46 protein-coding genes and 2 pseudogenes (1 of these 48 cut by a window edge) are annotated in these 57,671 nt (G+C 45.3%); 16 read left to right on the top strand and 32 right to left on the bottom strand.

Going from position 1 to position 57,671, the window contains the following annotated elements; translation table 11 throughout:
• Window positions 1-19: the beginning of a VOC family protein gene (locus BP95_RS34605; protein ID WP_414813110.1), read on the bottom strand. The gene continues 74 nt to the left of window position 1, outside the view; the window shows 19 of its 93 coding nt (coding positions 1-19); its start codon is at window positions 17-19; the stop codon falls past the left edge of the window.
• Between the two features lie 1,047 nt (window positions 20-1,066).
• Between BP95_RS34605 and BP95_RS34600 the strand changes: the two are divergent.
• From BP95_RS34600 to BP95_RS34285, 3 genes and pseudogenes are all read left to right on the top strand, one after another.
• Window positions 1,067-1,201 (top strand): annotated as a pseudogene (locus BP95_RS34600) (TetR/AcrR family transcriptional regulator); the annotation flags it as partial.
• Between the two features lie 11 nt (window positions 1,202-1,212).
• Window positions 1,213-1,842, top strand: a complete 630-nt coding sequence (locus BP95_RS34290; RefSeq protein WP_051614122.1) for an MMPL family transporter — start codon at window positions 1,213-1,215, stop codon at window positions 1,840-1,842.
• Window positions 1,842-2,852, top strand: a complete 1,011-nt coding sequence (locus BP95_RS34285) for an MMPL family transporter (protein WP_028532840.1) — start codon at window positions 1,842-1,844, stop codon at window positions 2,850-2,852. Before BP95_RS34290 ends, BP95_RS34285 begins: the two co-directional genes overlap by 1 nt.
• Here the strand turns inward: BP95_RS34285 and BP95_RS32615 are convergent.
• The 7 genes and pseudogenes from BP95_RS32615 to BP95_RS0117330 all read right to left on the bottom strand — a co-directional run bounded on the left by BP95_RS32615 (window position 2,742) and on the right by BP95_RS0117330 (window position 7,926).
• Window positions 2,742-3,340, bottom strand: a pseudogene (locus BP95_RS32615) (DJ-1/PfpI family protein). The gene BP95_RS34285 and the pseudogene BP95_RS32615 sit on opposite strands and share 111 nt — an antisense overlap.
• Before the next feature lie 186 nt (window positions 3,341-3,526).
• Window positions 3,527-4,273: an aminoglycoside 3'-phosphotransferase gene (locus tag BP95_RS0117355; protein ID WP_268632249.1), complete on the bottom strand. Its 747-nt coding sequence runs from the start codon at window positions 4,271-4,273 to the stop codon at window positions 3,527-3,529.
• Between the two features lie 56 nt (window positions 4,274-4,329).
• Window positions 4,330-5,169 carry a GNAT family N-acetyltransferase gene (locus tag BP95_RS0117350; RefSeq protein ID WP_327194867.1) on the bottom strand — a complete coding sequence of 280 codons (840 nt, stop codon included), beginning with the start codon at window positions 5,167-5,169 and terminating at the stop codon, window positions 4,330-4,332.
• 263 nt (window positions 5,170-5,432) lie between these two features.
• Window positions 5,433-6,323, bottom strand: coding sequence for an alpha/beta hydrolase family protein (locus BP95_RS0117345; RefSeq protein WP_028532837.1), 891 nt, complete (start codon window positions 6,321-6,323; stop codon window positions 5,433-5,435).
• A 132-nt stretch (window positions 6,324-6,455) separates the two neighbouring features.
• Complete coding sequence (locus tag BP95_RS0117340) at window positions 6,456-6,761, bottom strand: hypothetical protein (RefSeq protein WP_021255694.1); 306 nt, start codon at window positions 6,759-6,761, stop codon at window positions 6,456-6,458.
• 10 nt (window positions 6,762-6,771) lie between these two features.
• Window positions 6,772-6,906: a hypothetical protein gene (locus BP95_RS34280; protein ID WP_268632172.1), complete on the bottom strand. Its 135-nt coding sequence runs from the start codon at window positions 6,904-6,906 to the stop codon at window positions 6,772-6,774.
• A 69-nt stretch (window positions 6,907-6,975) separates the two neighbouring features.
• Complete coding sequence (locus BP95_RS0117330; RefSeq protein ID WP_036667250.1) at window positions 6,976-7,926, bottom strand: BadF/BadG/BcrA/BcrD ATPase family protein; 951 nt, start codon at window positions 7,924-7,926, stop codon at window positions 6,976-6,978.
• A 465-nt stretch (window positions 7,927-8,391) separates the two neighbouring features.
• Between BP95_RS0117330 and BP95_RS0117325 the strand changes: the two genes are divergently transcribed.
• A complete protein-coding gene (locus BP95_RS0117325; RefSeq protein ID WP_021255691.1) occupies window positions 8,392-8,640 on the top strand; it encodes a hypothetical protein in 249 nt (82 codons plus the stop codon).
• Between the two features lie 257 nt (window positions 8,641-8,897).
• Here the strand turns inward: BP95_RS0117325 and BP95_RS0117315 are convergent, their stop codons facing one another.
• The 5 genes from BP95_RS0117315 to BP95_RS0117285 form a co-directional block, all read right to left on the bottom strand.
• Window positions 8,898-10,271: an MFS transporter gene (locus BP95_RS0117315; protein WP_036667360.1), complete on the bottom strand. Its 1,374-nt coding sequence runs from the start codon at window positions 10,269-10,271 to the stop codon at window positions 8,898-8,900.
• Window positions 10,272-10,665: 394 nt separating this feature from the next.
• Window positions 10,666-11,955 carry a DUF4179 domain-containing protein gene (locus BP95_RS0117305; RefSeq protein ID WP_028532834.1) on the bottom strand — a complete coding sequence of 430 codons (1,290 nt, stop codon included), beginning with the start codon at window positions 11,953-11,955 and terminating at the stop codon, window positions 10,666-10,668.
• On the bottom strand, window positions 11,921-12,484 hold the full coding sequence (locus tag BP95_RS0117300) for a sigma-70 family RNA polymerase sigma factor (RefSeq protein ID WP_028532833.1): 564 nt from the start codon (window positions 12,482-12,484) through the stop codon (window positions 11,921-11,923). The genes BP95_RS0117305 and BP95_RS0117300 overlap by 35 nt, the downstream gene beginning before the upstream one ends.
• Before the next feature lie 505 nt (window positions 12,485-12,989).
• Entirely contained in the window at window positions 12,990-13,757 is a 768-nt protein-coding gene (locus BP95_RS0117290) for a GNAT family N-acetyltransferase (RefSeq protein ID WP_197035302.1), read from the bottom strand.
• A gap of 158 nt (window positions 13,758-13,915) precedes the next feature.
• Window positions 13,916-14,497, bottom strand: a complete 582-nt coding sequence (locus BP95_RS0117285; RefSeq protein WP_021255685.1) for a DJ-1/PfpI family protein — start codon at window positions 14,495-14,497, stop codon at window positions 13,916-13,918.
• A gap of 140 nt (window positions 14,498-14,637) precedes the next feature.
• Between BP95_RS0117285 and BP95_RS0117280 the strand changes: the two genes are divergently transcribed.
• Together BP95_RS0117280 and BP95_RS0117275 are read left to right on the top strand one after the other, a co-directional pair.
• The gene (locus BP95_RS0117280) at window positions 14,638-15,081 is read left to right on the top strand and encodes an Lrp/AsnC family transcriptional regulator (protein WP_028532830.1); all 444 of its coding nucleotides are present in this window, start codon (window positions 14,638-14,640) and stop codon (window positions 15,079-15,081) included.
• 28 nt (window positions 15,082-15,109) lie between these two features.
• Window positions 15,110-15,673 (top strand): SMI1/KNR4 family protein, encoded by a 564-nt coding sequence (locus BP95_RS0117275; protein WP_021255683.1) that lies wholly within the window; start codon window positions 15,110-15,112, stop codon window positions 15,671-15,673.
• 184 nt (window positions 15,674-15,857) lie between these two features.
• Here the strand turns inward: BP95_RS0117275 and BP95_RS0117265 are convergent, their stop codons facing one another.
• Window positions 15,858-16,154 (bottom strand): putative quinol monooxygenase, encoded by a 297-nt coding sequence (locus tag BP95_RS0117265; protein ID WP_021255682.1) that lies wholly within the window; start codon window positions 16,152-16,154, stop codon window positions 15,858-15,860.
• A 49-nt stretch (window positions 16,155-16,203) separates the two neighbouring features.
• The gene (locus BP95_RS0117260; RefSeq protein WP_028532828.1) at window positions 16,204-16,842 is read right to left on the bottom strand and encodes a nitroreductase family protein; all 639 of its coding nucleotides are present in this window, start codon (window positions 16,840-16,842) and stop codon (window positions 16,204-16,206) included.
• Between the two features lie 230 nt (window positions 16,843-17,072).
• Between BP95_RS0117260 and BP95_RS0117255 the strand changes: the two genes are divergently transcribed.
• Window positions 17,073-17,504 (top strand): MarR family winged helix-turn-helix transcriptional regulator, encoded by a 432-nt coding sequence (locus BP95_RS0117255; RefSeq protein WP_036667249.1) that lies wholly within the window; start codon window positions 17,073-17,075, stop codon window positions 17,502-17,504.
• 179 nt (window positions 17,505-17,683) lie between these two features.
• A complete protein-coding gene (locus BP95_RS0117250) occupies window positions 17,684-19,066 on the top strand; it encodes an SMI1/KNR4 family protein (RefSeq protein ID WP_028532826.1) in 1,383 nt (460 codons plus the stop codon).
• 136 nt (window positions 19,067-19,202) lie between these two features.
• On the opposite strand, the gene BP95_RS0117245 is transcribed toward BP95_RS0117250, so the two are convergent.
• From BP95_RS0117245 to BP95_RS0117220, 6 genes are all read right to left on the bottom strand, one after another.
• A complete protein-coding gene (locus BP95_RS0117245) occupies window positions 19,203-19,763 on the bottom strand; it encodes an SMI1/KNR4 family protein (RefSeq protein WP_028532825.1) in 561 nt (186 codons plus the stop codon).
• Between the two features lie 17 nt (window positions 19,764-19,780).
• Complete coding sequence (locus BP95_RS0117240) at window positions 19,781-20,221, bottom strand: DMP19 family protein (protein WP_021262872.1); 441 nt, start codon at window positions 20,219-20,221, stop codon at window positions 19,781-19,783.
• 116 nt (window positions 20,222-20,337) lie between these two features.
• The gene (locus BP95_RS0117235; protein WP_028532824.1) at window positions 20,338-22,005 is read right to left on the bottom strand and encodes a DUF6138 family protein; all 1,668 of its coding nucleotides are present in this window, start codon (window positions 22,003-22,005) and stop codon (window positions 20,338-20,340) included.
• A gap of 49 nt (window positions 22,006-22,054) precedes the next feature.
• On the bottom strand, window positions 22,055-23,350 hold the full coding sequence (locus BP95_RS0117230; RefSeq protein WP_028532823.1) for a hypothetical protein: 1,296 nt from the start codon (window positions 23,348-23,350) through the stop codon (window positions 22,055-22,057).
• Between the two features lie 51 nt (window positions 23,351-23,401).
• Window positions 23,402-23,761: a hypothetical protein gene (locus tag BP95_RS0117225; protein ID WP_021255673.1), complete on the bottom strand. Its 360-nt coding sequence runs from the start codon at window positions 23,759-23,761 to the stop codon at window positions 23,402-23,404.
• Window positions 23,762-23,821: 60 nt separating this feature from the next.
• Window positions 23,822-24,496, bottom strand: a complete 675-nt coding sequence (locus tag BP95_RS0117220; protein WP_028532822.1) for a hypothetical protein — start codon at window positions 24,494-24,496, stop codon at window positions 23,822-23,824.
• Window positions 24,497-24,870: 374 nt separating this feature from the next.
• Between BP95_RS0117220 and BP95_RS0117215 the strand changes: the two genes are divergently transcribed.
• The 4 genes from BP95_RS0117215 to BP95_RS0117200 all read left to right on the top strand — a co-directional run bounded on the left by BP95_RS0117215 (window position 24,871) and on the right by BP95_RS0117200 (window position 28,119).
• Window positions 24,871-25,683, top strand: a complete 813-nt coding sequence (locus BP95_RS0117215; protein ID WP_036667248.1) for a helix-turn-helix domain-containing protein — start codon at window positions 24,871-24,873, stop codon at window positions 25,681-25,683.
• Window positions 25,658-26,290, top strand: coding sequence for a GNAT family N-acetyltransferase (locus BP95_RS0117210; RefSeq protein WP_021255670.1), 633 nt, complete (start codon window positions 25,658-25,660; stop codon window positions 26,288-26,290). Before BP95_RS0117215 ends, BP95_RS0117210 begins: the two co-directional genes overlap by 26 nt.
• A 26-nt stretch (window positions 26,291-26,316) precedes the next feature.
• Window positions 26,317-27,324: an alpha/beta hydrolase family protein gene (locus BP95_RS0117205; protein ID WP_028532820.1), complete on the top strand. Its 1,008-nt coding sequence runs from the start codon at window positions 26,317-26,319 to the stop codon at window positions 27,322-27,324.
• 177 nt (window positions 27,325-27,501) lie between these two features.
• Window positions 27,502-28,119, top strand: a complete 618-nt coding sequence (locus BP95_RS0117200) for a hypothetical protein (RefSeq protein WP_021255668.1) — start codon at window positions 27,502-27,504, stop codon at window positions 28,117-28,119.
• Window positions 28,120-28,236: 117 nt separating this feature from the next.
• Here BP95_RS0117200 and BP95_RS0117190 read toward each other — a convergent pair whose 3' ends face one another.
• The gene (locus BP95_RS0117190) at window positions 28,237-29,088 is read right to left on the bottom strand and encodes a lipase family protein (protein WP_028532819.1); all 852 of its coding nucleotides are present in this window, start codon (window positions 29,086-29,088) and stop codon (window positions 28,237-28,239) included.
• Between the two features lie 35 nt (window positions 29,089-29,123).
• Window positions 29,124-29,939 (bottom strand): lipase family protein, encoded by an 816-nt coding sequence (locus BP95_RS0117185; protein ID WP_036667247.1) that lies wholly within the window; start codon window positions 29,937-29,939, stop codon window positions 29,124-29,126.
• A gap of 858 nt (window positions 29,940-30,797) precedes the next feature.
• Between BP95_RS0117185 and BP95_RS0117180 the strand changes: the two genes are divergently transcribed.
• Complete coding sequence (locus tag BP95_RS0117180; RefSeq protein WP_442952334.1) at window positions 30,798-32,141, top strand: lytic polysaccharide monooxygenase; 1,344 nt, start codon at window positions 30,798-30,800, stop codon at window positions 32,139-32,141.
• An 80-nt stretch (window positions 32,142-32,221) separates the two neighbouring features.
• On the opposite strand, the gene BP95_RS0117175 is transcribed toward BP95_RS0117180, so the two are convergent.
• The 4 genes from BP95_RS0117175 to BP95_RS0117160 form a co-directional block, all read right to left on the bottom strand.
• Entirely contained in the window at window positions 32,222-34,798 is a 2,577-nt protein-coding gene (locus BP95_RS0117175) for an ABC transporter permease (RefSeq protein ID WP_028532816.1), read from the bottom strand.
• Window positions 34,795-35,478, bottom strand: a complete 684-nt coding sequence (locus tag BP95_RS0117170) for an ABC transporter ATP-binding protein (protein ID WP_028532815.1) — start codon at window positions 35,476-35,478, stop codon at window positions 34,795-34,797. Before BP95_RS0117170 ends, BP95_RS0117175 begins: the two co-directional genes overlap by 4 nt.
• Window positions 35,479-35,573: 95 nt before the next feature.
• A complete protein-coding gene (locus tag BP95_RS0117165; protein WP_028532814.1) occupies window positions 35,574-36,575 on the bottom strand; it encodes a sensor histidine kinase in 1,002 nt (333 codons plus the stop codon).
• Window positions 36,576-37,259, bottom strand: coding sequence for a response regulator transcription factor (locus tag BP95_RS0117160; protein ID WP_028532813.1), 684 nt, complete (start codon window positions 37,257-37,259; stop codon window positions 36,576-36,578).
• A 315-nt stretch (window positions 37,260-37,574) separates the two neighbouring features.
• Between BP95_RS0117160 and BP95_RS30720 the strand changes: the two genes are divergently transcribed.
• The 3 genes from BP95_RS30720 to BP95_RS0117145 all read left to right on the top strand — a co-directional run bounded on the left by BP95_RS30720 (window position 37,575) and on the right by BP95_RS0117145 (window position 54,397).
• Entirely contained in the window at window positions 37,575-47,528 is a 9,954-nt protein-coding gene (locus BP95_RS30720; RefSeq protein ID WP_051614121.1) for a hybrid non-ribosomal peptide synthetase/type I polyketide synthase, read from the top strand.
• Window positions 47,525-52,966, top strand: coding sequence for a non-ribosomal peptide synthetase (locus BP95_RS30715; protein ID WP_051614120.1), 5,442 nt, complete (start codon window positions 47,525-47,527; stop codon window positions 52,964-52,966). Before BP95_RS30720 ends, BP95_RS30715 begins: the two co-directional genes overlap by 4 nt.
• Window positions 52,967-53,257: 291 nt before the next feature.
• Entirely contained in the window at window positions 53,258-54,397 is a 1,140-nt protein-coding gene (locus BP95_RS0117145; protein WP_021255658.1) for a hypothetical protein, read from the top strand.
• Window positions 54,398-54,508: 111 nt separating this feature from the next.
• On the opposite strand, the gene BP95_RS0117140 is transcribed toward BP95_RS0117145, so the two are convergent.
• From BP95_RS0117140 to BP95_RS0117120, 5 genes are read right to left on the bottom strand one after another with little or no spacing between them, the layout of a single operon-like run.
• Window positions 54,509-55,414: a CPBP family intramembrane glutamic endopeptidase gene (locus BP95_RS0117140; protein WP_021255657.1), complete on the bottom strand. Its 906-nt coding sequence runs from the start codon at window positions 55,412-55,414 to the stop codon at window positions 54,509-54,511.
• Between the two features lie 36 nt (window positions 55,415-55,450).
• The gene (locus BP95_RS0117135) at window positions 55,451-55,741 is read right to left on the bottom strand and encodes a YfzA family protein (protein ID WP_021255656.1); all 291 of its coding nucleotides are present in this window, start codon (window positions 55,739-55,741) and stop codon (window positions 55,451-55,453) included.
• Window positions 55,742-55,796: 55 nt separating this feature from the next.
• On the bottom strand, window positions 55,797-56,423 hold the full coding sequence (locus BP95_RS0117130) for an ABC-2 transporter permease (RefSeq protein ID WP_028532812.1): 627 nt from the start codon (window positions 56,421-56,423) through the stop codon (window positions 55,797-55,799).
• Entirely contained in the window at window positions 56,416-57,282 is an 867-nt protein-coding gene (locus tag BP95_RS0117125; RefSeq protein WP_021255654.1) for an ABC transporter ATP-binding protein, read from the bottom strand. Before BP95_RS0117125 ends, BP95_RS0117130 begins: the two co-directional genes overlap by 8 nt.
• Entirely contained in the window at window positions 57,279-57,662 is a 384-nt protein-coding gene (locus BP95_RS0117120; RefSeq protein ID WP_028532811.1) for a GntR family transcriptional regulator, read from the bottom strand. The genes BP95_RS0117125 and BP95_RS0117120 overlap by 4 nt, the downstream gene beginning before the upstream one ends.
• Window positions 57,663-57,671 lie beyond the last annotated feature (9 nt).

The following is a 57,671-nucleotide window of genomic DNA, read 5'->3' as shown; positions in this document are numbered from 1 at the left end:
CAAGATTTTTGACTGGAATAAAGATACTTCTGATTTCAAATAGGTATGTAAAGACTCAATATCATTTGTGAAAAAGGTTATGATCCATCTCTTCTTATTGTTGATTTATTCGTTAGACCTGTGCAAGGAATACCTAGAATATTCGTTTTCTTGAGGTGTACAATCTCAATCGAGATGGTCAAGAAGATCATTTCTGAATGCTTAATATTTTTGGTTCTTCGGCAATTTCATAAAATGTCTCATGTATTTTACGGCGAGCAGCCTTATGGCTCCATCGGAACATGTTAGAATGTGTTGGTGTGCTAATATGAAGTCCTGTTGGTGGGTTTCTAGAGTTCTCTCCATCGACTTGCCTTGGAAGAGCGTGGGGCGCGAATGCTGGTACGTTACGCGAAAACTATGATTTTAGAAGTTAGTGCTCAAAACCATTAGTTTCTAGCTAGTTGAGATATTTAATATAATAGAACAATTGTTCTCTTTTGTAAATATAAACAATTTATTTCTTTCCGGAATATCGCATAGCCTTTGTATTCACGAATACAAAAGGCTTAAGGGCGTAGTACCGGGAGGCTTTTCCACTTTGATTCTCATCGTGTTAATATATATTATAAGTTTGGCCGTGGTCGCGTATTTCATAAATTATAATTTTCTCCGTAATCAGTCTTCCTCCTCTTTGTTCCACTAATCTACCGGTTACTTCAATAAAACATCAACAAAGCAGTTTAACAGATCCAAGTATTTGTTACTTGAAATTTCCCGGGTAAGCGCAGAATTCGCTAAAACAATCCACCTACTGACAGAATAGCTCAGATTGGTTTACGCCGAGTTCTTCCAACGCAACTACAAATCATAATGCATGCGAGCTAGAACCTGTAACCACTGCACCTCTGCGCCCATATTGTTAACATAATGTTATTACTGTTAACTCAACGCCGCTTTTCATCACTTTATTCAATTTAGAAAGAGTTATTGTTTCAACAGACTTGAGTCTGCTCGAATCTATCTTCATAATAAATTTGTTATCTTATCCATTCATTTTCACTCCCTGGCAGAAAGGATGCCCAATATGAACAGTAATTCGAATATACGAACAAAACGCGATATTACCAATGCATTTATGGAACTGCTGATAACTAAGACTTTTTCATCCATTACTATTCAGGATATTTGCGAAAAATCGCTTGTTCATCGCAGTACCTTCAACAAGCAGCTATGGCTAGCCAGGTACTTCAAGCATTGCCTGCTGTGCAGGATATGAATGACGATTTGCTGCATCAACTCGTATTTTCGGACAAGGGAAAAGTTCCTTCTCAGCTTTCTCCGATGATCTCCGATAACGGTGAGCATATTATCATCGTTCTAAATACGTCCAAAAATACCGACATCATCACCTATGCCCGTATCAATCGAGAAATCAATCAACTTATTGACAGCAGCAATTTCGATTCGAAGATTACCGTTAAAGCGGGAGGCATGCCGATCATTCTGGGCGAGGTGAAGGATGAAGTCATGTCTATCATGGCAATCATGCTTGCAATAGCCGTAGTATTAATGATTGTCGTGTTATTCCTTGTCTTCCCGGTTCGTCGTAGGGTGTTGTCGCTCGCATTCGTATTAATCGGTTTGATATGGACATTCGGATTTATGGGGTGGGCCGGTCTTCCGATCACAGTTGCTACCATGGCTACACTGCCCATCATTGTTGGGTTGGGAACCGACTTCGGCGTTCAATTCCACAATAGATATGAAGAAGAGCTGAAAATTAGCAGTTATAACGCGAAAACAGCCGTTGCGAATTCGATCAGGCATGTGGGGCCGTCCGTTGGTATGCCGTATTTGTGATGGCGTTAAGCTTTTTAACAATGCTGCTGTCCAAAGCTCCGATGATGCAGCAATTCGGTGTAACGTTAGCTATTGGTGTCATATTCTGTTATGTCATCGAGATCTGCCTGTTGTTCTCAACCTTCCATTTACTAGATCGAAAGCATACGAAGCCAGTTAAGATAATAAATGAAAACACATGGCTATCTCGATTCCTTGAAAAATACACCCATTGGGTGGGTAAACTGCCTATTCCCATATTAGTCGTGGCCTTGGTTCTATCTGTAATTGGCTTCTCCACGGAGTCATCTATACCTACAGAAACGAACTTGATGAAAATGATACCGCAGGATTTGAAGGCATTGAAAGATGCCAATTCCCTTCAAGACGTTGTGGGATCTACTATTTTCATCACATACTTAGTTGAAGCGGACGATGTAACCGATCCGGATACGATAAATTGGATGAATCTCTTCGGAGACAAGATCGTGGCTCAGCATAAGGACGTAGAAGAAGTTACGAGCTTACCACAGCTCCTGCTTCAAATGACTGGTAATCATGATTTTTCATCTGACAAGGAGCAGCTTGAGAATCTTATTAAGCAAATGCCTCCTACTCTACTGAAGTCCGTCGTTAGTGCAAATAAGCAGTATGCTACGATGCAGTTCAAAGTGAATCAAGAACTGTCATCGGCGCAGCAGTTGGAGCTTATGAATACCATTACACAACAAATCGATGCCAGCGATGGGATCCAAGTGAGCCCTGTCGGCACTCAAGTCATGATGCTGCGTGGGATCGATAATGTGAGTGCCAATCATAACGTAATCACGATTACAAGCCGCAGGACTAGGAATAGAGTTCGTGCGGCTTTTATATTTCGATTTGAAGGGACCAAGCACATTGGGGTAATTGCAGCACTCTTAACACCAAACAACACCTCGTCTCTCGTATTCCATTCTATATTCAACGGCAGCTGCAATTTTGGCGCTTGCGAACCGTTCCGTGATCCAATGTCCCAAATCAATTCCTGAAGTGACTCCTCTTGCAGTGATAATATTCCCTTGATCGACAATTCTGTAACGAAGAAGCTCTGCCCCGTATTCAATGATTTCATTCTGCGCCAAATGGTGCATCGTCGCCTGTAGACCACTCAATAAACCGGAGGCAGCTAGCAGCATACCTCCTGTACAAACTCCAGCAACAATCGTTCCTTCGTTGTGCATCTCCCTAATCATTTTGGTCAGGGTTCCAAGCTCTGCTTGCTTTCGTGCCCCATGTTCAGCTTTATGATTCCAGCCTCCACCAGGTACAATTAACAGATCTGGACATTATCCATTCGTAAAAAATCATGAAGTTTAACCGTTACTCCAAACGAAGTAGTAACTTCTTGTTTTGGTTCACTTGATACGAATTCAACCGTAAACAAAGCCCCTTCTTCTATCGCTCTTTTGAGTACCTCAAAGGATGCGAAAGAGACAAGCTCTCCGAAGCCGTCAAACAATACAATTTGAATTTTCAATTTAGAACACCGTCCATGTACGGAAAGAATGTTGTACTCTTCTTCCAGCCAGTTAGCTTAGTTCCCATGATTAAAGAAAAGTTCCGATGCACAATTCGAATATAACGAGAGAATTAACAAATCCCTAAAATAATCCATGTGTTTGCTGTGGTATCAGCTACGCTGGTACTCCCCCCCATTGCGAATCTACGATTCATAATAATCTTGTCCTCTAAAGCCGTTAAACACCGATAGAAGCCCACAAAGACGAAGCCGATTTTGATCAATAACATGTTCGCCATATGCTTTCACAAATCGATTGGCATAGTCAGCGCTTTTCAAGTTGAATTGTAGAGACCATAGCGCCCAGAAGATATCATAATGCCGATCTCCTATCCCGCCATACCCTACATCTATGAAGCCATTCCGTTTATTATCTTGCAGAATTAAGTTCGGCAAGCAATAGTCGCCATGTATGATCACTTTGTCTTCTTCAGCGTATTTATATAGAGACACCATATCTTTATATGCGGATTCTCTACTGGTATATCCCATATAGTGAAGAAGGCTCTTTTCTGCCTTCCCTTCCCTGTAATTGCGCTCTGCCCGGATGAACATATCCTCTAATCCGTTTGTAACAGGGCAATCTGTACGTGCAATTTGATGCAAATGTAGAAGGCTTTCCGCAAATACATCGCATAAATGCTCTGGGTGAGCTATAAATTCATCGCTTGCTGCATGTGAACCGGGAATTCGTTCGGTGACCAGATAATCATTGATATCATTGGAACTGTAGTGTAGTACACTTGGGCATATGCCTTTATGATGCAAATAGCTTGTCATGATGGCTTCACGCTGCATTTGTTCTTTTGGAGTTACTTTTAGGAAGACATCGTGGGATTGATTTTTCATGTGATATACTGATGATCTTGCGGTTTTCTTAACGACTGTCACTTCTGCTTCACTGAAGTAGGCTTGTATCTCGATTGGAAATAGTTCGGTTATAACTCTCACCTCGATTCAACTGACAATATCTCACTTGGCGGACTGCTCATTCGGGTGTCAGGTCTATAGTATTTGGTTAGCCAGTGGTACAATGACTTTTCATTGAAACCAAGACTTTCATATAACTTCCTCGCATAATTGCCTTTCACAACCCCCAGCTGAACGATGGTATTGCCGCGACGCATGATTTCGTTTACAAGAAATGAAACGAATGGTCTGCCATATCCTTGAGATTGGAGATCATGCCGAACAGAGACATGACTCAGCTCATTGCCATCAATATGTCCAACCCCTGCGATTTCCCCTTCAACAAGAAGCACGTATATGTTGCTTTTGTTATCGAACATGCGCTTTCGTTCATTTTCATTCGGAGGGAAATAATAGGTTGGAAGCATTCCCAGATTATCATGCAACTTGTAAAAAGCGACCTCGATAAGTACATGACAGGTCTCATAATCATCATCTTCATAAGGTCTAACCGAAATATGCTGTTCAGGAAGATAGCCACCTTCCCGCTCCATGATGTGAGACGACCAACTGATGTAGTAACCATTCTTATATAAAAATTGCAAAGTAGAACGATCGCCATCCATGCATCCACCCATCGAACGTTCTACGATCTTATGTGGGGTGAGCAAGTGGTCTACCTTCGCCATGAGGGCAGTTCCAATCCCCTTCCTTCTGTATTCCTCGCTAACATATATCATTGTCTGTGCTTTTCTCTTTATCCCATCAATGGATAGGAAACCTACTGTTATGCCATTGTAGCGGGCGACAAATATACCATCCGGGAACATTCTCTCGCATTTTAGCAATTCTTTAATCTGTTCATCTCCACACAACATAGCTCTGATTGAATTTTTATCCCTTTTAGGTTGGTATGGTTCTATTATCAGATCTTCCACGCGTACACTCCCTTTCGTTAGCCAGTTGATTTTAGGGAGTCATATTTTACCACATGCATATGTGTAAGTACTAGTTATTTTTTAACAGTCTTCTACACGAACAATTAGGCAGCTGACCCCAAGGAGTCGGCTGCCGCCAATTATCTTTATTGAGTTATCGTCCCGTTAGCCAATTCATTCTTCGAGGCATGCAACAATGATTACTACCGCTTCAGAAAGCTCGTGATTTCTGCGCACAGCTCCTTGTGGAACTGAATTCGATCAAAGCCGGGAGGATCCTGTGATGGCAGAAATGATGGTGAACTCATCGAAGGTGGAAATGGGCTCAAAAAGGAAAAGTGTCCGGCATTTTGTACGGTTCTATACTGAACTTTATTTCGATCTGCAACCCCATTCATAATAATTTGCGCATGAAAAGCGGGTATATATGGGTCTTTTTCGGCGTCAAGCATCAAAATAGGGATATCAACCATGCGTAACGCTTCTTCGGATTGAAACCAAACCGATGCTGGCGCTAGTAGTACGAGCGACTGAATGCGGGAATCTGGTATGACTTCTATGTGTTGCGGTTGCCCATCTGATGACTCATGAGGAAATGAGGTGGGCTCCCCACCTGCCGCTGCCAAAGCCGTGTATCCTCCGAGAGAATGACCGATAATCGAAACGTCATTCGGGTTCACTTTCCTAGCAAACCTCTCATTTTCAAAAAACAAGTCGATGGCCATCCGAATGTGACGGGGTCTGTTCGTCAGATTTTGAACTGTACCTTCCAAGCTATTATCATTTCTATTATTGTATGGATGTTCAGGCATCCCGACGATAAAACCGTTCCGCGCTAAATGCTGAGCTAACATACGATAGGCGAATGGAGTGCTGCCAGTACCGTGAGAGATCAGCACCAGCGGGAACGTTCCTTCCAAGACTTCCGCATCCTTCGCTAGCTCAATCGAATAAGGGCCTAATTGAACGGTCTGCTCTGCCGTTCCCGTCGGATACATCACCCACATTGGAAACGTAATGCCCAAAGCCTTATCCGATATTTCGACTTTGCGGAGTCCTGCGTACTCTGGTTTCTTGCTTTCATTTACATCCATTTTATGTGTTCCCCCTGAGATAGTAAGATGTAGACTCGCTTGGAATGTGACTTCATTTATACTATACGGTAATTCATGTTAGCGTGTTGAACCTATTTTGCAAAGGTACAGTCGGATGTTTTGTGGTCTTGTTTATTTCACTTGTCCATAATGTACTGCGCTGCATACGGCTAATGAATTCCCGTCCGAATCAAAAAATCCACTAACTCCATTCATCGTTACATTCCGAGAACGCAACCCTATTAGCATCTCCTCTACATTGGCTGAGCAGAAGTCAATTACACTATGGGCTACATCCGTATATGTATTCGTAAAAGCAAGTCGTTGTTCATCTTGATTCTCAACCAAGTATAAGTTTGGAACTCCGAGACGTTCGCCTCCATCCAGATAAAGCATGGATGCCTCCCAATCTTCGTCCGGTTCTCCAAGAACCTTCATGCCAAAGGTCTCAGTATACCAGGCTATCGCTTTTTTTCAAATCCGATACAGGAATTTCGATTGTAGCAATGCGTGGTACAATTGCACGCAGGACTTCTCGTTCGATGTTTTGCCCAAATCCATCATGATTCATGAAATCATCCATTAATACAAACAGCTCCTTTTTATCTACATAGCTATGTTAACAATACGATCTATGTTAGATAATCATGTTCTACTTCATTGCTAGATTCATTTCCGCTTGGACGCCTAGCTCCTTATAGGCAAGCAGAATGGCACCGACTACGGGTGGAAATAGTGGATCAACCAAGCGATATTGCTTAACTGGATGCGCTATAAGCATTTCAGATAGTTTGCTGCGCATGTAGGAACTGCAGATGACGCTGCCGATTAGCGCGACATCGATGCTGCGTTCAGCGAAGTTGGAGCCGACAAGCTCAATCCCTAATCGGAGCTGCTCTACAGCGCGGTTGCATACGCTTCTTGCTATACTGCTGCCCTGTTCTGCCGCTGTGGTTACACATGGAGCGAATTGCCCAAAATGCTGATCGCGCTTCATCGTATCTGGCTCAAATCCCCGCCGAGCAAGCTCCTGCAACTGCTCTAAGCTATTCAACTGCCAATGCTGCATCATCTCCGCAATCAGTCCTTTATTCGAATCATCTGGGGGACCTGCAAGTACTTCATACACAGCATCATAGGCAAGATGACGTGCTGCGCTATATGCGTAATGGCGATAATCCAAGTTTCGGGTTCGTGTACCGTATTCATTGATGCCCATAATCATCGTTCCTGTTCCGGCAATGGCAATGATACCTGGTTGATTTTGAAGTGCTCCTGCGTGAGCAACATCGGAGTCATTCAAATGCAGCTTGGGACAGTCAAGCCCCGGTAGGTCAGTAAATGCATGAATCCATACGTCATCTGCTTCTGAGTCATAGCCCGCAAGGCCAGCAACAAGCGCGGCCACAGAGGTTGTATCTCGCCCTGCTATCGCAAGCGCATTCTTAATCGCCGCTTTCACATTCTCAGCTGCGTTCTCGTCTTTATACTTGGATGCACAGCCGCCTTCCGCATACGCAAGCTCATTTCCGTTTAGATCACAGATCATAACTCTTGTATTCGTGCCGCCTCCATCAATGCCGATAACAATATTCCGCTCCATCACAGCAATGACCCCCTAACCAATTATCGAAATCAAACCCATCATCACTCTATTAGCAGCTATCCCTTAATCGTAAGTCATCCATGAAATTCCATTACGTTTCATATTCTTTAAGGATTTCGATAAACCTTCTTTTCCGGAGCAAGTGCAGCAATCTGCATAAGTAATACATAAAAAACTCGGATGATAGCCTCTCTTTGTCTCCAGTGGCGTTCTTCCGGGTTTCTGCTCCATGTAGATGAGTTATTGGTAATTAAAAGAGCAGGTAGTTGGACATGGCTCGAACCTACTGCTATTCGCAAGCTGGTTGTCACTCATGTCTCATGACCCGCTCACGTAGTCTGGATTAGCTGGTCGTAGTTGATTGATAATAGTAATGGTATGGGAAAAGATAGAATTTATTTCTATATTAAAGGAGGAAAACTTATTAATAGGTAGAATATATTCATAAAAGGGGGTGATCATATGAACAAAATAACAAAAATGATGGCGGTTGTTGTGTGCGCTTCTGCATTCCTCGTGGCGTTGCCAAGCCCATCCCATGCAGCCTGGTGCGGCGGAAAAACTTTAATCAGAACCGAAACAAACTGCCTCAATGGAAAAACCTACATCACTAAACACTACATGCAAACCTGCAAGTATGACAACGGCCAATCGGAGACCAAAACATGGACAGAGACAGAAACCCGTAGCGGATGTATTGCCCAGAACTAATTCGGTTCGCTAACAATTAATTTCATTCTTGTACATAAGCGGCTCTAATAATTCGTCCCATACCATGATAATGGTTCATGGTTAGTTGAGGAATTGTAGAGCCGCTTTATACTCCCTATTTTCGCACTATCGCCGTTTCTCCCCTGTGTGAATCTCCTCTACATTATCCAAGATAATTCCATCGCTATACGCCTTTTTGCAGTTACAAGTTGCTATATTTATACCTGGTAGTACCCACATAGCATCTTTGTTTACCATCATTTTTCTACACTGATTCCTTGCCGCCGCTTTACCATACTTCTCCGTACGTACCAACTGTAACAGAGCGGCAGCAGGCTGGCAGCGCCGATCCATGCGCCGAAACCAAAGATGTTCAGATATGCCTCCAACGGCTTGGCAGGATCGCCGTCGTCCATAAGTCCCAATCCTAGCGCGGCACCGAGCACCAAGCCCACGTTACGCGTCAATGCAATCATGCTCCCGAGCGATCCTGCGTCTTCCTTCACCGCATGGCTCATAATGAAGCTGTTATTCGGCGAAGCGATCAGCCCCATTCCCGAACCGATCAAGGCAAGCGTACAAATAATTGCCCACAGCGGCAATACGCCGAATACCCCAGAGAATAGTATGAACCCGCCTGCCATTGCACATATTCCAAGACCCATTAAGCGGCGTGAGCCTATCCGATCAGATAAGTGCCCTGCAACGGGACCGATTACAGCCAAGAGCAGCGGATATGCCAGCATGACATAGCCTGTATCCGCCGTGGATACCGAGGTGGTTCCGGAAATATAAAAAGGCATGAGAACCAATGCAATATTGGCCATCAGGAAAGATGCACAGCTAATGATCAGACCGCAGGCTACGGCTTGAATACGGAACGCCGAGAGCGGCAGAAAAGGCTCTTTCTGCCGGGACTGCCACAGCCAGCCCAAAGGGCAAACAATTAGCAGGACTGCATACAGTAGAAGCATATTCGGAGATCGCCACCCTATCGCGCCTCCGTTCACAATGGCGTATATTCCAATGCTGATGCTGCACATGAACAAAATGGCTCCAATTACGTCCAATGAGGCTTTCCTCGTCTTAATCTTCTGATCAGCAGGGATGAAGCGCAGCGCTAACCCGGTTGCCGCGACCGCCACGGGAACATGAATCAGAAACGCCCATTGCCAGCTCAACCATGCCGCGGTGAAGCTGCCTGCAACCGGTCCCGCCATGCCGCCTAGGGCAACAGCGGTGCTCACAAAACCGAGAGCCCGCCCTCTATGTGTGCCCGGCATATGAAACGTGATAATTGCCATATTTGTCGCTTGGAACATTGCCGTACCTGTCGCTTGCACAACCCGCATGAAGAGGAGCACGGTGAGATTCGGCGAGAGCGCAACCAGAACAGAGCTAATTGTGAATAAGGCTATGCCGCAGTTATGGATGCGGCGATGCCCCCAGCGATCGCCTAACTTGCCCATCAAGGGGAGGAGCGACGTAATAGCGAGGAGATATCCAGTCGTCATCCAATGCACTGTCCCAATATCGGACTGGAACACGGAGACGAATCGGGGAAGCGACACATTCACTACCCCGGCGGTAAAGTGAGACAAGAATGCGCTGAGACAAATCGCCGTCATCATCCATGCCCGTTTTCCGTCAGCTGTTCCTAGTCTTTCGTGTGCAGCAACGCTCAACAGTCTTCCCTCCCCTTCAGCGGAAGAGCGGCTTGCCGGGTATCGAATACCGGCCCCAGTTTCGCGCAAATGGTTCTTTCTACATGTACGTAGCCCTCGATGACAATAAGCTCATTTTTTGCATGCATTCTTATCACCATATCCTGTAAAGTTTATAATTAATATACATTGCGTTATAAAATGCACGCGCAGTATTTTGTGTGCAAAGTATAAAAACCCGACGAATACCCACTCTTTGTCACAAGTGTCTATCTTCCGGGCTTTCATATACTCTAAATCTGGTTATTCCTCTATTTTGGTTTGTGTAACGTATGATTATGAACCGCTGTACAGCGTGATTTTATTTATTATTATCTACAGGAATCGATATTTTCTTCTTATAGGTTTTTATATATTGGTAGCAGTCCACCAGTAGGAATTCTGGTTTATCGGTTGTATTAAACGAATACGTCTGTTCCCACAGAATGTTGCCGTTCTTCAAATCCCATTGTCTTTCTTTCGATATTGACGATACAGGAATAACTTTGCTGCCAGCCTGTATGGACAATGTGTCCGTCTTCAAGTACGTAAATTGTTTTCTCGCAATGACGACATCATGACCTGTAGCCGTTTTGGTAACGCTGCGAATCCAGAACTTTTCATCTCCAATTTGAATGGAGCGATCGGATGGTGATGCAAGCGAGATAGGCTCTTGTATGTTATGATATCCTTCAAAATTGACGAGTTCAAGCTCAATGGACTGAATATTGTCTGTAGGGAATGGATCAAATTTCAGTTCGAAGTCTGGATTACTTCCCCCTCCTCTAGTCCAACTAACTTCTTTTCCATTCACATAGAGCTTGGTTTGGCCTGAAAATCTCGGATATTCCTCTAATTCATAATGTCCCTTCACGATGGTTGAGGTTGGGGAAGCCGTAATGTAGTCATAATGAATGGTTCCTTTATCGACAACGATGGATTCGGAAATATCCTCTTTAATGATACTCTTCATCGCTTTGTTCGCTTCAAAATCGAAGGAGATGGGATAGGATATCTTCTCCCCATTGTCCAGCCACTCAGTGAATGTAAGGGTTAATGTACGAGAAAATGGACTGACTGGTTCGAACTCATAATTTCCCACGAACTGGCTTTTGTTTTTTCCGGGACTTCCGCCCCCCTCAATTGGGCTGGAATCGGTCAAGAACCCTTTCACATGTTCAAAACTATACCGTAGAAAGTCGTGGTCCGTATACTCAGTGCCAGCGGGTCGATCAATTGTATAATATAAGCGGAATACGTTATCGTCCGCAATTACAGCATTTATGGTCAGGACAGTGCCGTCCTTAAGCGTTGTACTTTTGTTTACTTCTTGTGCGACTCCCTGCTTCATCACATCCGCAATGCTGTTGAAGTTGATGCCGCCAAATAACTTGCCCCCATAATATGCTAAGGCCGGGTACTCATATACACCAACCATAAGAATGAGTGCTGCCGCTGCCGATGCAACCCATGCGCGAGTCTTATTCTTGTTCGTTTTCTTGACTGGAACAGGTTGAAGCGCATCTCGAAGTCTGCCCTCAAGGCATGACGGAGCCTGAATTTGATTCAAGGTTTCTTTATGCTCCTGTAACTTTTCCTCGATCGTTGTCATAACGATCACCTCCGATCATCACTTTTAGTTTTTGTATGCCCTGTGAGATTCTTGATTTGATCGTTCCAAGTGGCGCTCCGGTCATATCGGCAATGGTCTGATACGGAAGATCATGAACATAGCGAAGCTCGATTGCTTCCCGCTGCTGTGCATTCAGATGGGATAGCAGCACCTGAATGTCCATTTCGGACTCGGTATCACGATAAGGATTATCATCTGTTAATGCAGCTAGTGATGGCTCTTGCTCGTCTTCCAGTGGTACGAACCGATCCTTTTTGCGAAGTAATGTTTTGCAGCGATTGACGAGAATCGTCTTGCTCCAACTGTAGAACGCTTCGCTATTCTGCAATTGCTCAATCTTCTCATATAGTACGACTATCATATCTTCCATTGCATCCATCGCATCATGCTCATTGCCCATGTATGTATAAGCAAGTCGGTAATAAGCGTCCTTATCGGCCATAATGAGCTGTAATAATGCTTCTTTGTTGCCTTTTTTGGCTTGTTTGACAAGATGGCTTACTCTCATGTTCACTCCCCTTTTCATAGATAAGAGATCGCGGGGATCAGAAAAGTTCATTTTATATAAAAATTATACATAAACGTCAAATAGCCCACACCTTGTTACACAGATGAGGGCTCTAATAATCGTTTGATTTCACTGTAGATTGCTGCACTAGCCTTGGTGCCGCGTGACGTTCTGACGAACAATACTCTTGGTTCCCAATAAAACCGCAAACAAAATCTAAGAGTTCTGCTATAAAGTCTTGTTGCCACTCATTTTTTAAATTTTGATGTGTTGCTAAGAGGCGGTTATATACCATTTTTTCATCCAAGCCGCTATCATGCAGCATAACTAGATAATCGTATCCGCGCTTAACTAAAGGGTAATAATCTACATCATTCAATAGCAACGGCAATTTTTCAATTTCATTGAAAATCTGTTCATAATTACTCGGATGTTTATCTGTTATAATCCTCTCCTTCTGTTTAAGGATCAACGCACATTTGACAGGTTCGTTTTAACCGATAATTCAGTTTACAGAGTCAGGAGAAATGATTTCCCACTTGCCAAACAGTGTTAAACCTGCGGCTTTAGCCAAGGACGTAGACGCATAGTTATCAAGCTGGCATCTGTATTGGGGTTCGTACCCTTGTGTGTAGGCGAACTTGCTAATGGAGCGCACTACTTTGCGGGCATGGCCCCTCCCTCGATAATCATTCAGCGTGAGCACTCCGGTATCCGCTATATGCGAATTCAGCCATGGGTACATGCTGGCGGCACTCACTAAGCGGTTATGCTCAAACGAGCCAAACACAGCCCAGTGATCCAATTCCACATAAGCGTCATCCAAGTCTTGTTCCGAGGCAGAGGCTTGGAATTCGGAAAATACAGCATGGTCTTGCTCTGTCAATTGCCGCAAATCACCGTCCACGGCTTCTTGCATCAATGAGTTCTTATCGGCTTCTGTAAAATAGAAGAGATAATCTGCCCCATGCAGCGTAACCCCTGCTTCATTTAATTTTTGTCTCAAGGTGGCTTCAGTCAGTTCTGCTTGCTGAGTAAGGCCCGCCTTATCAGCCATTGCCGGCGTCAGAACCGCCATTACCTTCCCGTCGGTCATTGCCAATACCATAACCCGGTTGTCATCGCTCAGGTCAGGGTTGATGGTGAGTGTAAAGACTTCATCGTGATAAAGGACTTCCCCGTTTCCGAATTGCCCCTGCCAAAAGGCAGCAATCATCTCTGAAAATCTAGGCATGCTTGTCGTTTGGAGTGGTTGGTTTTGTTGATTTGGCATCTTGATCAGTACCCTTTTCTTTAGACTTTTCTCTACTCATTCGCATGTGCTTCCAGATATAAGAAGCCCTATACCAAACTGTAAATGAAAAGATTTGCTTTTACTATGTTGAATACTCCTATATTTATTTTCTGCACATTCACTTGCTTCTGAATGATTCAAAATCCCATAAGATCCTTCACATGTTCCGCATTTTTTTTAGATGTTAGTTTTTCGAGTAATAGAAATGCAACAGCAAAAGCTGTACCTGGATTTGAAGATGTAATAATATTTCCATCCTGAACAATTAAATCATGTTGCACATCTGCGCCGAAATTCTTTAACTGCTCTTTTCGTTTACTCGTTGAATGATTGTATGTGGTCGCTTTTTTTTCTTTAAGAATCCCGCTTTTGCCCAGTGCTAATGATGCAACACAGATACTAGCAATCGGTTTCTGATTGGAATAAAAATGTTGAATGATATGTAAAAATGGCGCACTGAAGGCATCTTCGTAAAATCCAGCTTCTTCAAATCCTCCTGGAATAGCGAGTGCATCAAACTCATCTAGTTGAATTTCATTGACCGTTTTTTCAGGGATAATAGTAAAATTCCATGTACAGGTTAATTTATTCCGGAGACCTACGGTTACGACCTCAGTTGACCCATCTCCCTCCCATTTATTCCAACCTAGCACATCTGTAAATACACTAGCTTCTACTGCTTCAAATCCGTTAGCTAATAATAATAATATCTTTTTCATGTTCTAAATCCCCTCCATATCCTTATTTTATAAAAATATAGAAGACTCATGAACAGGCTAGAAAAGGATATTTTATTGTTTGGCTTTAATTTATTAATTATTTTGGTTATTCTATATTATAAAAAAAGGTTGGATATGTTATGGATCAAATTGATAAAAACATCGTGAGAATATTACAGTCGAATGCGAAAATTTCCATGAAAGATTTGGCAGAAGCTGTTCATTTATCTTCTCCATCAGTCACTGAGCGGGTACGAAAGTTAGAGGAGCAACAAATTATTGAGGGTTACCATGCACGCGTTTCTCTAAAAAAAATGAACCGTCCAATCTCTGCACTTATATTGTTTGAATCGAAGGATTGTAAATCGTTAGCAAGCTTTTGTCGTAACCATCCAGATGTACTTGAGTGTCACCGGGTAGCAGGGGAAATTAGCTATATTGTCAAAATAGCAACGTATTCTGTAGAGAGTTTAGAAAAATTCATTGATGATTCAATGCAGTATGGTACGCCCTCAACAAATATCGTGTTATCTTCTTATGAACAAAAAGTAATCGACCCTTTTACTAGTGAAGAATTAAAATAATCAACAGGTCAAAAGGAGGAACGCTCGGATGAATTGGGCGTCTGTATTCGAAGTGTGCTACCAGAAATATCCCGGTTTGACGGAGCAAGAAGTGGAACATTTTATTAGTCATTGGAACAACCCTCTATCTGAGGAGGAGATTGCGGAAATACGAGAAAGGCAGCGCAATCCCTTCCCTGTAACCGATCCTTTACATAAGCTATACCACCCGTTCGATCCGGCAAAATGGTCTATTCCGAACAAGTGTCTTCCCGCCGCTTATCTTGATTTACTGCGTTATTCCAATGGCGGTGAATTCGGAAATGGTGCTCGGCATTTTCAGTTTTTCAGTGCTGATGAGTTACGAGCGATGATGCTGGCCTATGAATTTCCCGAGTACATGCCAGAGGCGATCCCCTTTGCTATGGATGGCTGCGGGATTCATTATGCTTGGGATATGCGCAGCATCTCAGAAGAAAATGAATATCCCATTCTTGTGTCTCACTCGGGAAATTTAGGCTATGCGGACAGCGCACAAGTTGCTTCAACGTTCTTAGAGCTATGTACGGGAACAATCTCGGCTGAAGATTTACTTTACGGTAATGATGAATGATTGCAGGAAGACCATTCGATTTGTTTTACGCAAATGAAGGCTTGAACGTCAAGATGAAGCGCCAGCGATATTGGACTGTGTGTTTTCTTTTTCAGGACGACGTTATAAGGAAAATGACCTCTAAATTCCACAATATCGTGGTGGCTTTAGAGGTCATCTTTTTATAAATCATAGTTCTATTCTTTTACGCTTTTACTTCAGATCCACCATACACTTTCACTTCAAGCGGTGCTGTTAAATAAGCCTTAGCTTTTGCAACAAAAGAAGTGAAATGTTCACTTGAATTGTGTGCTGCCACCGCTTCTTGGTCTTTCCATACTTCCACCATAATATAGACATGTTCTGTTTCTACGCTTTTATAGAAATCATAAGCAATATTTCCGCTTTCCGCTCTAGAAGCTTTCACTAGAGATTGAATCTCTTCAACGTAAGCTTGTTCTTTTTCTGGATTTACACTTGAAACAGCATGAATAATGATCATTTGAATCCCCCTCTGCTCGTTTATTTTCATTCATAATTCACACAAAAATTTATTTCCACTCTGCTATTGTCTCCACAGGAAGACGTACGGATTGGTATCCTGCACCATCTGCTTTTCCAATGGAAATGAGCATGACCGGAACATAGCGCTCTTTATCCATACCGAAAGCTTCAGCAATCTGATCTTTTTCAAACCCTCCGATTGGACAAGTATCATATCCATGGGCACGAGCTGTTAGCATGAACTGCATCGATACGAGTCCGCCGTCAATTAGCACGGTTTCTTTGTTTACTTCTGGAGACAGATTTGCATAGTAGTTTGTTAATGCTGCCATCTGTTTTTCTTTTACTTCGGTTGGCATATATCCTAATTCTACCGCTTTGTTATAGATCGCTTCCCCATTTTCAAAGCTATTCAGATCCCCGAATACTGCAATCATTGCTGAAGAAGTTTCAACTTGCAGCTGGTTAAAACGAGCGAGAGGTGCTAATGTTGCCTTGCCCTCTTCACTTTCAATGACTAGAAAACGCCATGGCTGCATATTGACAGATGATGGTGCACGAGTAGCATCTTCAATCATTTCTGCCATTTCTTCTTTGCTTATTTTTACGGACGAATCATATTTGCGAATAGAGCGGCGTCCTAACAGTATTTGTTGAAAATCATTGTTCCTTGTTGTGTTAGACATGATGTGATCTACTCCTTAATCTATATAAATGCAAATCCTTTGATCAATCAACAATTGACTAGTCAACAATTGATATGTCAAACAATATATATCAGGTCTAACATTTAGTCAAGTGAATTTCTTGGGGTAAACTCAGACGAATGCTTACTGTCCGCCTTGAAGAATGAGGTTATGTAATCTATAATTGACGCATCAATGATTGATTAATCATCTATAGAGGTGGAAAAACAATGCAAGTGTCTCATCAGGAAATGAAACAAATATTTCTTATGTTCAAGAATATAGAAAGACATGTCACCCAGCACTTTGAGAAACGATTAGGCATTAGCTTAACGAGATATGAAATCTTGTACAAATTACTTGAAATGGGCTTGCTTTCTCAAATCGGTTTACAACAAGAGATGAAGATCGATCAAGCTGCAATAACAAGACATTTAAAAATACTTGAGGGAAAAGGCTTTGTTACCCGCAATCGCAATGAGCAAAATAATCGAGAAGTAATTGTTCAGATTACAGAGGCAGGCAAGGACATTTTAAGGAACTGTGATGTAGATAAAAACCAATTTATCTCTGAATTGTTTGGCGGGTTTTCAGAGCAAGAGGTAAAGCAACTGCAGATTTTAGTGAAAAAGCTTGATCATAACGTAGAAAAATTAATATAAATCATGACATTTTTGCTTTTGATGTCGGGAGCAGTCGTGAACACGATGTTCTCGCAGGACAAAATCAAGTTTACATTATCGGTCTTTTTTACCTTGTCCATTTTATTTTTGTATGCGATCATTACCTATTGGAACGTACGTACTGGAGAAGTACATTCTATAAATTCATGGAGGCAGCAATGAACCAAATACTTATGGATCAATTGAACCAATGGCATGAAGATGATGAACACCAGCGAATTGTGGACACACTGTTAGCCATACCCGAGAATGAACGGGATTATGAAACGATTAGTCGACTGGCCAGAGCTTATAATAACTTGGAACTCTATGAAGAAGCGCTTCAACATTTTGATAACATAGCTGAATCGGGACAGCGCGATCCATTCTGGCACTATCGGGTAGGATTTGCGCTCTTTCATCTAAAGCGCTATGAGGAAGCAGTTCAGGCATTTCGTACCGCTGATCAATTACAGCCTGGTGATGAGGATGTCGAATACTTAATGGAATTAAGTCTTCAAAAAGCAGAAAAACAGCAAAGACAAGAACGACGAATTGCAGCCAAGAAAGAAGCAGCCTTAAAAGCGAGTGGATCTGAAGTAGTAGAGCCTTTTTCAGATATGTCTCTTGATGATTTTTGGGAAGACAGCGAGTATGCGAGAGAAGAATATCAGTCCGAGCCGCCTACGGATGAGCTGATTGCCTCAATCGAGGAGGAATTGGGATATAAGCTCCCCTCCTCTTATATTGCACTTATGCAACACCGCAATGGTGGAGTTCCGATGAACACCCGCTTCCCTACAGAGGACGCTACTTCTTGGGCTGAGGATCATATCGCAATCACAGGAATTCTGGGTATTGGCCGTGAGAAGAGCTATTCGCTCTGCGGGGATCTCGGCAGTCAGTTCATGATTGAGGATTGGGGTTACCCAGACATTGGCGTCGTGATTTGTGATTGTCCATCAGCAGGCCATGATGTGGTCATGCTGGACTACCGAGCCTGCGGTAGAGATGGCGAACCTGAAGTAATTCATGTCGATCAGGAGCAAGATTATGAAATTACGTTCCTAGCCGATAATTTCGAAGAGTTTATTAGAGGTCTGGTGAACGAAGAGGAATATGATACTTCTGAGGAAGATAAGCTAGAAGATCTTCATAGGGTAGCTCATGGCAAATTCTCTCCGTTGCTGGAGGAGCTATGCTCGAACGTAGTTGAAGTCGACCAGATCGAACCGAAAATCCGTCGTATCTGTACATGCATTGTTGAAGAGAAGGGCCATTTTTCCTTTCATGCGGATGAACGTTCGTATTTGATGTATGATTTGCAGTTTTGGTTATATACAAAGTCATATCCAGAGACCAGCCGCGAGCAGTATCTGGGAATCTATGAGAAAATGATCGCCTTCGGCGGCGAGTTCGGTCAAGGCGGCTACGCCCCATCCTTTATTACCGATTGGCTGGATCGCCGCAAAAAGGAAGGACGGATTGTGCAGGTTAATGGACACCTTCGGTTTACTGAGCAATCGATTGAGGAACTAGTTCAGCAGCTGCAAGAAGCCTAACAAGACCGACCAAGCATCAAGCAACCAATCAGAAGAGCCCACGTTCGGACGAGGGCTCTTCTTCTTTTTTAGTAATGGGAGATTCGCTATACAGCGGGAACAAGAATATTTCCTTCTGTGAGAAAAAAATAAAAGACTATTTCAATTCAAAAGCATCGTCAAAAAACGATTTGAAATTGGGATACAAGAATCTCATCGACGCTTTCAGTTGATCGCGCCCTGTCTTTTCTTCATCAAAATCAAATAATATTTCATGGTCAATCTCATAGATTGCATAGTGCTCCTCATCTGGCCCAGTAAGATCCATGCATAAAATGTGACCATACTCGGAATCCCAGGCGAATGGAAGGTAACCCCACTTGCACAGTAGTGGATTATACATATCTTGAATGCGGCGTAACGGCTCATCGACCGGTTGTGCTGGCACGATGTCGAAATAGTGATGATAGGTTGAAATGAATGCTTGATACCATTCCGGAAAGTCCAGCCCGAATTCTTTTTCCAGCGCACAAATGGCGCCATCAGTAACGGTAGAAGGAACTAATCTCCATATCGACCACTCCTCATTAGAGTCAGTTGCCTTCATTTCACCCGGAACATCTGGTTCCATCCATCTACCAAATCCATCCTCCGTTACTTGGTCATATCGGCGATAATAAGCTTCAAACCCTTTTTTGATATAGTCCCGTTTATCCAATACATTTCCTCCTCTCATTAAGTATGTATTCCCAATTGCTCTACGTAGTATCGATGTGCGATTTCAGCGATTTTATCTGGATCTTCCCAAAATCGATTATCCAACTTATCAAGTCTCTCTATCTCTTCCTCAGTAAGGAACTGAGGAATATCCCAGAGTTCTGTAAGGCGCTTGTCTTCTGACAAACGTTCGATACAGGCATATCCGGATTGTATGATGTCGAGTGCATGAATCGCTCCAATCGCTTGTAACGCTCGAATTGCATGGAGATATGCCACTTCTCCCCAATTGCAGAAAAACTGAATAAACCCGCCGTTATATAAGTCAACTTCCAACAGCCACAAGGAAGTGATCTCTTGTTCCTCTGGAGTCAAGGCATCCCAGCCTGAATCATTTTTCTTATCCACAAAGGAAGAGGCAAAATCGAACCAAATGTCGCAGATATCCGTCTTCTCCATTTTGTTTCCCCCTTTAATGTATAGACCTTATAGATCAGAACATCATTTATACGCTTCATTTATACATGGGACGTCGCTGCTTACCTGATCATTTATTAGGTTAATATTTAATAGAATTAACAGTTCGAGAGAGTCAATAGCTGCTCCAGTCTTTCTTTTAGCGGCGACTCTGCTTTTCGTGCCGCTCCCTCCAGCTTCTTCACGCTTCCAAAGATTCGGCACACGACCATCTCACATTGGTAATTCTCTTTGTCTTGCAATGCCTCGATAAGCGCCTCGGCAAGCTCAGGACGGTCGATAGTCAGATTTTTGACCTTCGTCCCCTCGTCAATGCCTCCCAGCAACATGGATACGATTACCGGCATATGCTCTGCCTTGACGCCATGCGCCTCGATAAATGCCTGCGGATAGCCGTCCTGCACCATTTGATGCTCCGTATCCACCATGCCCATATAACGGGATACCAATGGGAAATAATCCTCACTGTACAAGCCGAGGCCTAGTACGGCATAAGTGCCCGGCATAGCCGATTTCTCGCTTGGCTCCACATCGCTGTACCATGCGAACTCCTCCATTGCCGTCTCCGCATATTCTGCAACTTTGGGGAACAATGCCGGATAGCTGAGTGCATTGGCAAAAAATCGATGCAGCTTGGATTTCGCCAGCTTTTTATACGGAAGCACATGCTTTTGGCTGCTTTTCAGCTTAAGGTTATATTCTTTAGGGAAATCCCGCCGCAACAGATCAATGATATAATCGAGCGCTTCACCGTAAGCTGCCTCCTCTTCTGAGAGAATGCGGATGTCGATCGTCTTCGTTACGTCATTGTTGTGAGCTTCTACTTTCTCTCCCCGATAGGTGCTCTCAAATTTACCGCTGCCTATTTTTAAATAATCTGCTGCCCGCTTTGAACCCAATTGCGCCGCAAGTCCCAGATATTTCAGCCGATTATCCGGATCAGTGAAGCCAATCTGTACGGCTGTATAAATAAAGAACTCCAATTCTCCAGCATCCACGGAAGAAGGAATTGCTTCCTCCTTCAACACCCATTCGTTTCGATAATAACCGGTTTGGTTAAAATGCTGCGGTAAAAAGTGATCTTCCGCCCAACGTTTGAAGGTATAAGTATATCGGCTGATCCATTCTTTTTTGCGTTCCTGGTTCTCCTTCAGCTTGTTATTGAGTAGTCGGATCAATGGCTCGATCTCATCTACTTCCTGCTTCATTAAATCAGGATTGACCAAATGTTTGGCAAAAAAGAAATAGTCATCCTTGGCTGGTTGCGCCAGTGGATCAGATAAAACCTTTGTTTGAATAAATTGCTCTAGAGTCTTTTTCAGTTGATCTAACTTTGGCTCATTGATGAACTGTTGGTTACGCGATAACTTTGAATTTTCCCATTCAAAATCCAATACAACCTCAAACTTGTAATCAAAGAAACGTGCACCCAACTCCTCAGAGAGGAACAGTCGCTCTACTCGCTCGCACAAGGCAGGAAAGAACTCCTCAATGAGCAACTCATTGGTCAACTCTGTTATGTAGGCGCCAGCTTCCACTTTATACGAGCTGTCGCTCCAAGATAATGGCTCGTAAATATCGATATGGATGCTTCCATTTGCCCATGTAAACTTGCCTTTTCTCCACGCTACTTTCAGATAATTGTAGACCCCAGCCTGTAAACTTCTTTTATCCTTAAACTCGCTTATCCTTTTGCTTTCTTTTGCGTAAATCGATGTGACTTCCTCCCACACATCATTCAGAAAAGCTTCTACAGCGTGATTCAACGGTGTCTCCTCCTGATTAAAAAGTGATTATGCTTTCAGCATTTATGAATCAGCTCTGCTGATATAATGTAGCCGTCATCCTATCCTCTGTACAAATAAACATATAGAAAATGCCTTCACCATACTTATCGAAATCAGCCCAGTCCAGCTGACCGATAAACCGCATTCTTTGGGCGCAGCAAGGACAATGTGGGAAGTCGGCATCCTGCACCCAACTTGGATGACCTCCGATTTGCGAATCTTGCTGTGTTAATGTCCAAGTCGCAGCATAGTACGGAGAGTGCGGCTCGGATGATAGAGTAAGCTTAATTTCTTCAACAGCAACGTTGCTGTCCTCGTCATCCCAATTAGGCAAATAATCGGGCTTCTGATTAAACCGGCTCCAGACCGGTTCTCCCTGTTGATCGAGCTCCATGTAAATCGTGCTGAAACCTCCACAGTGTTCGCATGTTGCCACTTGCAGGCGTTCCATCGGCAGGCCGAGATACGCCAAGGATGGATGAGTGGTGTCCGCGTCCATCAAGATAGTGAGCTTCCTCTTGCACCATGGACAATTGGAATTGCTCGACTTTAGGAAGTGCGCAGCAGACGTTTCTGCTACTGAAAGTATCGGCTGTTCCTCCGTTAACCGAATCGCATAGCATCGCTCACTGATCAAATCTCGTTTTTTTTCGTTCGATGCAAGCTCCCAGCCCCCCTCTAGAGCATACACGTCGGGATTGACGAATAACTGTCCCGCCCATTTCGGCGGATGCAGCCGCCATTCCTCAAATTGTCTCACAACCTCAGCGTCACCGATCCAGCTCAGTATGATCAGAATATGATTGCGGTTGTCGTCGTCCCATTCTACTTGCTGGAGGAATCGCTCCCGGATTTCAGGCGGCGCATCCTTGAATAAGATCGAGGGATAATACATGTCACGCTCTATAAGCTTGGGCAGAACTTTTGAAATATCATCATTCCGGTAACATACGAGAGATAGTAGAATTTGTTCCGCTTCATCCTCATTCCCTGCATCCAGTAGCTCCACCGCAAACTTCAGCATTTGCTCCGCCTCAGCAGCCGTCAAGGATACATAGATGTGTTCCTTGCTATGCGGGTAATCGACATATTGAATTAGCGGGCTATACGTTCTTTGTGCATGCATAACCTTCAAAATGTCTACTAGGTTCGTTAAGCCTTCATATAAATTCACCGTTTTACGATGCTGCTCAATATACGCTTGCTGTTCCTGACGTACCTGTTCCTGTTGGCAGGGCATGCAGATACCGCCTGTTTTAGCCGCCGTAGCCGGCAGGATCGTCGAGCTGCAGCCTTCCGTTTTGCATGGAATGCGTTCTGCCATAGTTGAGTACCCTCCACATGTTGTTCTATTATTCATCGATCTCGAACCGATTCATTTCGGAAACTGCCCTTGAAGATAGGAATTCCAGAGTCTACTAACAAATGCATTGGCGAGCTTGCTATCGAAAGCCTTAGCAATGAGACCGAGGTCGTCAGACACATAACTAGCCAGCTCGGAATTTTGCGTGAGCCGAAACGTTTGCTTGAACGCATATTCTCTAATATCTCGAATTGTCGCACTTTCAGTGGGGTCTTTCTTATGTATGGTTTCGTAGCTGGAGTTCCATGCCGCATCGAATGCAGTTGATTCTCTAGCGTCTAGTTGTGCGTCCCAGTCCCCTTCTTTTTCAAAAACACGTTCGAAGAAACCGTCAGCACGAATCATAGTTAAGATTTCATTTGGTGTTATCAAAGCACTCTCGCCTCTTTCATCTCTATTTGTCTCTCGTTCAACGCATCAGCATACAACTTCTTACGAGCCGATGAGCAATTTGTGCTCTGAGAAGATTGCGGAATATCCGAGCCTATACAGCTCGAAATAAGGTGCGAATGGGTCGCCCTTAAGTCCGTAGCGGTGCCACTGCAAATAATAAGAGATCCAATAATCGCAGGCAATTGAATAATAGGCCTCATCCAGAATTTCAATCGGTGCATCGTAATCCTTGTGCTCACTGACAACTTCAAACAGCGCCTCATAAACATCAGAATCGTGTGATTGGCGGATCTTGTTTATTTTCCCATGCGGCAGGATTTGAATTTCTTTGATTCCAGAAAGGTATGACGCTGCATCTGCCGCACCCTCAATTTGTTCAAACTCTTGAAGCAGCTCCTTCAGCCCTTTAATAAGCTGCTCGCCATGTCCTCTCAGCACCTCTTCAGGTACAGCTGCAACTTTACTGTTAAAATAGCCTGGCACCGTGTCTCCGCCAAAATCCGCGGGATCGAGGACGTCATACATCTGTACAATCCGCTGTAAATAGGCGTCTCCATCTTTCAGCGGTGCAAAGGTAGCCTCCACCCCTTCACCGCTTGGCATATACATTTGAAAATATCCATACAGCTCATTATCTTCGATGTCTGCATCATCGGATTCTACTTCTTCATCCATGAGCTGGAGTAAATATCTCGCGTATGACTGTTTATCCATTTGCACCTTCCCCATGTCGCTAATCAGTAGGATCAATCCCTTCATCTTCATACTACAGATAAAAAAATCAGGAAATCGGATTCCTATGTCCATTGATAGATCAAGTAGAAGGAAGGGACTCCATTCCTGATTATGGATAGTATACGGGGTAAGGAAGATAGCAATCAACCTTACAGCCCACTAGTATTTAGGGAACGATACATTAGTCCTACTTGTTTGCGTCTTTGTTCCTTGTAAATATTGTTGCAGCCATTAGATCAAAAGACACATTCCCTTCTATTTATAAAATGAATGTGCAACAAACACTTGACCTTAGGTCAGACCTAAGGTGTATCGTTGAGATATTCCAAGTTTCCCCCCTAGGAGTGGACGTGATGAAAAGTGAAATTACAATTAGTGAATTAGCGAAGCTGATGAATGTATCCGTTCATCAAATCCGGTACTTTGAAGAGAAAGGCGTACTTCAACCGAGCTACACAGATAACAACCAGTATCGCATGTACGATATGGAGCAAGTATACCAGCTGGCGCAAATTCTGCTGCTTCGCAAGTTGGAGGTGCCTGTCTCATCCATTAAGGAATGCATGACCTCTTATTCTGGAGCCCAATACCGACAGCTGCTTCAATCCTCCCTACGAGATATAGAAGCGGAATTACAGCGTCTTAGGGATCTCCAACAGTTCATTCAAAAAGTGCTGCACGAACAGCAGAACATAATGAACTCGAATAGCACCTATCAAGTCAAGCGGCGAGAACCTAGGCATTTCACACGGTGGATTGAGATGTATCCCCAGACAAAGCTTACGGCCAAACAATTGGTAGAGCAGCAGAAACATATTCCGGACTTATTCGAGATGGATATCCACTACATCGATGATGGTTCAAGTCTGAGCACCTTGTGTCTGGAAACGCAAGCACCTGGCGATTTTTCTGTGCCGGAGGGAGATTACCTGTCGATGCAGTGCGCCATTCAAGAAGTCGATGAGCTTGATCAAGTTGTAGAACAGTTCTATGAATATGCTGCTGCGCAATTTTATGTTGTATGGGGACCTTTGATCGTTATTGAGAAATCGTATTTGTCTCTGTTCAGCAACAACCAGCTTCACTACGAGCTGCAAATGTTAATAGAGCCAACTGCCAATTCTGAAGGAGGCAATGATCATGACTGCGGGACAAATCACGATTGAACCGATGCAGGTCAAGTATAATGCCAAAGTCGGACGTTTGCTCGTCCACGGGTTTCGCGGGAAATTCCAGCACCTTACGAACTTGAGTGAGGAGAATCTTGCTCTTTTTTTCGAGAAAATGCTGGATTCCTTTCCTGCTGAACAGGCAAGCTTGAGGGTTGTCGCGGTGCAAGCGGGAGAAGTGATCGGTACTTTATCGATCAAATGGAGTGCGAATGCAGAAGTTCAACAGGCAACGAGCAATCTTCCTTCGTGGAAGGATTATCCTTTCATTGGAAAATGGGCATTTCTTAAACTGGTGATCGGATTGTCCCTACTAGAGCATAAGCCGTTAGCTGAGGAATGTTATATTGCTGACGTGGCTGTCCACCCCGATCATCGAAGCAAGGGAATTGGAAGATTGCTGTTGGAATGGGCGCAGCAGTTTGCGCTAGCAGAACCAAGCCTGAGCATACTAAGCTTGCATGTCGCAGGTACGAATCCACGGGCAAAACAGCTGTATGAGCAGTTATCCTTCTCTACCCAAATACAAGAATATAGTATTCTGCGTCACTTCTTCTTCAATGAAGGAACATGGCTTTATATGACCCGAAAATTGAAGACATAGAGAGATTCACACAAGGAGAATAGTAGATGAAAAAGAAACTAGCGATATCCTTAATCATGATTGTTCTGATTTTTGGCGGTGCTGGACTGTATATTTTGAATCAACACGACTATGACATGGATGAACAGATTGTTGAAATCCAGACGCCTCAAGGCAAATTAACAGGCAGCTTCGTACTGCCTAAGAACTACACAAACAAGCTTGGACTTGTGTTGTTCATTCATGGGGACGGCCCTATTAACGCTACGCACGAGGACGGCTATAAGCCGCTATGGGAACGGCTGGCTTCCCTTGGGTATGCTTCTTTGTCTCTTAATAAAAGAGGCATTAACGGTTCAGAAGGAAATTGGGAGCATCAAAGTATAGATGACCGTGTGGAAGAAGCCCGTCAGGCGATTGCCTGGGCCATAGAGCAGCCGATGATCGACGGTAAGCAGATTGGGGTATGGGGAGCGAGTCAAGCGGGCTGGGTTATTCCGAAGCTTGCCAAGCAGGAACAGCTCGCGTTTAGCCTTCTTCTATCCCCTGCAATCAACTGGATTAGTCAAGGTGAATACAATACACGCAGTGAAATGCTGGCTGATGGAAAATCGGAAGCAGAGATTCAAGACAAACTGGCCTATAACCGACAAGTACGACAGCTGTTAGAGAAACATGCCTCCTATGAAGAGTATGTCAAAATCGCACGTAAAAACAGCTTGATGTCGAGAGACAGATGGATATTCGCCGGCAAAAATTTGATGTCGGATGCCACACAAGATCTTCGCAACTTCAACTCGCCTGTACTGCTGATTCTAGGTGAAGAGGATATAAATGTTGATGTGAAAAATACGGAGCGAGTCTACCGAGACATCGTTAAGCCTGAATTATTGACCGTTGCTGTCTTCCCTGATGCTGATCATTCGATGCTCGGCAAGCAGACGGTGAACTCGAATCTACGAGCAACGTTCCTTAGTCTGTTCGCCCCTAGACAAATAACAATACCGGGTTATATGGATGCGATCGAAAAGTTTCTGAGGAAGCTTCCTAAATAACATCATACCCAGATATAGATAGATGGGTCGGGGTTATCCCCGACCCTAAGGGCCTATTGGTTTTTATTGACCTTGCGAACGGTTCATTCTTTTCTGCACTTTTGTCCAATCTAAGCTTGCGTCATATGAATATCCTGCATGGGAACAGAGAAATCGTGCTCATGGGGGTGTCCATTTATGCCTTTCTTAGGGCAAACTGTCGTTGCAAGCAATGCAAATACTTATGTAGCACCTGATCAACTCACAGCGATAAATTTAGCTGTAACAGGAGCCGCTGGTAACAGGGCTACCGTCATTTCTCAATATCCAGTTTGGCCAAACATTACCAAGTATAGTAATGATACTAGTGGATTTGGAACTCCCGAATATATTTGGGATTCAACAACCACAGATAACCAGGTAAGGGCATTTGCTGCCTTTAGTGGTGGGGTTGGTAGTGAAGTAAGTTCAGTATCGCTTGACGTTAGTCTTACTGTATTTGCAGATAATGCTCATGTTGCACGTCTCGATGTCTACGATCTCTCAGGCCAGAATCCCGCTTTTATCACAACACTCACTCCTCCCGTATTGACTGACGGCAGTATGGATGCCAACACAGGATTGGTTGAAATTCTACCTTATAATTGGCAGAACATTCGCATTTATAACATATCCAGTAATCCGCTGCCAGCAGGAGGAATATACGGGATTCTCGCTTCGTTCACTGTCGTGAACTACTTGGGTCCTAATCCGCCTGTCACGCCTGGTAACCCAGCCGGTCTTATGTTCTACGCCAATATCAATTTTTTCAATTAGATATGTTTGTGTATAGCCAGCCCCTCCACTGTCTTCCGACTTATATTAAGGAGTTCGTTCAGCAATCTGGAGGGGAACTCCTGGAACTTCCCGTCTTTCAAGTCGGCTAATGTCGGCTTACCCTTCCTCCTCCACTGGACTGCATATTCCTTTAAACGGTACGCACCAACTTGTATCCGGACACAAACCTGGATTTTCTTCACAAAGTAAGCTCGCGTAATAAGGATTCTTTTTACTGAGATTTTTAAAATAACAGACAATCTCGTGATTGCGATTGGCCAAACTATTCAACTGAAATGAGATCGGATACTTCGTCTTCACATGCTCATAGGTTATTCCGTCCTTCGTAAACGGAGGCGGATACGATCGTTCCGGCAAGGTTGGAATAATGTCATGAATATTGACAATGCGAATGCTGTTCTTAACCGTTAGATCGAATTTTGATGCAAACGTAGGGCTTGCGACACGTGGGCTTCCGTACGTATATACAATAGGTTTCGTAAAGGGAGTGTTAACTGCAATATCATAAGCAGCCAGTACGGCTAAGGCTCCTCCTAAACTATGGCCTGTCACGAACAGTGTTTTCGATGTAAAAAGCTTGCTAAGTTCTCTAATCAACGCTACCCTTGCTGAATGATAGATACATGTGAATCCGCGATGAGTACGTCCAGATTCGGGGACAAAAGGATACGGAATCTGATATAAATCTTGATCCGACTCATTGTCCTTAAATGTTCGGGTTCCTCTGAAGACGACAATGATTCGATGACTGGATTGCGCAATATAACCGAACACTTCCTCCTCCGGCTCTTCAACGCCAGCAAGAGCACGAATGATCAATGATACGGAAAATCCCTTGGGGAGTACAAATGGTTCTTGTGCAAATAGTTGATAGGCCTGATGGATCATGGCTGATAGCAAGATGGCGTCTTCTGCGTCAAAATGGTGTTCTAATTTGGATTCTTTCATTAGGCAGCTCCCTTTTCTCATCAAATCTTCATCCTCTAGCATGTTCCCCCAAACGGAACACATATATCGGGATTGGGACAAAAACCGGGATTATTGCTGCATAACATATCGGCGAAAACAGGGTCTTTCTCGCTGAGAGATGTAAAGTAACATGCAATACTGTCATTTCGAGTAACCGTATTCAGTTGAAAGGCAAGCGGGTACTTAGTTTTGACATGCTGATATCGTATCCCCTGCTTCGTAAAAGGAGGCGGATAATGCTGAGCAGGAAACGTAGGAAATGAATCATGAGTATTCACAATCCTAACTTTATTTCTAATCACATTGTCGAATTGGTTAGCGAAGCGCGGGTCTCCAATACGAGGGCTCCCGTACGTATATACAACAGGATTGTTAAACTTGGTGTTGACCGCAATATCCAGCGCGGCAAGCGTGGCCAGAGCCCCGCCGTAGTTGTGGCCGGTAATATATAGTTGCTTTGTGGCTGAGAGCTTATTCAACTCATGAATTAATTTAGTTCTTGTTGAGCGATAGATACATGTAAATCCACGTGAGGTATTCCCGGCATTAGGAACGTAGGGATACTGTACCTGTAATATGTCATAGGCGGCTAACAGATCTTCAGGATAGGCCGCATATCCTCTGAACGCGATAATAATTTGATCTGGGGACTCTGCAATAAAACCAAATACGATTTTAGTAGGATTCTCAACATTTGCAAGTGCACGAATCGTATAGATAAGCTTATACTCCGATGGCAAGACAAGTGTTCCTTCTAAGTACAATGGATACGTCTGATAGCACATAGCAGCAAGCAAGATTGCAGTCTTGCTATGAAAAGATGACCCCATATCAATGATTCTCCTCTTATATCCAAGTCGATCAATTTTTATGATGAACTTAATTATTAACGGGGTTAATGAACTTGATTCTCCCCTATTCTGAGTATATGCCCAGCTGATTGATATGGTGTTCTTCGTATATATGCCTGTTGGACCATACGACACTACCCTAGAAGTTTTTGTATACGCCACTGGTACCCTGTCGTGCATGCAAATGTATGCTTTTGGTTTGGAGCGCATTTCCAATTATATACTCTCCTGCTTCGACATTAGACGGGCTCTCCTTTTTTATTTATCACTTTCGCCATACGTCTGTGAGGCCTGAGAAAATATGCTGAGTCCGCAAGTAGGTGAAATGGTGAAATTGCACATATTTAAGCTACCAAAAACAAACTAATTGCCACAGAAAACATATAATGATATATTTTTAATGCATAGAAATTTATGGGTATAACTATGTTGTTGTCACATGGTACTACCTACTTCAGCTCGGATCCTTCCTGCCAAGTTACGCATCCACTTGAGACCTACCTCATGATCAACTATTGAACTTCCTGTCTACGTTCACGATAACGCAACTCGATTCCGAAATCCCTCAAATTAACACCCAATCACTCAACGACAAGAATCAGCTACTGCTACTTCATGATGCCGCTCCCATCGCTCTAGAATACGTCTATCACGTTTCGACAGTATCAAATGCATTTCTTTTCTACCACCCTGGTCAACAGATCTATTCGTTATGCGAGGAACTGATATAAGCTCCTAAGAGAGTTTATATATAATCAGCATATGAAGGAGGTGTCATTTGATTATTACAGCGGTTATACATTGCCAATAAAATGAATGAAATGGAGGAAATTCATGATGTCTACTTTATGTTCATCTGGAGCAAAACGGTTTAACTTTCTTTTTGCTGTCGGCACTGTGCTCGTGCTTCTCTTCGCGATGTCCCTCATACTCGGGGATAAGGCATTCGCACACGGTAACGTGACCAACAGCCGTGCAGGTCTTTGTGCAGACGGCGTCAATAAGAACTGTGGAGAGATTATTTATGAACCTTATAGCGTGGAAGGACTTAAGGGGTTCCCGGCGGGAGGCCCGGCCGATGGGAAAATTGCAAGTGGTGCTGTTGGCAGATTTGCTCCTCTTGACGAGCAATCTGCGACGCGTTGGACTAAGGTTAATTTAAGTCCAGGACCGACGACATTTAATTGGAAAATTAAAGTGCCTCACGCAACGACAAGCTGGAAATATTACATCACAAAGCAAAACTGGAATCCTAACGCACCACTTACTCGCGACTCCTTCGATTTAACTCCTTTCTGCAACGTGCCTTACAACGGTAAATTACCAGGCAACACATATTCCGACACTTGCAATGTTCCGAGCCGAACTGGGTATCAAGTCATTCTTGCAGTTTGGGAAATTTCCGATACCTTGAATGCCTTCTATAATGTCATTGACGTTAATTTTGGTGGGAACGTTGATAATGTAGCTCCGACTGCCCCAGCTGGTGCAGCGGTATCCAATATTGGGGCGACAAACGCAACGATCACTTGGAGCGCATCCACGGACAACGTTGGCGTAACCGGCTACCAGATCTTTAACGGATCCAACCAAATCGCAACGACAAACGGAGCGTTAACTGCCAACTTGACAGGTTTAACATCGAATACTTCGTATACGATTACAGTAAAAGCTGTTGATGCCGCAGGAAATATATCCGCAGCAAGCAATGCGGTAACCTTCACGACGCTTCCTGTGACTGGTCCAGATACAGTAGCTCCTACAGCGCCAAGCAGCCTTCATGTCATGGGCAGCTCGACTTCCACAACAGTCCCATTAATGTGGAACGCTTCTACGGATAATGTTGGAGTTACGGGCTATCAAGTATTTCAAGGCACGACGTTGATCGCGACTGTCTCAGGTTCAACTGTGGAATACCTTGTCACGGGTCTGACGGCAAATACTTCGTATTCCTTCACCGTTAAAGCGATTGATGCTGCTGGCAACGTATCGTTAGCAAGCAACGTTCTAAACGTCACTACACCGTCCGCCCCTACTACATATCCGTCCTGGAGCGCAACGACCGTGTATGTAGCCGGAAATAAAGTAACGCATAACGGTGTGAATTATGAAGCGAAATGGTGGACGCAAGGCGAAACGCCAGGTTCTTCAGGCGCTGATGTGTGGAAAGTAATCCCTTAGAATCGGCGCGCTATCAATTAGCTATGCAAATAGCCGTCAGCATTGAGATGCTGACGGCTATTTTTGGGTTGTTCGGGATCTTATATATTTTCCTGCTTCAACGCATCGATAATGTTCTCCTTCTTTACCTTGGCACTGGAATATAACATGGCCGAACCGACGATGACAAATACGGCGGCAATTACAAAGAGAATACTCATCCAAGGAAGAGAAAATTCGTAACTAAATCGACGCGACGATGACATATGAATGAGATACATGACGACGAAGCTTAGAGGAAGGCCGAACATGAGCGATTTCACTCCATAAAAAATGCTCTCGTAGTTCATCATTTTCGCAAAGCCTTTAGGCGTCATACCAACGGATTTCAGCATCGCGAATTCCCGCTTCCGAAGCGATATGCTCGTCGAGATTGTATTGAAGATGTTCGCGATTGAAATAGCTGAAATCAAAACAATAAAGCCATACGAGAATACGGACATGATCAAAATCCCTTGTTCTTCCATTACTCTAGACTTGTATTCATTCAAAAAGGACAGATTAGAATCTCCGAATTCTTCAATCTCTTGCTGTGTCTTCAAAGGATCTTTGCTTTTTAAAAATAATTGAGACTGACCATAAGCCTTAATCTTTTCGTCTATGAGTCGCTCCAAGACATGTTTGGATACGACAATATCTAACTCGCCTACTGCTGACGAACGCATCCCCATTGGCAATTGATCCGTCTTCGCAGCAATGGTTACCTCTTTTAAATCTGTTTCTTTATTTGTTTCATCGCTTGTATAGCTCAACTGAAGACTTTGTCCGATTTTTGCATGAATAGCTTTCGTTTGCACAAATTTATTGGTCGCCTCGTCCTTATATTGAATCGTATCCACCACGATCGCGGCGGGATGATCTGGATTCAACAGCTGCTCGACATTTGCGCCAACCGCTTTGGCATAGGCTTGCAAGCTCGAGTCGTTCATGGCATTAATCTTTATGTCGTAAAGGTATTTCCCTTCCTTCAGTACACTCCGATCCTTCTTGACCGCTTCTTGCAGCTCATCGGCGATTGCAGCTTCTTCGATCCAGGCGTTGACCATGTAACTTTTCGTCACATTGTATTCGCTCACATCGTCAAGGGATACAATCGATTGAACCGTCGTCTCGTCCATTTGTTTCCCATTGTTGTACCAGATTTGAATGTCGTAATTAACACCTTCCTGTGAGAGTGCCAGGGATTGCTTTAGATTATCGGTATAAAATGACACCGTTAAAAACAGGACGATGCTGATTACGAGTGAAAATACAGTGGCATGGTATCTCCGTTTATTTCGTTTTATATTTTTCAATCCGATTTCGGCTTCGATGCCGAATAGCTTGCGCATGAGCTTCGACGTTTTCACGGCTCTCCTTGTAAGCTTCACATCGGAAGTTTGGCGAATTGCGTCAATAGCAGAAATTTTGGAAGCTTTTATCGCCGGGATAAATGTCGAAATGAAAATCGTTAACATCGAAACCACACAGGCAATCAGGAGCGACATTGGAGTGATGATGAGAGTTAATTTTTCCGAAGTCCCAAGTGCCCCTTGGATAATGGGATTGATGAGCAAGAAGGTAATCCCTATCCCGGCAAGACCACACAGGATCCCGATGGGAATGCTAATTACACCTATGATGACACCTTCGAAGAACACCGAATTCCGCTTCTGACGCTTGGTAGCCCCGACGCTTGCAAGCATCCCTAGATGACGGGAACGCTCCGAGACAGATATCGCAAACGCATTGTAGATCAACGAAATCGAGCCGATGATGATGACTGCCATGATGATCGCCGATATGGAAAATAATTCGCTTTTCGATATGCCATAATAGCGAAGTAAACGGTAATTGTATTGGACGGAATCGATGTTGTTGCTTTTCGCCAACTGTTTAGCATGATCGTATAAGGAATGATCAACGGTTTTCAGGACAACTGCCGCATTGACTCGATCCGTTGCCTTTATAGTGTTTTCATCGATATAGCTAATGATGGTATATCCTGGGGACCATGCTGGTTCCATGACAGGACGTTTGATGAAGCCTACCACCGTGTATTCCTTATTCGTAATTTTCTGCAAGGATTCAGTCAATTTTCCATCTTCACGACTCAATGAACTCGTTTGATCCAGCGGTTGATCGCTGCCCTTCTCGAATCGTTCACCGACTGACAGCGATAAGTGGTCGTCGATTTCATAGTTCACCTTTGCGTTCTTCACTATGGCTTCCGAAATCACGACCTCCTTGTCCGTTTGAGGAAGTCGTCCCTTACTCAACTGAATAGGAAAATGTGTGAAACCCTGTGCATTATAAGCCTGGATAAACAAATAGGGCTTACTTGAATTCTCCGCCCCTATTAACGGGGCATATCCGATGTCTTTGGTGATCGTAACGACTTTGGTTGCATCATCGTTCTGTATTGCTGCAAGCTGTTCTTTGCTTACATCTTTATAAAGGACATGCCACTCCCCACTATCTGCGATGGTTTGCCTTTTCATGAGATCCAAAAAAGAAAAGCCAAGCGTTGCTGTAGCCGTCACCATGGCAACCGAAATGATGACGCCTATGATCGTAACCAGCGTGCGCCTTTTATTTTGCTTCAAATGTCTGATCGTAAGTGTATTGACGATGTTCATGGACGGATCACCTCGTCCTTGGCAATCCTTCCGTCTTCTATGGAAATAATCCTATCGGCCTGCAGGGCGATTCGCTCGTCGTGTGTTATCACGATCAGCGTCTGTTGATAGGTTTTATTTAACATCTTTAACAAGTCAACGATCTCACTGCTATTTTTGCTGTCTAAATTCCCTGTCGGCTCATCTGCAAGCATGATCGCAGGATTGCTAATGAGCGCTCTGCCGATCGAGACCCTTTGCTGCTGTCCGCCAGATAGCTGGTTAGGCAGGTGGTTTAGCCGATGCTTCAAATTCAATGTCCCTACAAGCACGTCCAATTGCTTTTTATCCACCTGTTGTTTATCCAGCAAAAGCGGCAGCGTCATATTCTCTTCCACGGTCAGGACGGGAATGAGATTGAAAAACTGATAAATCAGCCCGATTTGTCTCCGCCGAAAGATGGCCAGCTGCGTTTCGTCCAAGGCATACATGTCCGTATCCTGAACGAATACTTTGCCGCTAGTTGGCCGATCCACACCCCCCAGCATATGTAGAAGTGTTGATTTCCCCGACCCAGAGGGCCCAATAATTGCGACGAATTCCCCTTTTCGAACAGAAAAAGATACATCATCAAGTGCTGTTACCGCCGATTCACCTTTCCCATATTGTTTAGACAGATGTTCAATTCGTAAAATGTCCATGTGTTTAACCTCCATAGCTTTGCTGATGGATATCATTCTATCTGTCCAACATGACTCTCCAGTGACTGTGAAAGTGACGATTTAGTCACTTTCGGTTAAATGACTTGCTTATATAATTTAATCCGAAACTCGGTTCCTTTTTTGCCGTCGCTCCTCACATCGATTACTCCGCTCTGACTTGCGATAATACTATGAGCCATTGCCAGACCGATGCCGATACTCCCCTCGCTAGCATGCTTCCCTTTATAAAACCGTTTAAAAATGTACGGCAAATCTTCTTTTGGTATGCCCTTGCCGCTGTCGGCAATGACAATTTCCGTGAACAGCGCATTTTCTGAAAATGATATGGCGATTGCTCCGCCTTCCTGCGTATGCTCGATGCCATTTTTCAAAATATTGATAAGGGCTTCACATGTCCAATTGAAGTCACCAATAAATGAGACGGTGTCATCTCCGTTGATTGATACTGTCTGTTCCTTAATATCCATCGGGATAAGGACTGGTTCTAATGCCTTCTGGATAAGCTGTTTGACCAATATTGGCTGTTTTTTAAATGGAATCGTTTTGGCATCCATTTTCGATAGCTTTAAGAGAGATGACACCAGCCAATCGATTCGCTCCAGTTGAATTCGAATGTTGTGGGTGAATTCCATTCTTTTGACTGGCGGCAGACCAGCGCTGCTTAACAAATCCGCCATTACCGTCATGGAAGTAAGCGGCGTCTTGAGCTGATGCGAGATATCCGAAATGGCGTCCGTCAATTGCATTTTGTCCCGCTGCAGCAGCGAGCGCTGCTCGGATAACATAAGTGTCACTTTGTATATATCGTTCTTCAAAATGCTGAGTTCGCCTTCTTGGTTATCACGTACGTCGAGCGAATCATTGCCGCTGCTGATTTCACGCAAATAAACGGAAAGTTTCTCAAGTTCTCGATATCTCCATCTCGTAAAGACCAAGCAGCTTCCTATAAGTAGAAGCGACAGGATAACAACAAGTGCCAATGCAGCAGGTGATATAAAAGCAGCGATGGTGATCGCTGCTGCACTGATTGTGACCATAACTGTCAATAGGATTTGTATTTCTCGATTGCGGAGCATCTAATCACCCACCTTGTAGCCGAATCCACGGATCGTTATAATCATTGTCGGATGCTGTGGATCATCCTCCAGCTTTTCCCGCAGCCTCTTGATATACACGGTTAGCGTATTATCGTTCACGAATTCGCCGGCAACATCCCATATCTGCTCCAACAGCTGATTTCTTGTGAGAATCTGCCCAATATGATTGGCAAAGATCAGCAACAAACGGTATTCTAATGCGGTCAATAGGATTTCAGCCCGATCTTTGTACACTTTGCCTTCCAGCGTATTGATACGCACATTCCCGATATCAATGATTGTTTTTGCCTGCGATGGTTTATGGTATCTCCGCAACACCGACTTGATCCGTGACAGTAGTTCGCGAACTCGAAAAGGCTTCGTAATATAATCATCGGCCCCCATATCCAGACCCATGACGACGTTGACCTCATCGTCAATCGCGGTTAAGAAGATAACCGGAATATCTTGCCGCTCCTTCACCATTTTACACAGTTCATACCCGCTTCCATCTGGAAGCGACAAATCGAACAGACATAACGCAAATTGATCAATGTTTTCAGTGAGCATTTTCTTAGCTGATGCGACATCATGGCACAACAGGGTATCAAATTGATCCTGCTGTAGTGAATATTCCAATCCGGACGCGATCGTTTTATCGTCTTCTACAACTAATATCTTCATCACTAGTTCCCCTACTCTATGACTGAATTCATTCTTTCATCTTCGTGTCGACATTATATACTCTATCATTTTCTGATGGGAAGAGGTTTTATGCGTAATCAATAAGATTTATCATACATTATAAAAATATATATTATTTATGACATAAAAAACCAAATTGCGACAAAATCATCGATATACATTTTTTGTATCATAAACTAGAATAAGGGTTGTAAATAACAGGGAACCATTTCATGGTTTACATTCTATTTACTGAGAATTAAAGATTGCCGTCGTCGCACAATTCCCTTTCATTTTCACAAAGGAGGATAATCAATGAACGAATCCGAATCTGCGCTTATTCAGGCAGTAAGAGATGTCCGCGAGAACCATGTACATGGAGTAACGCTCATTACAGGAGATCGGCAAGAACGGTTTTACAGTTACAAGCAAGTCTTTGATAATGCCCTTATGTATTTGCATACCTTGCAAGCTCACGGCATTCGTGCCGGCGACGAGCTTGTATTTCAATTGAACGATGACGAATCGGAGCACTTTATTTTTTTGTTCTGGGCCTGCATACTAGGCGGAATCATTGCCGTACCCGTCTCGGTCGGCAGCAATGCGGAGCACAAAAACAAGTTTTTTAAAATCTGGGGTACACTCCAAAACCCTTACCTTGCAACTTCGCCGCCTATAATGGAAAGATTGCGCGCGCACGCCTCCGATAACCGACAAACATTGCACGACATGGACATGATAGCCGATAAGACCGTGTATCTGGAAGCGTTGGAGTGCTCCCTCCCCGCCCACGGAACGATTCATCAAGGTTCGTCCCGTACGATTGCTTTCATTCAGTTCTCTTCCGGTTCAACGGGCAATCCAAAAGGAGTCATTGTGACGCATGAAAATGTATACTCCAACACGCGTGCGATCAATAATCGATTCGAAACGAGGGATGTCGACTCCTTTTTGTCATGGATGCCGTTAACTCATGACATGGGGCTGATCTCCTTCCATATCACCCCGCTCATCAAAGGTGTAAATCAATACATCATGCCAACATCCGTGTTTATACGCAGACCGACGCTTTGGTTCAAAAAAATAAACGACCACAATATTACCATCACTTCTTCCCCAAATTTCGGCTACAAATACTTTCTGAAAATGTTCAAGCCTGAGATTGCCGCCGATTGGGATTTATCTAGACTACGAATTATTGTAAATGGTGCCGAACCCATTTCGTCAGAGCTTTGCAATGAGTTTTTGGATAAGATGGCTCCATATGGATTACAGCGGACAAGCATAAGGCCAGCTTATGGCCTAGCCGAGGCAACTGTTGCCGTCTCCCTCACTGATGGCAAAACTGAGTTTGTGCCGATTCACCTGGATCGCAGCTTATTAAACATTGGCCAAGAGATTGTCATTTCGGACAGATCCACTGAACATACTCTTACCTTTGTCGAAGTTGGACATGCAATTGATGACTGTGCGATCCGAATCTGCGACGATCATGATCGCATTTTGCCGGATAAGGTAATCGGCCATATTCAAATACAAGGAAAAAATGTAACTGCCGGTTATTACAATAACCGAGAGACTACTGCCGACATGTTCACGGCGGATCAATGGGTCAGAACGGGAGATTTAGGCTTTTTCATCGATGGAAGTCTAGTTATGACAGGGCGTTTCAAAGACATGATTATTGTGAACGGCCAAAACATTTATCCGCATGATATTGAACGGACAGCGGAAGAAGTCGAGGGCGTTGAATTAGGTAAGATCGCTGCCTGCGGCGTATACAACAAAGAGAGAGGCGAGGATGATATCGTCGTATTTGTCGTTAGCAAAAAAAATGATGCTCACTTCGCCTCGCTGTCCGAAAGCTTAGAAGACCATTTATTCCAGCGCGGAGGCTGGAAAATCGCAAAGGTAATACCGATTCGGCAAATGCCGAAAACGACAAGCGGTAAAGTGCAAAGATACAAGTTGGCACAGAATTATGCCGCTTCGCAGGCGAAGGAAAGCGACAACATCAGTCCTGCCCCTGTTTCCACGGAGCGAAAATCTTCAAGCCTAGAAATGATCATGTCCTATTTGCATCATCATTGCAATGCCAAGACCAATCTGAATGAACATGAATCCTTTGTCAGATTCGGCCTGGATTCGTTAGAGGCGGTCAGAATGATCGATCATGTTGCCGACCGGTTGGGCATGGCGCTGTCCCCGGCCTTGATCTGGGACTATCCGACGCCAAATAAGCTTGCGCATTACCTAGACTCTATTGCAAGTCAGCCTTCCGTCCAAGAGCCTGATGCAGATCGCGGCTCGATTGATGATTCAATCGCTATCGTCGGCATGGAAGGGAAATTTCCTGGGGCGGACGGCATCGCGGCATATTGGGAACTTTTGAAGGGCGGAAAAAACGCGATATCCGACATCGACGACAAAAGGAAAGCGCTATGCGGCATAAATCCCGATTTTCATATGTTCGGCGGATTTCTGGAAGGCATCGATCAATTCGACAGTGAATTCTTCGCCATCTCCCCTAGAGAGGCGGCAAGCATGGATCCCCAACAACGGCTGTTGCTGGAGGTGACATGGAGAGCATTCGAAAATGCCAACATCAACCCCGCTCATCTCAAGGGCGGCGGCACAGGCGTATTTATAGGGGCCAGCGCAACCGATTATATCTATTTGCCAAAACCAAGCAAAACGAATGAGTCCGAGCCGTATCAAGTGTCAGGTGGTGCGCTGAGCATAATCGCCAATCGGATTTCGTATTTTTATGATTTCCGAGGTCCAAGCATGTGTATCGATTCTGCTTGTTCGTCGTCATTAGTAGCCCTTCATTATGCATGTCAAAGTCTGCTCAACGGAGAATGCGATGCGGCTGTAGCCGGCGGGGTAAATCTATTGCTTTCCGCCAGCATCACGGAAGGCTTGCAGGAAGCCAAAATGCTGTCTGAGGATGGAACATGCAAGACGTTCGACGACAGGGCCAATGGTTATGTCCGCGGAGAAGGCTGCGGGGTCGTTATCTTGAAGCGCTTAAAGGATGCGATTGCGGATGGTGACCGGATTCATGCAGTCATTAAAGGAACGGCCGTTAATCAAGACGGTCGCAGCAATGGCTTAACCGCGCCTAACGGGATTGCGCAAAGACAAGTGATACGCAGAGCGATCGAGCAGGCTCAGCTGAAGCCTGCGGACATCGGCTATGTAGAGGCTCATGGCACCGGTACGCCTCTGGGCGATCCCATCGAAGCTGAGGCAATTAAAGAGATTTATGGTTGTCCGTCGGCAGGGATCAAAGACGACGACATCTGCTATCTCGGTTCCGTCAAAACGAATATCGGACATCTCGAAGCGGCTGCTGGCATTGCCGGACTTATCAAAACGGTGCTGGCGATTCAGCACGGCGAAATTCCTGCCCATTTGCACATGACCAAGCTAAATCGATACATAAGTCTCGATCGTTCCCGCCTCCGCATCCCTGTTGAGACGGAAAGCTGGATCAAACCTGTAAAAGCAGCCGGGGTAAGCTCGTTCGGATTTGGCGGAACGAATGCCCACGTTATTGTGCAGGAGGCACCATCCCGTGCCGATAAACGAGCTAACAATGCCATGGGATCGAGAGCGCATCTATTGACATTATCATCCCCTACCACGGACGGATTAGTTAGACTCGCTTCCACGTACGATTCCTATTTACAACATGCATCCTCGGAGCAATTAGGAGCCATATGCGGAACGGCCAATACCCGCCGAACGGCATTTCTACACAGGGCATCATTCGTTGGCGACTCACTTGAAGAGATACATGAGAAAGTCCAGAGCTTCTCCGCTCGCGGGGTCAACGGCATTGCAGGCAGTCTCGTCCACTCTCCCAAAATCGTCTTTATGTTTACGGGACAAGGAAGCCAATATGTTAATATGGCGCGCGGCTTGTATGCAAGCTCAGAAGTGTTTCGCACGAACATGAATCGATGCGCCGATTTAGTAAAGGATCGTTTGGATCATTCTATACTGGATGTCATTTATGATATAGAAAATAATTCTGCGTCAGCTCTCCTTCACCGTACAGACTACACGCAGTGCGCTCTTTTCGCGATCGAGTACTCTCTAGCACAAGTATGGCTATCGCTTGGAATCGAACCTGCTGCGGTTGTCGGACATAGTGTGGGCGAATATGTGGCAGCATGCATTGCAGGGGTATTTTCTCTTGATGATGCTTTGGCCGTAGTTGCCGAGCGAGGAAAGCTCATGACACAAAAGTGCGATCCTGGAGCAATGGCGGCAATCATGGGAGATATGGATGAACTGGTAAGCGTGCTTCACGCCCATTCGAACGTAGAAATCTCCGCCATTAATAGCAGCAATAACTTTGTCATTGCAGGCGCCCCGGACGATGTGGCTGAAGCTACGAACCACCTGCAACGGGCAGGCGTTCATTCCGTAACGCTTGAGGTAAACTATGGATTTCATTCGCAATTAGTCGAGCCTATGTTGCAAGACTATTACGATATCATAAAACGATTAAAATTCAATCCTCCCCAAATTCCGCTTGTCTCTAACGTAACCGGCGATTTCATCGGGTCAATTACCGCCGAGTATTGGATCAGGCATACGCGGGAAGCTGTTCGGTTCAAAGACTCTTTATATACATTGGTAAATGACGGGTGCAATATCTTTTTGGAAATCGGTGCTCATGCCGTACTGTCACGGATTGGACAGCGAGAATTCAATAATGGTGCCTATAAATGGATTCCTTCTCTCCTAAAAGGAAGGGATGACGAATATTCGCTGCTCGAAGCTGTGGGCAATCTGTACGTCGCCGGCGGACAAGTCCAGTTCGAGGCACTCTACCAATTGGACACTCATGAATGCGCGCAATTGCCGAACTATCCGTTTGCTTATACAAAATGCTGGCAAGGCGGTCATATGAATCCGGAATCGCCAAAGGAGGAAAAGTTGGTGAAAACAACCCAAGATAGCAATATCAGAACTTCTATTATGATGGAGATCAAGGGAATATTCGCCCAGTTGCTGAATCAAGACGTGGCAAGAATCGATGAGAACCTGCCTTTATTGGAAATGGGCGCTGATTCGCTCATTTTGATGGACGTGATTCAAAAAGTAAAGAATAAATACGGAGTAACCTTTTCGGCGCGAGATTTTTTCACCGAAATCACGAGCATTTCCAAGCTATGCGCAGCCATCGAATCGGTTATGCCGCATGAAGAACCGCCAGCGCTGACCGAAGAGCTGCCGATCCCGACAGCCGTTGATTCGCCATCCCCGGCACTCTTCAATTCGACAGTCGTCAATCAACCATCCCTAGCACTCTCCAATTCGATGCGCAGCGAATCGGGGCTGCTTGGTTTCATGAGCGAACAACTGGCTTCCATGGAACGTGTCATCCAACATCAATTATCCTTCATCCACAATCAACCACTGAATGGAACGGCTGTTCATCCTAATACAACGGCAATCAACCATTCGCAGAATGGATCGACTGTTCTTCATCCTAGTACAATGGCGATCCGACCGGAATCTCCTGCCGCGCCTTCACTTCCGACAATCTCTGAAAAAACCTGGGTTCCCTATCAAAGATGGCAGGATCAGAAAGAAGAAAGCGTAACTGGTATGCAAGAACAATATGCCAGAGCGGTCGTGGCACGATTGGCCGATAAAACAAAAAAATCGAAAGAGTGGATAGCCAAGCATCGCCCCGTGTTCGCCGATTATCGCGGTGCATCTGGTTTCCGGTTTTCAACGAAAGAAGTTCATTATTTGCCCGTTGTCGATCATGCAAAAGGTTCGCGTTTTTGGGATAAGGACGGAAATGAATATATCGATTTAACGATGGGCTTCGGCGTGAATTTTTTCGGTCACGCGCCTGAGTTTATCGACGAAGCTATTAAAGCAGAGCTTCAAAACGGCTATGCTCTAGGCCCGCAATCCGGCGTCGCAGGGGAAGTAGCCGACCTCATTCACCAGATTACCGGCATGGACAGAAGCACCTTCTGTAATTCAGGGACGGAAGCGGTAATGGCTGCCCTCAGGCTTGCGCGCGCCGTAACCGGCAAGAATAAGATTGCCATGTTCGCAGGGTCATATCACGGCACGTATGACGGCGTACTGGCCAGCATGTTCAATCGCCCCGGTTCAAACGGAGCTTCCCCTATGGCGCCAGGCATTCCTGCCGGGATTACGGAAGACGTCATGATTCTCGAATATAATAATCCACAATCGCTGGAGATTATACGATCCATGTCGGGTGAGCTGGCAGCAGTACTGGTCGAGCCTGTACAAAGCCGTCGTCCTGACCTCGTTCCTATCGCATTTTTGGAAGATCTTCGCGAAATTACGCGGAGCAACAATACGGCGCTGATATTTGATGAAGTGATTACCGGCTTCCGAGTTCATCCTGCCGGGTTCCAGGGCATATCCGGGATTCGACCGGATATGTGCGTTTACGGGAAAGTCCTTGGCGGAGGCATGCACATTGGAGTAGTGGCCGGCAGCGCGAAGTTCTTGGATGCCGTGGATGGAGGGCAATGGAATTTTGGTGACCGCTCTTACCCGCAAGCTGAAACAACCATAATCGCAGGCACGTTCTGCAAGCATCCCATTACGATGGCCTGCACGCATGCCGTTCTGCTTCATCTGTTGGAGTTCGGCCCGGAATTGCAGGAGAACGTCAATGCCAAGACAGCCTATTTGGTGCGCGAATTGAACGATTTCTTCGAGTCTGCGAATATTCCCATGAAGATGGTTCACTTCGGCTCCCTCTTCCGGTTCGTCTATCAAGTGAACATGGATCTATTCTTCTATGGCCTGCTGGAAAAGGGAGTGTATATCTGGGAAGGACGCAACTGCTTCCTGTCGACGGCGCATTCCGACGAAGACATCCGTAAGTTGATTGGGATTATCAAGGATACGATGACAGAGCTTATTGACGCCCAAATGTTTCCGGGTGCCCGCATTGCGGCTGGACAGCAGACCTCCGATAAGGAACTTATCCCCGTATCCGAGGATCAGAGGGAGTTATGGGTGCTTTCGCAGCTAGGCGATCAGGCAGCCATCGCATGCAATGAAACCGTAGTTCTTTCCCTTAAAGGCACGCTACGCCATTCATTATTAACAGAGGCAATGAACAGTGTTGTGGCGCGGCACGATTCCTTGCGGGTGACATTCGATCATCAAGGCAATATGATACCGATTCGGGGGACGGTTCGCATCGATATGCCGATGCTGGATTTGAGCTCCGCAACTGATTCGAGTCCGGAATCTGCTGCAATAGAATGGATTCGCGATGAGACGGAGCGCCCTCTTGCATCAGGGAGCTTATATCGCTGCACGCTGCTCAAATTAACGACCGACAGGCATTATCTCGTATTTACTGCAAGTCACGTTCTCGTAGACGGATACTCTATTGGAATTATTCTTGAAGAAATGTTCGCCGCCTATTCCTTATTGTTGAAAGGCATGCCCATTCATTTTCCAGAGCCTTTACAATTAAGAAGCTACATGGACTGGAAGGCGGAGCTGGAATCCAATGAGGAGCGTCAAGCCAATAACCTGTATTGGTTGAACAAAACAGGCAGCAATACGACCCTGGATTTGCCGCTCGATATGAGGCGTCCGCACAAAAAAACCTATAATGGCGACATTGTTCGGCAAATGGTCAATCCTATGCTTGCCGAACGAGTGAACCGCTTTTCACAGCGCAATAAGGTCACTCCTTTTGTTACATTTTTAAGTGCCTATGCCCTGCTTCTCAATCGTTTGACGCATCAGACGGAGCTGACCGTCGGGGTGCCTTTTGCCCAGCGCTCTCTTCCAGGCGGCTCCAGCTATGTTGGATATGCGATCACATTATTGCCGATAACTATCGAAATGGATGAGCACGCTGAGTTTACGCGTTTGCTAAGCCAGGTGAAGACTTCTGTTTTGGAGGCCCAGGAGCACGGCGAGTTTTCATTCAGCAGCGTATTTCGAAATCCCGATGCCTCTCATCGTCTATCGCCACTTGAAGTTGTTTTTAACTATGAGCGAAGAGTCAATATCCCGGACGCTGGCAATATTGAAGTCGATACCATCCCTACTCCGATTACGGCAACGAAATATGAGCTCAGTTTCAATGTTATGGAATTCAACCGAAATATTCTTTTGGATCTGACTTATAATTCGAATCTGTTCCGGAAGGATACGATCGAACGATTTTTAACTTATTACGAAAATATTTTGCAGGCCATTATTGAACCGTCTGCCGAAAAGTCGCCAATCGCTTTGCTTCCTCTCCTTAACGATGCAGAGCGGGAACGGTTGCTTTTTGCTGGAGAGCCTGCGAATCTTCTGTGCGATCATCGCTGTCTTCATGAAGTATTTGAGGAGCAGGCCCGGCACAGGCCCGATGCCGTTGCCGCTGTATATGATGAACAACAACTGACCTACGGCGAACTAAATGAGAGAGCCAATCGTCTTGCGCGTCATTTGCGCATGATGGGGGCAGGGTCAGGCGTGCTGGTAGCGATATTGGTCGAGCGTTCCTTGGACATGCTCGTCGGCATTCTCGGCGTGCTCAAAGCGGGCGCTGCTTATGTGCCGATTGACCCCGCATACCCTGCGGAACGCATCCGTTATGTGATGGATGACGCGGCTCCGGCCATTCTTCTTACCCAGTCTCATCTCTTGCGCTCCTTGCCGCAGCATGAGCTCGCAACGGTGTGCCTGGATGAAGAGCGAGATACGATAGAGAAGCTATACGGCGAAGATTTGAACGTGGAGCTGACTTCCACCAATCTTGCTTACGTGATTTACACCTCCGGTTCCACCGGGAAGCCGAAGGGCGTAATGATCTCGCATGAGAATGTCGTCCGGCTGTTTACGTCTACCGAATCCATTTTCGGTTTTCATGAAGACGATGTCTGGGCACTGTTTCACTCCTATTCCTTCGACTTTTCCGTATGGGAAATGTGGGGCGCCTGGTTCTATGGCGGACGGTTGGTGGTCGTGCCCCATCTGACGAGTCGTTCACCGGAGAACCTGTATCACTTGCTGGAGCAGCACAAGGTTACCGTCCTCAACCAGACGCCGTCGGCATTTCGGCCATTGGCACAATATGAGGAATCACAAGACTCGTCAAAATTAAGCCTGCGTTATATTAATTTTGGCGGAGAGACGCTGGATTTTCAGTCATTAAAGCCTTGGATCGATCGACACGGTGATCGTTCACCTCAATTTATCAATATGTACGGAATCACGGAAACGACGGTAGTTTCTACTTACCGCCGAATAACCACTGAGGATATCGGGCAGGACACGGGAAGCTTGATCGGAATTCCATTTCCGGACACGAAGGTGTATGTCCTTAACCGTCATATCCAGCCCGTTCCTCCTGGTGTGACTGGCGAAATGTACGTAGGAGGCCCCGGAGTCGCTAAAGGGTACTTGAACCGGGCCGAATTAAATAGCGAGCGCTTCGTGCTCGATCCGTTCGCTAATGATCCTGAGGCACGCCTGTACAAAAGCGGCGACCTGGCCCGCATTCGGCATAACGGCGAACTCGAATATGTAGGACGTGCGGATCATCAGGTGAAAATACGGGGATATCGCATCGAATTGGGGGAAATCGAGGCTGCGCTGAAGGAACATCCGTCTGTAAGGGAAGCTCTCGTTATTGCGGACGTTGATCCACATGGAGACAAGCGTCTGATTGCCTACGTGGAAACGGATCAATCGGGCGATATTATGCCGGTGCTGCGAGCGCATCTCGAAAGCAGGCTTCCAGATTACATGATCCCTTCCCTCTTTATGTGGCTGCAATCGATGCCTCTTACGAATAACGGGAAAATTGATCGCGATTCGCTTCCGAAGCCTGGTTACGAAAGAACGGATCTGCAGCCGACCTATGTGGCGCCGCGCAATCCAGCCGAAATGAAAATGGCCGCCATCTGGGCAGATGTGCTCGGGGTAAAAGAAGTGGGCGTGGAGGATAACTTTTTCGAGCTTGGAGGCCATTCTTTGCTCGCTACCCGGCTTCTCTCCCGCATTCGGGAAGCGTTCCAAGCAGAGCTCCCTTTACATGCCCTGTTCGATGCGCCGACTGTTGCGGCTTTAACCGCCAAGCTTGAAGACATGGGAATGACGGAAATGGAATCGGAAACAGAAATGGATCCCGTTCTCCTATCCGAACTGCTGACCGAGCTGGAAAAATTGCCAGAAGAAGAACGAGAAGCTGTTATGCGCGAACTGCCCCATAAGGAGGATGCATGGGTATGACGGATTTGCGGGATCGTTTGGCCTCGTTAACTCCTGAGCAGCAAAGAATGTTGGCAGCCCGGCTTGCCAAAGACAAGGCACCTCGCAAACCACCCATAAAGCCCCAGTCAAGGAAGCTGGCGGGATCCGTTATGTCATTTGCTCAACAACGATTATGGCTGCTTCATCAGCTTGAACCGGGCATGAATCATTATCATATTCCGTTAGCGTTCGAATTTATCGGAGAGTTGGACATACATGCCTTACAGCGGGCGTGGATCGAAGTCATCCGCCGCCACGAATCATTGAGAACGCGTTTTTCAACAATGGAAAATGCGCCAGTACAAATCATTGAGCCGATCGACACCGTTCAACCAATGAAAGAAATCGATTTGTTCGCAGATGAACGCGTCGAGGACAAATACCTGGAAGCTCGCCACATCATCGATGAAGAGGCAGCCAAGCCGTTCGACTTGGAGCATGGGCATCCGTGCCGGAGCTTGCTCATCAAAACCGGCAAACAGGAGAATTTTCTCCTGTTTGCCTTCCATCATATCGTGTTTGATGGTTGGTCTCTGGGCGTATTTCAACAGGAGCTGCTAACGCTCTATTCCTGCTATTCGCAGGGAAAGCCGTCTCCCCTGCCCGAGCTCCCCTTCCAGTATGCGGATTATGCAATCTGGCAGCGCAAATGGTTAACGGAAGAAGAATTGGATAAGCAACTGCACTATTGGCTGGACACCCTGCATCATGCTCCTTCGGCGTTAGAGCTGCCCACGGATCGTCCCCGATCCGCTACACAAACTTTCCAGGGCGATACCGCTCAATTGTGCATACCGGAAGCCGTAGTGCAACCGCTCCTGCAATTGAGCCGTCGAGAGGGCTCGACATTGTTTATGACCTTGTTGGCAGCTTTTCAAGCTTTGCTTTATCGCTATTCGGGACAGCATGACTTTTGCATTGGCACTCCGATGGCCAATCGTGGAGTGTCGGAAATAGAAGGATTGATCGGCTTTTTTGTAAATACGCTCGTGATCAGAAGCGATCTGTCCACTAACCCGACATTCCGGGAGCTGATGCAGCAAACCAAGAAACAGGTGCTGGGCGCATATGAGCATCAGGATCTTCCGTTCGATCAACTGGTGCAGGCACTGCAACCTGATCGCGTAACGAGCCATAGTCCGTTATTCCAAGTCACGTTCGCAATGAATGACGATTCATTTCAGCGTATGGTGCAATCGGACGGTCTCAAGGTAAAGCTATTACCGATTGTCAACAAGACGTCAAAATATGACCTTTCCCTGGTGATGAGCCATGTCAGGGATCACGGAATCATTGCCGAGCTGGAGTACAACACGGATCTTTTCGATTCACAGACCGTGGAGAGGATGCTGGAGCATCTCCAACATCTATTGGAAAGCATCGTGCTCAATCCCAACTTGTCCTTGAGCAGTCTGGAGATAATGGGCGAATGCGAGCGGCAGCTTCTGCTATCGGCATGGAATCGGACAGAAGCCGCTGATTTAGGCAATATGTGCATCCATGAAATTGTTGAGAAACAAGCTTCCTTATTCCCAGATGCAATTGCGGTGACATTCGGGTTCGAGAAGTTCACCTATCGGGAGGTCAACATTCGCGCGAATCGGATGGCCCGCCATCTACAGCGGCTCGGTATTGGTCCAGAAGTATTGGTAGGCTTGCTGGCTGACCGTTCAGCCGAGCAAATTATCGGATTGCTCGCCATATTAAAATCCGGCGGGGCTTATGTGCCGATCGATCCGGCGTACCCTGACGAACGGATCGCTTATATGATCGAAGATGCCCAAATTCATGTTCTGTTGACTCACAAGCGGCATGCAGAGCGGGTTCGGCACACGAATTTGACCGTTCTTCCGTTGGACGGAATCGGCGCCAATCCGCAAGATGGCGATGAATCGCCTCCCGACAGCGGCGCTGCGTCCAGCAATTTAGCCTATGTCGTCTACACTTCCGGTTCGACGGGCCGCCCGAAGGGAGTCGAAATCGAGCATCATAGCTTGCTCAATTTAGTGTCCTGGCATCAGAATGCGTATCGCATATCCAACTGCGATCGGGCGACATGGCTGGCAGGCCCCGCTTTTGACGCTTCCGTCTGGGAGCTGTGGCCTTATTTGGCCAGCGGCGCCTCAATTCATATTCCAGACGAGGATACCCGCTTGGATCCGGATCGCCTGCGGGATTGGCTCGTGAATGAGCGCATTACCGTCAGCTTTTTGCCCACGCCGCTGGCTGAGGCGGTTCTCTCTCTGACCTGGCCTGACGAGTGCTCGCTGAGGTGCATGCTTACCGGGGGTGACAGACTGCGTTATTTTCCGCCGGAGACGTTGCCTTTTGCCCTGTTCAATCATTACGGGCCGAGCGAAGGAACAGTAGTCTCCACGGCATGCCGCGTGCCTGTGAAATCACGATCCTCCGCGGAGCTTACAGCACCGACGATTGGAAGACCGATCGCCAATATGAGAATTTATTTGCTGGATCGGCATCGCCATCCCGTTCCTGTCGGCGTTGTTGGCGAATTATACATTGCAGGCCACGGCCTAGCTCGCGGTTATCTGAGAAGGCCCGAGCTTACAGCTGAGCGGTTCGGGTACGTTCCTTCCCTTCCAGGGGAACGATTGTATCGAACCGGCGATCTTGCTCGTTATTTACCGGACGGATCCATTGAATTTATGGGGCGTGCCGACGATCAAATAAAAGTAAGGGGATATCGCATTGAACCCGGCGAAATCGAGGCGGCGCTTACGCTGCATCCGGCTGTTGAGCAGGCGATCGTTTCCGTAAAGGAGCCTGGGCCGGAAGACAAGCGGCTGGTTGCATACGTGATTCCGTCAGCCGATATCACTCACGGATTGGATATTAGCGAGCTTCGGCTGCATGTGCAGGCCCGGCTTCCGAATTATATGGTTCCTGCCGCCTTCGTCGTTATGGATGCTCTCCCATTGACTCCTAATGGTAAAGTGGATCGCAATGCGTTGCCGTCGCCGAAATTTACGGACAAGGAGGAAGAATATGTGCCTCCCCGAACGCCGACCGAAAAAAAGTTGGCTGACATTTGGTCTCAGGTGCTTGGCATTGAACTCGTCAGCATCCATGATAATTATTTCAGCTTAGGCGGCGACTCCATTTTAAGCACTCAAATTACAAGCAAAGTACGTCAATTGGGTCTGGAAATGAAGCCGAAATATCTGTTTCAATATCAATCGATCGCGGAGCTGGCTCCCATGTTAGAAGCTCTGAAGCCGCTCGAGCCAAATGAAATCGGGCAGCAAGAAGTGACGGGCTCGCTGCCGCTTACACCGATTCAGCGCTGGTTATTCGAGGAGATGTCCGTTCCCGAGCATTTCAATCAGTCCATGATTTTGTCCGTGAATTCCCGAATAAGCTATGAAGTCCTGCAGAGAGCGATCGCCCATCTCGTGGCACATCATGATGCGCTGCGTCTCCAATTTACGATGGGCCGATCCGGTTGGGAACAGGCATATGCCGCTTATACGGACGAATCGCCTCTGAAGCTCATTGATCTTCGCGATCAGCCTGCAAACCTGCAGGCAGATGCTTTTGCGGCCGCGATCATAGAGGCTCAAACCGGCTTCGACTTAAGCGAAGGCATACTGCTGCGCGCCATCTATTTTGACTATGACACCGGACAGCCAGGAAAGCTGGCCTTGGTTATTCATCATTTGGCGATAGATGGTGTTTCATGGCGCATTTTGCTGGATGATCTAAGCACGGCTTGTCAGCAAATAGTAGACCGTGAAGCCATATGCTTGCCGTCGAAAACTGCTTCATATCGCGATTGGGCGCACAGCCTTGCTGCCTACTCCGCTACGGATCAATTGCGGGCAGAGCTGGAATACTGGTTACATCAAGTCAGTCCTCCCCATCCCCTAATTCCGCTCGACTTCCCAGACGGTGCCAATACGACGGCCTGTTTGGCAGTTGCGGAATCGAATTTGTCTTCTGAAGAAACGCGGATTCTGCTGCAGGAGGCTCCATCAGCATTCGGCGCGCAAATTGACGCTATTCTGTTGGCCGCACTCGGCCGCGCTGTCTCTGGATGGTCGGGAGAAAGGAAAATGTATGTCCATATGGAGGGGCACGGCAGAGAAGAATTATTCACTGACCTTGATATCTCGCGTACAGTAGGTTGGTTTACGAACATGTATCCAGTCATGCTTGAAGTGACAGATAGCGCGGATATATACGCGGACATCCAGGGGGTAAAAGAGCGACTGAACGTTATTCCAACCCGCGGAATCGGTTATGGCTTACTGCGCTATATGACTGAAGATGACAGTATTTCGAATCAGCTTCGCAAGCTTCCACGACCAATGATGAGCTTTAATTACTTGGGGCAATTCAATGCTGATTGGAATAAGGAAAAGGGGGCTTTATTCACGCTGGTTGCGGATACAGCAGGACTGGATCTTGCGCCTGATTCCGAACGGGCCCATTATGTCGACGTGACGGCATTGGTGACGTCAGGCCGCCTGCACATAAGTTTGTCATACAGCGAAAATGTGCATTCTAAGCAAACGATCGAAAATCTGGCTCAAAGGTTCGAAGGAGAGCTTCGAATCATGATCGGATTATGCCAGCAATCAAAATTCCATTCATCTGTAAACGAGCGGAAGATGAACGATGTGAGCGTTCTTGATACAAGCAGCAAATGGTTCGTTCGCAATAAGGTGAATCAGAAAGACGCAATACGGCTGTTTTGTTTGCCTTATGCGGGAGGGAACGCATCTATTTTCCGCGCATGGCATGACTATTTGCCAGCGTTCGCGGAAGTTTGCGCAGTTCAATATCCAGGCAGAGGCGCGCGATTGCGCGAACCAGCCTACACAAGCATGTCACCGCTGCTGGAAGCAGTCGCACATGCGATGAGGCCCCTATTGGACAAACCGTATATTCTGTTTGGTTACAGCATGGGCGCCTTATTGGCCTATGAATTGTCGATCTTATTATCGAGGAGCTTGAATCGTCCTCCGTTAAAGCTTATTGTCGCGGGATTGAATGCCCCGTTTGTTCAGAGTCCGGTATCTCCCATTCATGGTTTGCCCGAGGAAGAATTCCGCAAGCGGCTTCGACTGAACGGGGGAATACCAGAAGAGCTAATTGATGATGAGGAATTGCTGGAACTCCTGTCCCCTTCTCTGAGAGCCGACTTTTCGGTCTGCGAGACTTATGAATATACACAAGGCACCATACCTTGTCCCATCGTTGCATTAGGGGGACAAGACGACGAATTTCTGTCCGAACAATCGCTGACATCTTGGCGCAGCTTGACCAATTCCGATTTTTCAAGCAAGCTGCTTCCGGGAGGACATTTTTTCTTGCACTCTCATCTGGAGCAGCTATTGTCGGCAATTCGAGAAGAAATCGAATGCGTCAATACCGGATCTATTTTACTCAAGTAAAACATGAATGGAGGAACATGGGGAGTTTGCTGAATTTTTTCAGTAGACTCTCCTTTTTTTCGTTGGTTTAACACCTGTCAAATTAGGAAGAAAGAAAAAGTCGAGTCTTCCGACGACAAGGAAACGACTTTTAACTTTCGGTATACGCCGTGCCACTGCATATATAAAGTATGTTGAATAAAAATCGTACATAAGATGAATTCTACACATGCGTCATCCAATTTCTAGGTCAGGACGAAGCCCAGAAATATTGATTTTAACAAACAACAACAGTTATTTGGAGGCTTGAAAATGATCTTGTTCGTGACCCGCTCCATGATATTCCTTCTCCTCCTTACCTATTTTTCTGTTAGCAGCATGATTGTCCATGCTGACTACAAGGCGCCATCTGCTGAAATGAACATAAGTGTACGGACAAGCCCCTCCGCAACATATGAACATAAAATGGTTTTGAAAAATAAGGAAGCCCTTCGTTTATATAAGGATGGCAAGGAAGAACAGACAGAACATCGCCCTATACTCACCGACATATATGTAACGATTACAAAAAATAATAGAACAAAAAATTTCCGTATGGAGCAATCCGGTTCCTTATGGAACGAGGCTGAATCAACACGTCTTATCCTTACACCTAAAGCGACCAAGCAGTTGCTGGTACATGCAAATTTTCTAAGAAAACATCATTATGGGACGATTATTCCTTGGGGTGAGGCGAAAGCCTTGCTTCCTAGAAAAAGCACTTTCTCAATTATTGATTTGGAGAAAGGGTTGAAATTCCGTGTTCAGCGTCGTGCGGGAAGCAGGCATGCCGATGTGCAGCCGCTAACCAAAGAGGATACGAAGACGATGAAGCAGATGTATGATAATCATTGGAGCTGGAATCGGAAAGCGATAATCGTCGTTACTGATGACAATCGGAAAATCGCTGCTTCTATGAACGGAATGCCTCATGGCGGCGATGGGATTCCGGACAATGGATTTTCAGGACACTTCTGCGTACACTTTCTTGGCAGCAGTACGCATCGATCCTTTCACCCAGACTTATTGCATCAGGTGATGGTGTACACGGCTGCTGGAAAAAGAGAGGCTTTTTTACATGGCTTATCACCCGAGTTGCTCTCGGAAGTATTTATCGGAGCCTTGTCTCAACGGGATAATAATTTACTTATAGCAGTGTCTGAAGGTGCACATTCTGAAACGGTAAACTACTTTCTTAAGCAGATGGAGAACGGAACGACATATCGGATGATGAAAAGAAAAGAAATCCCCGATCCAGACAACGGGCATCGATTAACTACAGTGTTAGAACTACCTGTTTTCATGAAACAGAAGAATATGTCGGAAAAGAGCATAGCCATTCGATTTGAATTTGCAAGGGAATCGGTTCTTTCTCCATGGAAAATAAGGAATGTGAGCCCCAGAAAGAAATGAAGAGAGCGTAGGTCGCTCTCTTCAACTGTACTTATTTTTTTATATCAATCTATGCATTTGATTTAAATCTAATTAATCATGGGTGGATCAGATCTATGCATATCAGATATTTCATTTGCTTAGTACTCCAGTTCGAGCGGATGCTTTTTTTCGTATGATACGCTTCGCACTTAATATAACAAGCGATACGATAATGCCCCCGATTTGAATCATACTAATAGAGATTATGTAGCCGAGTAAGGGCGCTGATTCTTGGTAGCTTATAATTGGGGGTACACCACCGCCATAGCCATGCGGAAGAACGACAAACCGCATAATTTCTAAGTAGGTAAGGTGAAAACCGATTGACGCCCAAAGACTTCCGGTCCATAAACGGAGTAACTGCAAGCCTATTCCAAAACAAAAAATGACTACGATATAAAAGATATTAAGCGTTAATCCGGGTGTCTGTCCAACGAATGCTTGAAATAGGGCAACCGCTGTCGTGACGCATACAAATAGTATGGTTTGAAGGAATACGGATAACCAAGCTGGGAATCGATGACGTAGCACATCATACAGAAGCCCTCTTAACCCTAGTTCCTCCGGCAAAGCTTCAAAAAACACAGCAAACAATACATTGATAAGCAGCGCAGCAAACCACTGATCGGGGGCATGCCATTTTTCAATGACAATCCAACCTTGAACACTTGCTATAACGAAGCCCAATGCACCCAGTCCACTTGCCAATAGAACCCCAGTAAAAAAGTGATATCCTCTTCTCCAGAAATATACCGGTGTCTTCGGTTTTATACCAGTCATTCGATAGAGACGCTGATATAAATACAAAATAATAGGAACAACCAGGCCGCTCATCACAAGACTCTGAATCAGGTTCCGAACATGCCTTGATGAGCCAAACAAATGCTCTGAAACATCACCGGAAAGGCCGGCTAAAAACAGGGCAGCACTTACTGTAAGCCATCCTGAGAACAATAAACCTATCCATTTCATATTCTGATTTTCTTTCTTTATCATTACATCACATTCCTTTCATTCCTAACATGATTCAATTCATTTTCTGGAAAAGATATTCATAATCACACCTATTAATGAGGGCAAGAGTAAGGTTACGATCAAAAATGCCGTAATTACATTAGATATCGGCAAGTCATATGGAGTGAACCATTCTGTAAAAAGCTCGGAGTTCAAAATTCTACCCATAATCGTTCCTGGCTTGAATTCTCTGTACAGGTTCCATGAAAATCGATCACAGGCAATAAAATAGAGTTGTGCAACAAGAAATCCCACAAGAGGCATTACCCAGCCTTTTATTCGACTAGGACGACCTTTTTGAGTATGCATCCTGTCCTATCTCCCTTTTTTGTATATCTTTTGATCATGCAACAGCAACGAACTCTTATAATTCCTTTTTCGTAAACAGAGCTGCAGCTATAAAGTAGGAAGCAATGAACAGCAATAAGATGCCGATCAGGATCAAATACAAGATTGGGTTACTATGTAATCCGTTCTCGTTGATCATTTGCATAAATATTGCCGTAGGCTGCGCCAGTGCAATTAGGATTAATGTGAATACCCCTTGAATAATAGACGTTCCTTTCTTACTAAGCGTATAAAACAGCGGCAAATAAATGGAAGCAAGGGCTAGCGTGATGGCTGCTGGTCCTAGTATATCCATGACCGTTAATTCTGGTTTGTTAAATGCCGGGAATACATTTGTAACGATCAGGTGAATGCCATAAGATGCTAGGACGCTGACAAGGCTAATAATAATGCCCGTTATGTATTTCGCTTTTACGATATTTTTACGGCTAATCGGCAGCGTGACCAGAAAATTGTGGTTATGATTCTTTATATCGATCAGGGTAACGTGACTAAGCGTAGCGAATGCCGTATAAATACCCACAAGGTGAACAGACGATGAATGCTTTGGTATAAAAACAACACTAAATACAACAAAATACATGAGAGGTGTCCAGAGCGAGCTTTTAAAAGCGATGAACTCTTTCCGAAGCAAGTTAAGCATGTACACGTCCTCCCTTGGTTGTGAAATACACGATGTCTTCTAATGATGGTTTGTTGAGAACCGCATAATTTCCGAATAAATGCTCAGCCTCCTGCCGATTATCGACTAAGCCCTCAAAACCAACGGCTGTCTCACGAATTCCGACAAATTTTTTGCGAACATCGGAATCTAGTAGTTGGGAGTCACCTTTCACGATTACGTATCTATCGAGGACATCATCTTTCGCTTCATTGAATACGAGCTTTCCGCGATTGATGAAAGCAATGTAGTCGGCAATGCGATCCAAGTCTGTTGTGATATGAGTTGAGAAAATAATCGAATTTCGCTCATTCTGCATCATGTCCGCAAGAATATCGAGCATTTCCCTTCTAAACACAGGATCAAGCCCGGAGGTTGGCTCATCCATGATGAGGAGCTCTGCCTCATGTGAAAAAGCAACGGCAAGGGCAAACTTCACTTTCATCCCCTTGGATAATTGTTCAATCTTCTTATTTGGGGACAGCTCGAACTGTTCCAGATAGTTGTTAAATTTCTGCTCGTTCCACTTTTGATAGAAAGGCGCGATCACCTTCTTCATGTCACGAATCGTAAGGTGATCATAATAGAAGCAATCATCTGACACGATTCCGATACGCTGCTTGATGTCCACTTCTTGTGTGGGCATATCGCAGCCTAGTATCTTTACGCTCCCGGAGTCAGGGCGAATCATGCCGAGCATCATTTTGATTAAGGTGCTCTTCCCTACGCCATTGGGACCAATCAATCCAGTAATGTAACCCTGCTTCACATCCAAAGATACCTGATCAACTGTAAATTCAGGGTATGTTTTCGTTAAATTACGTATTTCGATTGCATTCATGATGTGTATTCCTCCTCAAACAATAGCTTCATATGATCAATTACATCTTGTTGACTCATACTTAATTCCTTGCTTTCACGAATGATCTCTATCATTTTTTCTTCTAATTGTTTCATACGCTGCTCCCGAATGAAGTCTTTATTGGCCCCTGATACGAACGATCCCTTCCCTACCACGGAGTCGATCAGTTTCTCTTTCTCCAGCTCTTCATATACACGCTTGGTTGTAATGACACTAACCTGCAAATCCTTAGCCAGCTTCCGGATGGAAGGAAGACTGTCACCTGCACGCAATTCCCCGCTCAGAATGCTCTGTCTGATTTGGTTCAATATTTGCATGTATATCGGATCGCTCGAGGCATTGGAAATAATAATTTTCAGCTTCTATCA

The sequence above is a fragment of the Paenibacillus sp. UNC217MF genome (assembly GCF_000686865.1).
Taxonomy (GTDB): Bacteria; Bacillota; Bacilli; order Paenibacillales; family Paenibacillaceae; genus Paenibacillus_B; species Paenibacillus_B suaedae.
The sequence above is the reverse complement of the archived record's forward strand: the minus strand, read 5'-3'. Positions and strand labels throughout refer to the sequence as shown.

Bases quoted from the DNA above. Each gene is read 5' to 3' on its own strand.
- BP95_RS34290 (WP_051614122.1), top strand. From the start codon at position 1,213: ATGGCTAGCCAGGTACTTCAAGCATTGCCTGCTGTGCAGGATATGAAT.
- BP95_RS34285 (WP_028532840.1), top strand. From the start codon at position 1,842: ATGGCGTTAAGCTTTTTAACAATGCTGCTGTCCAAAGCTCCGATGATG.
- BP95_RS0117350 (WP_327194867.1), bottom strand. From the start codon at position 5,169: ATGTTGTGTGGAGATGAACAGATTAAAGAATTGCTAAAATGCGAGAGA.
- BP95_RS0117345 (WP_028532837.1), bottom strand. From the start codon at position 6,323: ATGGATGTAAATGAAAGCAAGAAACCAGAGTACGCAGGACTCCGCAAA.
- BP95_RS0117340 (WP_021255694.1), bottom strand. From the start codon at position 6,761: ATGAAGGTTCTTGGAGAACCGGACGAAGATTGGGAGGCATCCATGCTT.
- BP95_RS34280 (WP_268632172.1), bottom strand. From the start codon at position 6,906: ATGGATGATTTCATGAATCATGATGGATTTGGGCAAAACATCGAACGA.
- BP95_RS0117330 (WP_036667250.1), bottom strand. From the start codon at position 7,926: ATGGAGCGGAATATTGTTATCGGCATTGATGGAGGCGGCACGAATACA.
- BP95_RS0117325 (WP_021255691.1), top strand. From the start codon at position 8,392: ATGAACAAAATAACAAAAATGATGGCGGTTGTTGTGTGCGCTTCTGCA.
- BP95_RS0117315 (WP_036667360.1), bottom strand. From the start codon at position 10,271: ATGATGACGGCGATTTGTCTCAGCGCATTCTTGTCTCACTTTACCGCC.
- BP95_RS0117305 (WP_028532834.1), bottom strand. From the start codon at position 11,955: ATGACAACGATCGAGGAAAAGTTACAGGAGCATAAAGAAACCTTGAAT.
- BP95_RS0117300 (WP_028532833.1), bottom strand. From the start codon at position 12,484: ATGAGAGTAAGCCATCTTGTCAAACAAGCCAAAAAAGGCAACAAAGAA.
- BP95_RS0117290 (WP_197035302.1), bottom strand. From the start codon at position 13,757: ATGCCAAATCAACAAAACCAACCACTCCAAACGACAAGCATGCCTAGA.
- BP95_RS0117285 (WP_021255685.1), bottom strand. From the start codon at position 14,497: ATGAAAAAGATATTATTATTATTAGCTAACGGATTTGAAGCAGTAGAA.
- BP95_RS0117280 (WP_028532830.1), top strand. From the start codon at position 14,638: ATGGATCAAATTGATAAAAACATCGTGAGAATATTACAGTCGAATGCG.
- BP95_RS0117275 (WP_021255683.1), top strand. From the start codon at position 15,110: ATGAATTGGGCGTCTGTATTCGAAGTGTGCTACCAGAAATATCCCGGT.
- BP95_RS0117265 (WP_021255682.1), bottom strand. From the start codon at position 16,154: ATGATCATTATTCATGCTGTTTCAAGTGTAAATCCAGAAAAAGAACAA.
- BP95_RS0117260 (WP_028532828.1), bottom strand. From the start codon at position 16,842: ATGTCTAACACAACAAGGAACAATGATTTTCAACAAATACTGTTAGGA.
- BP95_RS0117255 (WP_036667249.1), top strand. From the start codon at position 17,073: ATGCAAGTGTCTCATCAGGAAATGAAACAAATATTTCTTATGTTCAAG.
- BP95_RS0117250 (WP_028532826.1), top strand. From the start codon at position 17,684: ATGAACCAAATACTTATGGATCAATTGAACCAATGGCATGAAGATGAT.
- BP95_RS0117240 (WP_021262872.1), bottom strand. From the start codon at position 20,221: ATGGAGAAGACGGATATCTGCGACATTTGGTTCGATTTTGCCTCTTCC.
- BP95_RS0117230 (WP_028532823.1), bottom strand. From the start codon at position 23,350: ATGGCAGAACGCATTCCATGCAAAACGGAAGGCTGCAGCTCGACGATC.
- BP95_RS0117220 (WP_028532822.1), bottom strand. From the start codon at position 24,496: ATGGATAAACAGTCATACGCGAGATATTTACTCCAGCTCATGGATGAA.
- BP95_RS0117215 (WP_036667248.1), top strand. From the start codon at position 24,871: ATGAAAAGTGAAATTACAATTAGTGAATTAGCGAAGCTGATGAATGTA.
- BP95_RS0117210 (WP_021255670.1), top strand. From the start codon at position 25,658: ATGACTGCGGGACAAATCACGATTGAACCGATGCAGGTCAAGTATAAT.
- BP95_RS0117205 (WP_028532820.1), top strand. From the start codon at position 26,317: ATGAAAAAGAAACTAGCGATATCCTTAATCATGATTGTTCTGATTTTT.
- BP95_RS0117200 (WP_021255668.1), top strand. From the start codon at position 27,502: ATGCCTTTCTTAGGGCAAACTGTCGTTGCAAGCAATGCAAATACTTAT.
- BP95_RS0117190 (WP_028532819.1), bottom strand. From the start codon at position 29,088: ATGAAAGAATCCAAATTAGAACACCATTTTGACGCAGAAGACGCCATC.
- BP95_RS0117185 (WP_036667247.1), bottom strand. From the start codon at position 29,939: ATGGGGTCATCTTTTCATAGCAAGACTGCAATCTTGCTTGCTGCTATG.
- BP95_RS0117180 (WP_442952334.1), top strand. From the start codon at position 30,798: ATGTCTACTTTATGTTCATCTGGAGCAAAACGGTTTAACTTTCTTTTT.
- BP95_RS0117175 (WP_028532816.1), bottom strand. From the start codon at position 34,798: ATGAACATCGTCAATACACTTACGATCAGACATTTGAAGCAAAATAAA.
- BP95_RS0117170 (WP_028532815.1), bottom strand. From the start codon at position 35,478: ATGGACATTTTACGAATTGAACATCTGTCTAAACAATATGGGAAAGGT.
- BP95_RS0117165 (WP_028532814.1), bottom strand. From the start codon at position 36,575: ATGCTCCGCAATCGAGAAATACAAATCCTATTGACAGTTATGGTCACA.
- BP95_RS0117160 (WP_028532813.1), bottom strand. From the start codon at position 37,259: ATGAAGATATTAGTTGTAGAAGACGATAAAACGATCGCGTCCGGATTG.
- BP95_RS30720 (WP_051614121.1), top strand. From the start codon at position 37,575: ATGAACGAATCCGAATCTGCGCTTATTCAGGCAGTAAGAGATGTCCGC.
- BP95_RS30715 (WP_051614120.1), top strand. From the start codon at position 47,525: ATGACGGATTTGCGGGATCGTTTGGCCTCGTTAACTCCTGAGCAGCAA.
- BP95_RS0117145 (WP_021255658.1), top strand. From the start codon at position 53,258: ATGATCTTGTTCGTGACCCGCTCCATGATATTCCTTCTCCTCCTTACC.
- BP95_RS0117140 (WP_021255657.1), bottom strand. From the start codon at position 55,414: ATGATAAAGAAAGAAAATCAGAATATGAAATGGATAGGTTTATTGTTC.
- BP95_RS0117135 (WP_021255656.1), bottom strand. From the start codon at position 55,741: ATGCATACTCAAAAAGGTCGTCCTAGTCGAATAAAAGGCTGGGTAATG.
- BP95_RS0117130 (WP_028532812.1), bottom strand. From the start codon at position 56,423: ATGCTTAACTTGCTTCGGAAAGAGTTCATCGCTTTTAAAAGCTCGCTC.
- BP95_RS0117125 (WP_021255654.1), bottom strand. From the start codon at position 57,282: ATGAATGCAATCGAAATACGTAATTTAACGAAAACATACCCTGAATTT.